This is a genomic window from Actinoplanes sp. NPDC048988, from assembly GCF_043197815.1.
Taxonomy (GTDB): Bacteria; Actinomycetota; Actinomycetes; order Mycobacteriales; family Micromonosporaceae; genus Actinoplanes.
Genome location: NZ_JBICTW010000029.1, coordinates 1 through 57671, shown reverse-complemented (window position 1 = coordinate 57671; position 57671 = coordinate 1). Strand labels below are relative to the sequence as shown.

At 70.2% G+C, this 57671-nt stretch carries 46 protein-coding genes and 1 pseudogene (1 of these 47 running past the window's edge); 28 read left to right on the top strand and 19 right to left on the bottom strand.

What is annotated here, in order from left to right; genetic code table 11:
- The 11 genes from ACGFJ7_RS45570 to ACGFJ7_RS45520 all read left to right on the top strand — a co-directional run.
- Positions 1–394: the final stretch of an ATP/GTP-binding protein gene (locus ACGFJ7_RS45570; RefSeq protein WP_360257081.1), read on the top strand. It extends 923 nt beyond the left edge of the window; only the last 394 of its 1317 coding nucleotides appear in the window; its start codon lies beyond the left edge, outside the window; its stop codon occupies positions 392–394.
- A 26-nt stretch (positions 395–420) separates the two neighbouring features.
- The gene (locus tag ACGFJ7_RS45565) at positions 421–2184 is read left to right on the top strand and encodes a TraM recognition domain-containing protein (protein WP_360257079.1); all 1764 of its coding nucleotides are present in this window, start codon (positions 421–423) and stop codon (positions 2182–2184) included.
- A 19-nt stretch (positions 2185–2203) separates the two neighbouring features.
- A complete protein-coding gene (locus ACGFJ7_RS45560) occupies positions 2204–2668 on the top strand; it encodes a DUF4913 domain-containing protein (RefSeq protein ID WP_360257077.1) in 465 nt (154 codons plus the stop codon).
- Positions 2669–2681: 13 nt separating this feature from the next.
- Positions 2682–3134 (top strand): hypothetical protein, encoded by a 453-nt coding sequence (locus ACGFJ7_RS45555; RefSeq protein ID WP_392648650.1) that lies wholly within the window; start codon positions 2682–2684, stop codon positions 3132–3134.
- Positions 3135–3163: 29 nt separating this feature from the next.
- Positions 3164–3946 carry a hypothetical protein gene (locus tag ACGFJ7_RS45550; protein WP_360257072.1) on the top strand — a complete coding sequence of 261 codons (783 nt, stop codon included), beginning with the start codon at positions 3164–3166 and terminating at the stop codon, positions 3944–3946.
- Positions 3947–4045: 99 nt separating this feature from the next.
- A complete protein-coding gene (locus ACGFJ7_RS45545) occupies positions 4046–4699 on the top strand; it encodes a sigma-70 family RNA polymerase sigma factor (RefSeq protein WP_392648646.1) in 654 nt (217 codons plus the stop codon).
- 18 nt (positions 4700–4717) lie between these two features.
- Complete coding sequence (locus ACGFJ7_RS45540; protein ID WP_392648643.1) at positions 4718–6127, top strand: S8 family serine peptidase; 1410 nt, start codon at positions 4718–4720, stop codon at positions 6125–6127.
- 4 nt (positions 6128–6131) lie between these two features.
- A complete protein-coding gene (locus tag ACGFJ7_RS45535; RefSeq protein WP_360257065.1) occupies positions 6132–6629 on the top strand; it encodes a DUF6668 family protein in 498 nt (165 codons plus the stop codon).
- Between the two features lie 29 nt (positions 6630–6658).
- Entirely contained in the window at positions 6659–7900 is a 1242-nt protein-coding gene (locus tag ACGFJ7_RS45530; protein WP_392648639.1) for a family 16 glycosylhydrolase, read from the top strand.
- A 306-nt stretch (positions 7901–8206) separates the two neighbouring features.
- The gene (locus ACGFJ7_RS45525) at positions 8207–9814 is read left to right on the top strand and encodes a ricin-type beta-trefoil lectin domain protein (RefSeq protein WP_392648636.1); all 1608 of its coding nucleotides are present in this window, start codon (positions 8207–8209) and stop codon (positions 9812–9814) included.
- A 439-nt stretch (positions 9815–10253) separates the two neighbouring features.
- Entirely contained in the window at positions 10254–11681 is a 1428-nt protein-coding gene (locus tag ACGFJ7_RS45520) for a hypothetical protein (protein ID WP_392648633.1), read from the top strand.
- A gap of 228 nt (positions 11682–11909) precedes the next feature.
- Here the strand turns inward: ACGFJ7_RS45520 and ACGFJ7_RS45515 are convergent, their stop codons facing one another.
- The 4 genes from ACGFJ7_RS45515 to ACGFJ7_RS45500 all read right to left on the bottom strand — a co-directional run bounded on the left by ACGFJ7_RS45515 (position 11910) and on the right by ACGFJ7_RS45500 (position 24799).
- Positions 11910–12512 (bottom strand): DUF305 domain-containing protein, encoded by a 603-nt coding sequence (locus ACGFJ7_RS45515; protein ID WP_392648630.1) that lies wholly within the window; start codon positions 12510–12512, stop codon positions 11910–11912.
- A complete protein-coding gene (locus tag ACGFJ7_RS45510; RefSeq protein WP_392648628.1) occupies positions 12497–13282 on the bottom strand; it encodes a lytic polysaccharide monooxygenase in 786 nt (261 codons plus the stop codon). Before ACGFJ7_RS45510 ends, ACGFJ7_RS45515 begins: the two co-directional genes overlap by 16 nt.
- Positions 13283–13886: 604 nt before the next feature.
- Positions 13887–15416, bottom strand: a complete 1530-nt coding sequence (locus ACGFJ7_RS45505; protein ID WP_392648625.1) for a substrate-binding domain-containing protein — start codon at positions 15414–15416, stop codon at positions 13887–13889.
- A 434-nt stretch (positions 15417–15850) separates the two neighbouring features.
- Positions 15851–24799, bottom strand: coding sequence for a hypothetical protein (locus ACGFJ7_RS45500; protein WP_392648623.1), 8949 nt, complete (start codon positions 24797–24799; stop codon positions 15851–15853).
- Positions 24800–25350: 551 nt separating this feature from the next.
- Between ACGFJ7_RS45500 and ACGFJ7_RS45495 the strand changes: the two genes are divergently transcribed.
- The 6 genes from ACGFJ7_RS45495 (at position 25351) to ACGFJ7_RS45470 (ending at position 29820) form a co-directional block, all read left to right on the top strand.
- The gene (locus ACGFJ7_RS45495) at positions 25351–26193 is read left to right on the top strand and encodes a hypothetical protein (RefSeq protein ID WP_360257045.1); all 843 of its coding nucleotides are present in this window, start codon (positions 25351–25353) and stop codon (positions 26191–26193) included.
- Positions 26194–26331: 138 nt separating this feature from the next.
- The gene (locus tag ACGFJ7_RS45490; protein WP_392648619.1) at positions 26332–27147 is read left to right on the top strand and encodes a hypothetical protein; all 816 of its coding nucleotides are present in this window, start codon (positions 26332–26334) and stop codon (positions 27145–27147) included.
- A 37-nt stretch (positions 27148–27184) separates the two neighbouring features.
- Positions 27185–27541, top strand: a complete 357-nt coding sequence (locus ACGFJ7_RS45485; RefSeq protein ID WP_360257041.1) for a PRC-barrel domain-containing protein — start codon at positions 27185–27187, stop codon at positions 27539–27541.
- 63 nt (positions 27542–27604) lie between these two features.
- Positions 27605–28423 (top strand): alpha/beta hydrolase, encoded by an 819-nt coding sequence (locus tag ACGFJ7_RS45480; protein ID WP_360257039.1) that lies wholly within the window; start codon positions 27605–27607, stop codon positions 28421–28423.
- Positions 28416–28979 carry a WHG domain-containing protein gene (locus tag ACGFJ7_RS45475; protein WP_360257037.1) on the top strand — a complete coding sequence of 188 codons (564 nt, stop codon included), beginning with the start codon at positions 28416–28418 and terminating at the stop codon, positions 28977–28979. The genes ACGFJ7_RS45480 and ACGFJ7_RS45475 overlap by 8 nt, the downstream gene beginning before the upstream one ends.
- A 121-nt stretch (positions 28980–29100) precedes the next feature.
- Positions 29101–29820: a hypothetical protein gene (locus ACGFJ7_RS45470; RefSeq protein WP_392648614.1), complete on the top strand. Its 720-nt coding sequence runs from the start codon at positions 29101–29103 to the stop codon at positions 29818–29820.
- Here the strand turns inward: ACGFJ7_RS45470 and ACGFJ7_RS45465 are convergent.
- Positions 29817–31139 (bottom strand): serine/threonine-protein kinase, encoded by a 1323-nt coding sequence (locus ACGFJ7_RS45465; protein WP_360257144.1) that lies wholly within the window; start codon positions 31137–31139, stop codon positions 29817–29819. The two genes, ACGFJ7_RS45470 and ACGFJ7_RS45465, sit on opposite strands and share 4 nt — an antisense overlap.
- Before the next feature lie 5 nt (positions 31140–31144).
- Positions 31145–32386 (bottom strand): glycoside hydrolase family 6 protein, encoded by a 1242-nt coding sequence (locus ACGFJ7_RS45460; protein WP_360257033.1) that lies wholly within the window; start codon positions 32384–32386, stop codon positions 31145–31147.
- Positions 32387–32542: 156 nt separating this feature from the next.
- Between ACGFJ7_RS45460 and ACGFJ7_RS45455 the strand changes: the two genes are divergently transcribed.
- Positions 32543–33454: an SPFH domain-containing protein gene (locus ACGFJ7_RS45455; protein ID WP_360257030.1), complete on the top strand. Its 912-nt coding sequence runs from the start codon at positions 32543–32545 to the stop codon at positions 33452–33454.
- Positions 33455–33458: 4 nt separating this feature from the next.
- Positions 33459–33674: a hypothetical protein gene (locus tag ACGFJ7_RS45450; protein ID WP_360257028.1), complete on the top strand. Its 216-nt coding sequence runs from the start codon at positions 33459–33461 to the stop codon at positions 33672–33674.
- Between the two features lie 3 nt (positions 33675–33677).
- On the opposite strand, the gene ACGFJ7_RS45445 is transcribed toward ACGFJ7_RS45450, so the two are convergent.
- Entirely contained in the window at positions 33678–34916 is a 1239-nt protein-coding gene (locus tag ACGFJ7_RS45445; RefSeq protein ID WP_392648610.1) for an SGNH/GDSL hydrolase family protein, read from the bottom strand.
- A 202-nt stretch (positions 34917–35118) separates the two neighbouring features.
- Positions 35119–36555, bottom strand: coding sequence for a GGDEF domain-containing protein (locus ACGFJ7_RS45440; RefSeq protein ID WP_360257022.1), 1437 nt, complete (start codon positions 36553–36555; stop codon positions 35119–35121).
- A gap of 233 nt (positions 36556–36788) precedes the next feature.
- On the opposite strand from ACGFJ7_RS45440, the gene ACGFJ7_RS45435 reads away from it, so the two are divergent.
- The 3 genes from ACGFJ7_RS45435 (at position 36789) to ACGFJ7_RS45425 (ending at position 38843) form a co-directional block, all read left to right on the top strand.
- The gene (locus ACGFJ7_RS45435) at positions 36789–37475 is read left to right on the top strand and encodes an RNA polymerase sigma factor (protein WP_392648607.1); all 687 of its coding nucleotides are present in this window, start codon (positions 36789–36791) and stop codon (positions 37473–37475) included.
- A 5-nt stretch (positions 37476–37480) separates the two neighbouring features.
- Positions 37481–38224, top strand: a complete 744-nt coding sequence (locus tag ACGFJ7_RS45430) for a hypothetical protein (RefSeq protein WP_392648605.1) — start codon at positions 37481–37483, stop codon at positions 38222–38224.
- Positions 38225–38348: 124 nt separating this feature from the next.
- Positions 38349–38843 (top strand): DUF1877 family protein, encoded by a 495-nt coding sequence (locus ACGFJ7_RS45425; RefSeq protein ID WP_392648603.1) that lies wholly within the window; start codon positions 38349–38351, stop codon positions 38841–38843.
- Positions 38844–38845: 2 nt separating this feature from the next.
- Here ACGFJ7_RS45425 and ACGFJ7_RS45420 read toward each other — a convergent pair whose 3' ends face one another.
- Positions 38846–40222 carry an FAD-dependent oxidoreductase gene (locus ACGFJ7_RS45420; RefSeq protein ID WP_392648600.1) on the bottom strand — a complete coding sequence of 459 codons (1377 nt, stop codon included), beginning with the start codon at positions 40220–40222 and terminating at the stop codon, positions 38846–38848.
- Positions 40223–40292: 70 nt separating this feature from the next.
- On the opposite strand from ACGFJ7_RS45420, the gene ACGFJ7_RS45415 reads away from it, so the two are divergent.
- Entirely contained in the window at positions 40293–41189 is an 897-nt protein-coding gene (locus tag ACGFJ7_RS45415) for an AraC family transcriptional regulator (protein WP_360257011.1), read from the top strand.
- 6 nt (positions 41190–41195) lie between these two features.
- On the opposite strand, the gene ACGFJ7_RS45410 is transcribed toward ACGFJ7_RS45415, so the two are convergent.
- The 5 genes from ACGFJ7_RS45410 to ACGFJ7_RS45390 all read right to left on the bottom strand — a co-directional run bounded on the left by ACGFJ7_RS45410 (position 41196) and on the right by ACGFJ7_RS45390 (position 48343).
- Positions 41196–43316 carry an ATP-binding protein gene (locus tag ACGFJ7_RS45410; RefSeq protein ID WP_360257009.1) on the bottom strand — a complete coding sequence of 707 codons (2121 nt, stop codon included), beginning with the start codon at positions 43314–43316 and terminating at the stop codon, positions 41196–41198.
- Between the two features lie 94 nt (positions 43317–43410).
- On the bottom strand, positions 43411–44547 hold the full coding sequence (locus ACGFJ7_RS45405) for a cellulose binding domain-containing protein (protein ID WP_392648595.1): 1137 nt from the start codon (positions 44545–44547) through the stop codon (positions 43411–43413).
- Between the two features lie 20 nt (positions 44548–44567).
- Positions 44568–45956, bottom strand: a complete 1389-nt coding sequence (locus tag ACGFJ7_RS45400; RefSeq protein WP_392648592.1) for a non-reducing end alpha-L-arabinofuranosidase family hydrolase — start codon at positions 45954–45956, stop codon at positions 44568–44570.
- Positions 45957–46241: 285 nt separating this feature from the next.
- Complete coding sequence (locus ACGFJ7_RS45395) at positions 46242–47708, bottom strand: cellulase family glycosylhydrolase (protein ID WP_392648589.1); 1467 nt, start codon at positions 47706–47708, stop codon at positions 46242–46244.
- A 137-nt stretch (positions 47709–47845) separates the two neighbouring features.
- Positions 47846–48343, bottom strand: coding sequence for a MarR family winged helix-turn-helix transcriptional regulator (locus ACGFJ7_RS45390; RefSeq protein WP_360256999.1), 498 nt, complete (start codon positions 48341–48343; stop codon positions 47846–47848).
- 226 nt (positions 48344–48569) lie between these two features.
- Between ACGFJ7_RS45390 and ACGFJ7_RS45385 the strand changes: the two genes are divergently transcribed.
- The 4 genes from ACGFJ7_RS45385 (at position 48570) to ACGFJ7_RS45370 (ending at position 50688) form a co-directional block, all read left to right on the top strand.
- Positions 48570–49133, top strand: coding sequence for an EamA family transporter (locus tag ACGFJ7_RS45385; RefSeq protein WP_392648687.1), 564 nt, complete (start codon positions 48570–48572; stop codon positions 49131–49133).
- A complete protein-coding gene (locus ACGFJ7_RS45380; RefSeq protein WP_392648585.1) occupies positions 49130–49630 on the top strand; it encodes a SigE family RNA polymerase sigma factor in 501 nt (166 codons plus the stop codon). The genes ACGFJ7_RS45385 and ACGFJ7_RS45380 overlap by 4 nt, the downstream gene beginning before the upstream one ends.
- Positions 49623–50372 (top strand): hypothetical protein, encoded by a 750-nt coding sequence (locus ACGFJ7_RS45375; RefSeq protein ID WP_392648582.1) that lies wholly within the window; start codon positions 49623–49625, stop codon positions 50370–50372. Before ACGFJ7_RS45380 ends, ACGFJ7_RS45375 begins: the two co-directional genes overlap by 8 nt.
- A gap of 64 nt (positions 50373–50436) precedes the next feature.
- Entirely contained in the window at positions 50437–50688 is a 252-nt protein-coding gene (locus ACGFJ7_RS45370) for a hypothetical protein (protein ID WP_392648580.1), read from the top strand.
- A gap of 166 nt (positions 50689–50854) precedes the next feature.
- Here ACGFJ7_RS45370 and ACGFJ7_RS45365 read toward each other — a convergent pair whose 3' ends face one another.
- The 4 genes from ACGFJ7_RS45365 to ACGFJ7_RS45350 are packed head-to-tail and all read right to left on the bottom strand — an operon-like array spanning position 50855 to position 56199.
- Complete coding sequence (locus ACGFJ7_RS45365; RefSeq protein WP_392648577.1) at positions 50855–52414, bottom strand: ATP-binding cassette domain-containing protein; 1560 nt, start codon at positions 52412–52414, stop codon at positions 50855–50857.
- Positions 52415–52421: 7 nt separating this feature from the next.
- Positions 52422–53417, bottom strand: coding sequence for an ABC transporter substrate-binding protein (locus tag ACGFJ7_RS45360; protein ID WP_392648575.1), 996 nt, complete (start codon positions 53415–53417; stop codon positions 52422–52424).
- Between the two features lie 11 nt (positions 53418–53428).
- Entirely contained in the window at positions 53429–55348 is a 1920-nt protein-coding gene (locus ACGFJ7_RS45355) for a LuxR C-terminal-related transcriptional regulator (protein ID WP_392648572.1), read from the bottom strand.
- On the bottom strand, positions 55282–56199 hold the full coding sequence (locus ACGFJ7_RS45350; RefSeq protein WP_392648569.1) for an AAA family ATPase: 918 nt from the start codon (positions 56197–56199) through the stop codon (positions 55282–55284). Before ACGFJ7_RS45350 ends, ACGFJ7_RS45355 begins: the two co-directional genes overlap by 67 nt.
- A 99-nt stretch (positions 56200–56298) precedes the next feature.
- Between ACGFJ7_RS45350 and ACGFJ7_RS45345 the strand changes: the two genes are divergently transcribed.
- The gene (locus ACGFJ7_RS45345) at positions 56299–57594 is read left to right on the top strand and encodes an FAD-dependent oxidoreductase (RefSeq protein ID WP_392648566.1); all 1296 of its coding nucleotides are present in this window, start codon (positions 56299–56301) and stop codon (positions 57592–57594) included.
- Here the strand turns inward: ACGFJ7_RS45345 and ACGFJ7_RS45340 are convergent.
- Positions 57546–57671: pseudogene (locus ACGFJ7_RS45340) on the bottom strand (IS5/IS1182 family transposase); the annotation flags it as partial. The gene ACGFJ7_RS45345 and the pseudogene ACGFJ7_RS45340 overlap by 49 nt on opposite strands.

Below are 57671 nucleotides of genomic sequence, written 5' to 3'. Positions count from 1 at the left end.
CCGATCGCTGGGCTTGGGCGACGCGAAGATCACGCACACCCTGAAGGACGCCGAGTCCGTCGGAACCGACGCCGACCGGGCCAAGGCCCGCGGTTTCGTCGAACGGGCCGGGATGGTGGTCTGCGCGGGCCTGCCCCGTACGGAGATGGAGGAGCTCGGCCGCATCGTGGGACTGTCACGTCGTGAGATCGACATGGTTTCGTCCTGGTCGTCTCCGCCGGGCTGGGCCAGTACCGGAGTGCACGACGAGCCCCCTGGCCGCGGCAATTTCCTGATCAAGGTCGGCGGGCGCCCAGGGATTCCGATCCGGATGGCCATCACCGACACCGAGCGGCACCTGCACGACACGAACACCCGGTGGACGCGGAGCGGACCAGCGCAGGTGCGGTCATGAGCGGCGGGTCCGGAAACGAGGCCGGCGTGACCGTTCTCGTGCTGGTCGCCGCTGGGGGCGCGGCCTGCGGCACCGTGTTTCTCGGCGGGACCGTCGGCGCCGCCGTGATCGGTGGCGGCTGGCGGCCGCCACCGATCACCATGAGTTCGGTGCAGCTGATGGTCGATGCCGGGCCCACCGCGCTGTGGCCTGGCATCAGTGCATGGGCTGTGTATGTGGGAATCGCGCTGGTAACCCTGTTCTTCGCGTTCCTGGCCGGCCTCGTCACTGCCGTGCTGCGCTCTCGGCACAAGCGCCCCAGCGGCCTGGCCACTCCGCGCGATCTCGCGGCATTCGGACGGGACGCGGTCGTCCAGCGTGCCCGTGGCCTGCGCCCGTCTCTGAAGGGCGTGCGGAAACCGACGGCCGATCAGACCGGCAATCTTCTCGGTGACCTGCACCCGTCCGGACCGGAATTGCGCTCCTCGTTCGAGGATGTCGAGCTCGATCTGATGGCGCCACGGGCCGGTAAGTCGACGGGAGTCGCTGTTCCGCGGGTGCTTCGCGCGCAAGGTTCGGTGCTGCTGACGTCGAACAAGTCGGACGTGTTCGCCGTCACCAAAGCGCAGCGGGAGAAGGTCGGCACGGTGTGGACCTTTGATCCTCAGGGCATCGCGCACACCGAACGCGCGATGTGGTGGGACATCCTGTCGTCCTGCGTGACCGTGGAAGGGGCGCGGCGGATGGCGGGTCACTTCGTCGCTTCGGTGAACGATGACAGTTCCAAGAAAGACTTCTGGATCTCGGCGGCGCAGAACACGCTGACCGCGCTGTTCCTCGCCGCCGCCCGTAACGGCGTACCGGTGACCGGGATGCTCGGGTGGCTGGCGGACCCCGGCGATCGTGCCCCCATCGACCTGCTTCGCGACGTCGGGCTGGACGCCATGGCCGAACAGCTCCAAGGCACGATTCGCGGCGCGGTGCAGACCCGGGACGGAATCTACGAGACCGCGCGCCAGTGTGTGTCCTGCCTGCTCGACCCCGACATCGCGGCGTGGGTCACGCCGGATCACCGGGTACCGGAGTTCATACCCGAGCGGCACGTCCTTACCCAGGACACCCTGTATCTGCTGTCCAAGGACGGCGGTGGCTCCGCAGCCGGCGTCATCGCCGGGCTGGCCGACACCACCATGCGGGCGGGGGTCATGGCGGCCGAGGGCATGGGCGGTCGCCTCGACCCGCCGATGACCGCGGTACTCGACGAGGCGGCGAACGTCTGCCGCATCTCCGATCTGCCGGACCTTTACAGCCACCTGGGATCTCGCGGTATCAATGTCGTCACCCTGTTGCAGAGCTACAAGCAGGGCGCACGGGTCTGGGGCGAGGCCGGCATGGACGCACTCTGGGGCGCGGCCACCATCAAGCTGCTGGGCGCGGGCCTCGACGACGCCGATTTCGTCGACAAGGTCGCCCGCCTGGTCGGCCAGCACGATGTGAAGACCGTCAGTGTTTCCCGCGGACGCGATGGCAAGTCGCATTCGACGTCCTTCCGGCAGGAACAGATTCTGCCGGCCGACAAGATCCGTGCCTTGCCGAAGGGCACCGCTCTACTTCTCGCGACCGGAGTTCGGCCGGCCCTCATCCGTCTGCGCCCCTGGTACAAGGAAGCCGACGCGGGTCCCATCTCGGCCGCCGCCAAGCTGGAAGAACGCGGTATCGCCGAGCGCGCGGCCGCCGCCAACGCCGCCAAGACCGCTACTGCTTCTGCCGCCGACCAATTCGACCTCGGTCGCGGACCCTTCCCTCTCTGAGCCCACGATGGGAATGACAGTGTCTGAACCGATCAAAGAGCCAGCAACGTCCACCGAAGAGGCGAAGACCTCAAGATCCTCGGGCGACGAGCCGGCAACTCCGCCGAAACCACCCTCGCCGTTCATCTTGTTCATGGCCGGCCCCGAATTCACCGAAGAGCTTCGACGCCTCGCCGTGTGGGTCGAAGGCCTGCTCCTGCCGGTATTCGGGCGTGAGGTCACGACCACGGCGCCCTGGTGCCCGCAGTGGTGGGCGCATGCGGAGGCGGTGGCGCGGCTCGACGCGTTGTGGCTGGCCTGGCAAGATGCGAGTTCGCCGGGCCAGGGCATGCAATCGATATCCTTGTGGATGCGTGACCATCTCGACGTTGCGATGAGCTCCTTGCGTGACCCGTCCGGCCCGTTCGCCGGCTGCAAGTCCGGTAGCCACCGCGACAAACAAATCCCGGTCGTTGCGCCTCTCCCGCCAGCCCCGTCAGCATAAGGAAGGAACCGGCATGCCCCAGTTCGAACTCACGGAGCGGGAGGCCCGGACGGTCATCAGCGTTTTCGCTGCTCACGCGCCGCGGATCTACGCAGATGTCATCGACGAGATGGCCCCGTCGATCGGCGCACGGATGAAGGAATTCGAGGAAGTGAAGAGGCTCGACAGCGAGATGAGCGGGTCCTCGTCGCCGTTGACCAGGGCTCTGGAAGAGATCGCGAACAAGGACCCGCGTGGTCTGATGGCGCACGCGCGCGAGATGCTGAAGGAAGCGGTGTCCACGCACCTCGACGCGCAACAGACACCAGAAGGCAGCGTGCGGCCGCTCGAGCCGGAGGTCTTCAACGCCTTGAGCCAGAGAGCTGCCGAGATGCCGGCGCCGTCGGCACAGACGGCGCCTGGTCCGGCCAAAGCGGCTCCGGTCCGACCGCGCCGCGACCTTGGCCAGGGACGAGCGAATCATTGAGCCCTGGAGACAAACACGTCGTCGAGTCGTTGGGCGCCTACTACCTGGACTCCCTCTCGGCGGAGGAGAACCTTGACGTTCAAACTCACCTGAACGGCTGCGACCTGTGCCGAGCGGCCACCAAAGAGATCATTGAAGTGGCCGCGGCGCTGGCTCTCCCCGACGAGGAGGACCGCCGGTCGCTTATCGATGACTTCGGTCCTCTTCACCGTACGGGACCACCCAGCGCCGCCTTCGAGAAATTCAGTCCCGAGCCGGCTTTCGGCGGCTGGGATGACGACCCTTCGCCCGACCGGCGGAGCGGCGAAGGATCAGCGAAACGCACGCTGGTGCTGTCTGGTAAGCGGCGCATCGACGACATCCCGGCCCTGTCCTGGCGGCCGGCTCGCGAGAACCGCATGCGCTCGGCCGCCCCCACCGCGCTTTTGCTCCTCGCGGCGGTCACTGTCATGACACTGTCAGCGGTGACGCTTGTTCGAGGAATCCTGGACGCGGCCTCACCCGCCACGACGGCCAGCGCCACCGGCGAGGCCCATGGCATCGAGATGTCCGTCGTGGCTGTCGAGGACTCCGAGGGCCTACTCATCCAGTCCGATGTCGACGGCACGCGACCAGGGGCAAGCTACATCCTCTTCGCTGTGACAACGGACGGGCGTAGTGTTCCGGTGACGCGTTGGACGGCGACGAGCGCGCAACGGCAATCTGCCGGCCGGATCGCTCAACGCCTGTCCGCTGTGGCATCGGTCCTGGTGGTGCAGCCCGCCACCCAGGCCGAGCTATCGGTGCCACTTCACCATCAGCGACCCTCTTGAAGCCGAGCACTCATACGCCGAAGCCAATAGAGGGAGTGGCGAAGCCCAAAGTGGACTTCCGCCGATGAACTCGTTACCGAGGGCTGCGTCTCATCCTGTGTGAGTGGTCCCGATCCTCTTGGTGATGGCATCAGCGCGGCGGCACAGCGCGTGACAAAAGAATCGAAAGCCGCCGATCAGATTCCGGCAGAAAACTCTCCTGATTCTGTCAAAGACCATGACGCTCCAGCCGAAGGCCCGGACGCGGCGATGCAGCATCTGCAACAGGTGCACCGGCCGGTGCTGCTTGCCTACGTCACGCGGCTGACCGGGGGAGACGTGCATTGGGCGGAAGATGTCGTCCAAGAGACGATGGTGCGCGCCTGGCGTAATCCTGATGCTCGCAAGGATGATGGACGCTGGAGCCGGGGATGGCTGTGCACCGTCGCCCGGCGCATTGTCATCGATCATGTCCGAGCCGTTCAGGCACGTCCCGCGGAAACGTCGAACGAGCACACCCCTGAGATCGCGACGGGACGCGACGACATCGAACGGATGATCGACGGGCGGGAGATCCGCGACGCGATCGCCGCGCTGCCGGAGCGGCTTCGTTCCGCCCTGGTGGAGGTCTACTACGAGGAACATTCCGTCGCCGAGGCGGCCCAGGTCCTGGATGTGCCCGAAGGCACCGTGAAGTCTCGAACCTTTCACGCGCTCCGCGCCCTGCGCGGGGCGTTGACCACGCGAGGATTCTTCGGGGAAACACGTGACTGAGACAGCGCGTTGCATCCGATGAGACGATCGCTGGTAAGAACACTGCTCCTCGCGTTAGCGGCAGTGCTGGTCACGGTCGGCGCCGCACCAGCGCCGGCAGCCGCCGACGAACCGAACTCCACCAAGTACTACATCGTGCGCACCTCCTACCAGGGCAAGCCCGAGACTCTCTATGAGATCGCGGCCCAGTTCCTCGGTGACGAACGCCGTTTCGTCGAGATCCTGCGGCTCAACGCCGGCCGTAAGCAGCCGGGCGGAGGAGTGCTGAGCGACGCGCTGGGTCTGCGCCAGGGATGGGTCCTCCTCCTGCCGTGGGACGCGGCCGGTGACGGTGTCGAGCACGGCGTTCCTCCACCCGTCTCTTCAACCGCACCACAGGTGGTCAAGCGGGACTGCACGGCACCGGCCGCACTGCCGAGACCGAACCCGACCGCGCCGACAGCCGGCGTCAGCGGCGGCCGCCCGCGTACCAACGGCGCCGGACAAGTCGTCGCCGTGATCGACAACGCTTGCCTCGGCACCGATACCGGCATGGCGAAAGTGATCGCCGGCCGCAAGACGAGCAACGTCAAGACCGGTGGGATCGCTCCGGACGCCACCATTCGCCTCATCCGGATGACCTCCACCGGATCCACGACGACGGCCGCGAGCCAGGTGACCGCGCTCAAGGAGGCGACAGCCGCGGGCGCGACTGTCGTAGCGCTCGGCCCGACCGTGAACCCCGCGCAGCCCGGATTCAAAGAGGCTGTGGCCGAGGCCGTCAGAAAAGGCGCTGTCGTTGTCGTCGGCGCTGGAGCGACCCGGCAGCTCGGGCTCCTCCGAGTGGCCCGGGCAGGCCTCGGCGCGAAGACCGACGCCGGCCGCGCGAAGGAGGAGTCCGACGTCATCGCCCCTGACGCCGGGGGTGCCGGTCACGTCGCGGTCGCCTATGCGGCAGGTGTAGCGGCCTTGGTGCGCGCCGCCTACCCGAATCTGACGGCTGAACAGATCTGCGATCGGATCATGGCTACCGCGGATCTCGTCGGCGACGGCTCGCCACCCGGACGCGGCCACGTCTGGGGAATGATCAACCTCAGTGCGGCTGTGGCACAAGATCCTCCAGCCGATCAGAGACCGAGACTGCCGAGTACGAGCCGGCATGACGAGCCCGCACTTGTCAACGCGGGCGCGTTGCTGCTCTTCGGCGTCTTCGTACTCACCCTGGGCGCCGCGATTCTGCTCGTTCGGCGTCTGCGCCGCGTATGGCGGTCCGCGCATGATCCGTTCGACGGCCCGGAGACTACGGCTCTCCCGCCCATCGCGGTGGCCGTCGGTGGCGGCGGCGGCAACTCCCACTGGACCGACAGCGGGTCCGACTCATTGCCGGCTGGACCGCCACCGCAGTACGCGGACCGTCCCCGGTCGTGGATCGACTCAGCAGGGAGGTAGCACCATGAGAGAAACGCCGACCACGGCCGGCACTGTGACCGCGCGCGTCCCGGCGTTGTCGCGTACCGGCCTGAGCTGGGTCGCCGCCCATGGGGGAGCCGGAGCCAGCACCCTTGCCGCCGCCCTTGGCGGTGACGACCTCGGATGCCGGTGGCCTGATGAAAAGCGCGCGGAACCCGCCCGGATCCTGCTCGTTGCTCGTACCCACCACGGCGGACTCCAATCGGCTGCGCGAGCGCTGGGCGCTCTGCGAGAGGGTCGGCACCCGCCGGGTATGGAACTGTTTGGGCTGGTCCTGGTGGCGGACGCCCCGGGTTCGTTGCCGCGAGCGTTGACTCGCCGAATCCGGGTTCTGCGATCGGTCGCCCCGGTCTGGAGCGTGCCCTGGATCGAGTCATGGCGCATCGGCGATGAAACGCGCCAGGTGCCGAAAGCGGTGCTGCGCCTGGCCGCATTCGTCCAATCCACCATCGCTCTCTCCACGAAGGGAAGTCCCCGTTGAAGCTTCACCTGGGCAGGCAACGAGCCGCAGTGGCCATCGCGCTACTCGGTTTGAGTCTGGTCACCGGCTTCGCTGTCCTCGGGCCCTCACCGTCCACCGCCAGAGCCGAACAACAGCCGCTCTCCCTCGCGTGGGGTGACGAGTTCGACGAGCCCGCCGGCACCCTTCCGGACCGGAGCAAATGGCGGTACGACATCGGCGGTGGCGGATGGGGCAACAACGAGTTGCAGTACTACACCGACAGTGGCCGCAACGCTGCGATGGACGGCGAGGGCAATCTCGTGATCACCGCCCGACAGGAGAATCCCGTCGATCTGCAATGTCATTACGGGCGTTGTCAGTACACCTCCGCGCGACTTCTCACCGCAGGCCTGCACGAGCAGAAGTACGGCCGGTTCGAAGCACGTATGAAGTTGCCGAGCGGACAGGGTCTGTGGCCGGCGTTCTGGATGCTCGGCGGCACGACGTGGCCGGACCGAGGCGAGATCGACATCATGGAGAACATCGGCCGCGAACCACGCGATGTCCACGGCACGCTGCACGGCCCCGGTTATTCCGGCGGTAACGCCGTCAGTTCCCGCTACGTGCTCCAGAGCGGCGCCTTCACAGACGACTTCCATACCTTCGGGGTGGATTGGGCGCCGGAGGCGATCAGCTGGTACGTCGACGGAGTTAAATATGCGCAAAAGACCCTCGCCGACATCCGGGGAGGCAAATGGGTGTTCGACCATCCATTTTTCATGATCCTTAATTTGGCAGTGGGTGGCAGCTGGCCCGGCAGCCCGACCAGTAGCACGCTGTTTCCCCAGCGGCTGCTGGTCGACTACGTCCGAGTCTGGACCGCTCCGGGCAACGACGCCGCCACTGCCGCTGCTGTCGCCGGCGGCGACCCCATCGCTGGGTACGGCGACCGCTGCATCGACGGTCAGAGGGCCGTCGGCGCGGACGAGGCGCAACTGACGATGCAGCGGTGCGACGGTACCGCCGCGCAAGCATGGAGCCTTCCCGGCGACGGCACGGTTCGCGTACTCGGCCAGTGTCTGGACGTCCCCGGCGCATCCACGGTAGACGGCACTGTCGTGCGGCTCGCGACATGCAGCGGCGGCGAGGCACAGCAATTTGTCCTCAACGACAACCGCGATCTGGTCCATGCGCAGTCCGGTAAGTGCGTCGACGTCCGTGACTGGATCAAAGCCGACGGTGCGCCCCTGCAGATCTGGCAGTGCACCGGTGGGGCCAATCAGAAATGGCGACACGGCCGAAGCAACTGATCGTGCTGGGCCTTTGGGTGGGTGGCGGCCTGAACGGGGGACGGCCACCACCCACCTGATACGACGGTGCGCGTGCGGCCGCGTTCAGACGTACGCGCGTTCCTCGCATGACGCACATCATCCCGGCCCTTTCTGAACAAATGGCCGGTCTCGTCGTCAGTGGCAGTGTCCGCACCGGACGGTGCGATCCGTCAGTTCAGGAGGCGTCCTCGCATGTTCGGTGGCAGGTTCGGGCCCCGTGCTGTAATCGCGGCAGTCGCCGTGGGTGTTGTGGCCTTGGCCGCTACATTCGTAATCTCCTTACGGATGACGAGCCATGACGGCCCACGCGAGGACGGGCAAGGGGTGCCGGTTCCGGGCAGGTTGATGCAGACCATCCCGGCGGCTGCGCAGTCCTGCCCCACACTGACCCCAGCCAGACTGGCCGCGCAGGTGATGGAGGCGTCCAGGTTCGAACTGGACGGGGAGAACGAGGGCTCACTGCGCGATATAGCCGGGCTGTCGGATGAAGTGTGGCAGGCATGGCGTCCATCGGAATCGTCGGAGCGTACCGATCCCGGCGTTGCAGTCGTCGCGTTGGCTCGTCACATGTGCGACCTGTCCGGTCAGGTTCGAGCTGCCGGTCTCGACGGTGACGAATGGCAGCTGGCCCTGGCCGCCCACGAGACCGGGCTGGACAGCGTCCGCGCCGCTGGCGGTGTCCCGGAAGAGGCACGTTCGTACGTCATGCGCGTCTCGGCCTATGCCGAATGGTATGCACGGCAACCGGGACTGGCTCCCGCGCCTGACGAGTCCTCCGAATTGGGCGACGCCGGGGCGAAAGCCAAGAAGGTGCCTCCGGAGTATGTCGCCGCAGTCTCGGCGGCGGGTCGACGGTGTGGGGCGGTGACTCCCGCTCGGGTGGCCGGTCAGTTGATGGCGGCGTCGGGATTCGACCCCCGTCTCACCGGTCCGGACGGCGGCCAGGGCATCGCCCAGTTCCTGCCGTCCATCTGGAAGCAGTACGCCCCAGCCGCGCCGGGCGCCTCCCCGCAGGAACCGCAGGCGGCGATCGCTGCTCTCGGCGCTGTGATGTGCACCCTGGTCGACGAATTCAAGGATCTCGGTTCGGACCCGTACGACCTCGCGCTCGCGGCATTTCGCCGTGGCCCGGATGCCGTCAAACGAGAAGGGAAGATGCCGGACTCCGCCGACCTTCGTCAGCTCGTCGCCCAGGTCGACACCTATGCCGCGGTCTATCAGGGCGACAACCGGCTGAGCGCGAGCCCGTCAACCTCGTCCGATCCCGTCACGCGTTCGAACGGGCCTTCAGCTCGTCCGGCGCCGTCGGGCGCTTCTCCGCGAGACTCGTCGTTGCTGGCGGCCGGCCCCGCACAGCCGGTGAAGGGTCCCCAGGCTTCTCCCGCGGCCGGCGGCACCACCTCCAACGGCAAGCCGCCGGCATCCAAGCCAGGGACGAGTGACAGCACTCCCACCAAGCCCGCGGCGATCAAGCCGCCGCCGGCCCAGACCGCCACTGTGAGAGCTGTCAGCGGGGCAGGCAGCATCGTCGAGCACGCCACCGGCCGCTGCCTCGATGTCACCGACGGGGCCTATGGCAGCAATCCGCAGCTTCAGATCTGGGACTGCAACGGTGGCCCCAACCAAGCCTGGACCCTCTACTCGGACGGCACCATTCGTGCCTTCAACCGGTGCATGACCGCGCAAGGCGCAAACACCCAGAACGGAACCAAAATCATCCTCAGCACCTGCACCGGCGGCGCGGCCCAGCGTTTCACCCTCAACAGCTCCCATGACCTCGTGAACGTCTCCGCGGACAGATGCGTCGATGTGATCGACAAGAACGCTTTCAACGGTGCCAAACTTCAACTCTGGGACTGCGCCGGCACCGACAACCAGAAGTGGAGCCGATGACTCGTGCGGCGGGCGGGTATGACGCGGCTGAATGCGGTCGAAGAACGGTATTGATGCTTGATCAAGGACTTTGGATCGGTCAAGGCGACGAGCGCCGGGCACGCCGGTAGGCCAGCCGCGATCGCGTCCGTGTTCGACGTCCTCGGACATCACAACTGGGACTCCGCCTGTCTGGCCTGCCCAGGAACTCTTTTCGCGCTGCGTCGTCGTGACGTGCATCGTCCCGATGAAAAGGCTCAGTGAACCAGCGGCGTTCCCGCCACGTTCCTTTAGCGTAACAGCAGGGAAGAGGGAGGGCGGAACGTTGTTGTTGACATCCGAAGTCGGGTACTACGCGAGACTTGCACAAGCTATCAGATCGAGGCAGTCGGCGTTCGACAATGTTGTCGCTGGAGCGAGGGCTTCGAATACTCCGGTCGGGAGAGAATTGCAGCGAAGTTTGAGCGAGCTCTCGGAGCTCAAGGAAGTATACCGAGACGGCAACTATCAGAGCATCGAAGAGCCGGAGCCGCACGCTCACCGGTTCAGCGAATTGCTGGAACGTGAACCTTTCAACCGCGAGATCGTCGCCCACGGCATTTGGGGGTCCAATCTCCTGGAATCGGTAAGGTTGTTGACTGCGCAGGAGGATGAAATGGCGAAGATGCTGGAAAGAGAGGGTCGCCAGATCATCCTTGAAACACGGCAGAAGATTCATTACTCGAGCAATACCTTGAGAGGCGTTCGGCAGAGCGGTGGCAGTAGCATCCGCGATTTAAAAAACGTGGGTGCTGATGCGGCCTATAATTCATACGATGACTGGATTGAGGAAAGGAATAATGGCGGTGGGCATCAGCTCGGCGGTGCTGAAGCGGACTTTGAACGCTTGGTTGAGGCGGGGCTAAAGGCTAGCCTGGCCCAGCGGTATGGAGTCGGAAATTGCGACGAGCACGCAGATTCCGTGTTGACAAGTGCGGTGCATGCGCTCGGCAAATCCGGTATCGCTGTCAACCGCATCGACCACCATGCGGCTGATCATGCCGTCGTCGTCCTCGGTACGATGAACACGAGATATGCGCGTGTAGTCGACTCGTGGACCGACGGCGAGGCCAAGGCCCTTCCCTTGTCCGCATACGGCTTGATCAGTCTCTACCGCCAGGGGTGCCGAACGTTTTTAGCGGACGGCAAGGACTATCAAGGATTCGCTCGCAATCGATTTATCGCGCCTAATTTGCGTGATCTGCCGCCGATCCCTCCTGCGCTGGCGGCATTTACTGTTCCAGCTCAGGTTTACCAAGCCGTCGCCCAGCAGGAGGATCCAAACAACCGACACATCCACCACATTGTAAGTGCCGAAAAGGATCTAGCGGACCGCCGCTCGATCGACCACAGCGCACCAGAATGGGACGGAAGGCAATGGCCGGCTGGCCGAGCGTTGTCGACGCCCGTGATGAGAACGCCGGCCACCGCCGATCCTCTACCGTCCCCCGTTGTTCAATCGGCAGGGTTGTCCGGCGATGGGCGAAACTCGGCCTGGTCGATGGCCTCTTCTCAGCCTCAGATGGATCCCACGTACCAGCGAGGATTCGAGCAGGGGGTGTACTTCCATTACTCACAGAGCCCTCAGTATCCCAGTACTTCGTACACTGGCTTTGATTCCCGTATGAACGGCGGGTCAGTCGCGACTCCCCATCAGGGCAGTGGTGCCGGATATATCGGATGGCCACCGAGCGTTCACGTGGCTGCGGGCGTATCCAGTGCAATCGGCCGCCCCTACCCAGTTCAGCCCTCTGGTCCAGTTCAGCGGCCTGACGGCTCGCCGCGGGCACCGATGCCACCGGCTGCCACCGGCTATCGACACGGCCAGGGAGCAGGCCCCGGACGGTAGCTTCGACAGCCAGTCCCGCGGGTCAGGCCGTCCAGGTCACAGGGCAATGCCAGGCTGATGGGCCTCATCGCCGCGGCGATGATGGTCGTAACCCAGGCAAGACCGTCGGCGCGGGGAACCGATGAGCGCGAGCCGGGCCGGCTCCGGCGTACGGAAATACCGACCCGGCTTCAAATCGGCTCGACGTGCTGATCCGGCATCCCGACCGTGAAAAGCCTTCAGAGTGTGCTACTGATGGTCGCCGGTCGTCAACCGCAGCATCTGCCGGATTTCTCCATGTCTTGTCTGCCGAACTCGCTCGGCGAACTCCTTCGCCCGTGGGTTGGCGCCGGACTCGATTTCCATCTGCGCCAGTTCGATGGCGTTGTGCTGGTGAGCCAGAAACATGTTGAGAAAAGTGGCGTCGAACTGCGCCGCGTCCACTGTCTGCAATCTGGTGATGTCGGCCGGGTTGGTGCCGTGCAAGCCGCCGTGGCCGGTGTGCGCGCTCGGCGCTGCGTCCACGTCCGTGGGCTCACCCCAATCACCGAGCCATGACTGCATGATCGTGAGCTCGTTCTGCTCGGTAGCCCGTACGGCCTTGATCAGATTTTTGAGCTCTGGTCCGGTTGCTCTCTCGGCTGCGGTACCGGCCATGTCCAAGCCCTGGCGTTGATGGAAAATCAGCATCTGCAGGAACATCACATCGGTGTCGTTGTGCTCGCCGCCTGCCTTGATCTCGGCGACAGTCGTGGTGCCTGCCGGCGGCCCCTGTGCGGCACCGCATCCGGCAATCAGCAGAGGGAAGATCAGAATGGCAGCGATGCGCCGACCCCTCACAGCGGCAGCCACAGGGCGAGGGTCCAGATCGAGGGTTCCCAGCTGTTGATGGAGACGTGAGACTGGCGGCACTGGTATCTCGCGCCGTCGTAGGTGACGACGTCGCCGGTCTGGTATGAGACATCCGCTGCCCACAAGTCCTCCGGCGCGGCAGCGGTCGGCGGTTCGGCCGCGAGCACCTGCGCGTCGGGAGATTGCGCACCAGGTGTTTGAGTGGCCGCGTTCGAGGACGGGGACGGCTGCTCAGGGTCGGCGGGCGCTGGTCCGTCAGCGCCGCTGACATCGAGATCAATGCAGTTGTAGAAGGCGTTGGCAGTGTCGCCGATGTTCCAGACGGCAAGCACCGTTTGCCGACCCGGGAACCGGCTCAAGTCCACGGTGTGTGACACGGGGCCCGGCTCCTCGTTGTGCTCGTCATACGAGGCCACCCGGGTCCCGTTGACGAAGTACTCGAAATCCGCCGTCCGGTGCTGGACGGTCAGCACCCATGTGAACGTCACGGACGTACCCACGGACTGGACGGGCCAGTTACGCGAATCGTCGGACAGCACGGACCACTGCGCCACCCCGCCGTCACACCGGTTCGACCCCTTGGGGGCCTCGACACTCTGCGGCTCATACTCGATCGGACCGCAGTCCTTCATCTCACCCGACGCGCAGAGGGCCTGCCGGCTCGGCGGGGACGCCACATAACCGTGCGCCGAGGCCGGCGCCGCGATGGCAATGGTGGATCCGGCGGTAACTCCGAGGGCCATCAGGAGGTACGCGATTTCCCGGCGCATGTCCGCTCCATGTCTTTCGATGTAACACGATCGGGCGTCGTGGTAACGCCTGATACGTGATCAAACGGACGCGTGGATGGCTGGTTCAGCAACGGAACGAATCATCGGGCCTGACAAGAAGACGGCTCTGGCGCACAACGGTGGTAGCGCTGGTGTAGTGGCGGAGCCCGGCCAGGTCACCTGCCGCAACCGGATGTCGCTCAGCTGCGGGAACCACCGCTTGACCAGCAGCGCCCAGTCCGCCCGGCTCATCGCCGGAGTTCCACCGGCTACGACGGCCGCCGCGATCGCCGGCGCGCCGCAACGCCGCATCGTTCGGCGATCAGGCCCTCCGGGCTGGCTGCGAGCATCGTTCAGCACCTACTCGGCAGGCGTCCGAGTGGAGGGCCGGAAGAGAACGTAAAGGGTGGTGGCAACGGTCCGCGAGCGAGCCGGTTTCGTCGTGACGTTCCAGGGCTCCAGCAGAAGGCCTGTTCTGAGCTGCGGTGATGGTGTGTTCTGTCCAGGAATAGCGGCGGTCAGGGCTGAGTTTTGGCGGTTCCGGTGACCTGAAGAAGGGCGGACACGGCACGAACGTGCCGGTCGGTGAGCGTCCCGGCGAGTTTCACTTGGCGGCGCCGCGGCGGGCCGCGATGAACAGCTTCGCCACCGCGGCGGCTAGATCATCCGGCTTGTCGGCGACGACGGACGTTCCCCCGGTCAGCGTCGCGACGCTGCGGAGAATGGAGGTGTCCGCCCCAGCGCCGTAGCAGACGCTGAACACCGGCACCGGGCGCTGGTCGTCGTGCAGGCTGATCAGCCGGCTGAGAAAGACGTCCTTGGCCATGGAATAACGCGAAGTATCGTCACGTCCGTCGGTCAACACCACGACCAAAGTGACGACGCCCTCTCCTCCGCGCGGTTTCATCGTGCTGACACCGTCGAGAATGGTCCGGTAGAGCGGAGTGTCCGCGCCGGACGCGGGCTGGTACGTCCGGACCCGGCCGACGAGGGCTTTCCGGCGCTGTTCGCCACCGACCTCCCCGGTGATCGGGCCGACCGGCACGGCCTCGGTGTGTGCCGAACGTGAAACCGCGTCACTGCCGAAGAACCAGAGCCCGACATCCGTCTTGTTCCCGAAGAGCCGGGTGATGTCCAGAGCAGACCGGCGCAGCATCTCGGCGCGGGTGGTCCGCCGCCCTTGTCCGTCGACGACAGGCTGGTTCATCGACCCGGAGGCATCGACGGCGATCAGAACACGCGAGGTTATCTCCTTGTACGACGACCAGCGGGCGGCAACGGCGCGAAGCCCCGCCACGTCGGCCGGCACTGGGGCCGCAGCCGGGATCTTCTCGGGAAGCCCGTCCGGCACGCCGCCCTGAGGGGTGCGCAGGCCGCTCGCGGTGAGAAGCTCCCGGGTCGTGGTGCTGTGCAGCTGCGCGATCAGCTTCTCGGTCAGCAGGCCGCGCGGATCCTCGTCCAGCAGGTCGGATCGGACGGCGACGGGGAAGTCCGCCGCCGTCGGCCCGTCGGCGGGATACGCGCCGCGAAGTGCGATCCGGTGCCCGCTCTTGCGGGATAGCCACAACTGCTGTTCGGTGGCGGGAAAGACGCCGATCGCAGTGGCATCGGCCGCCTTGCGCGCCGCGGCCAGCGTGGCGGTGGAGTCGGCATTCGCGTCGGCGAGCTTCGTGCGCAGCGTGAGCAGGCGCAGCTCGGCCTGACCGGCGTCGGCAGCGGATTTGGCCATCGCCGTCTGCGCGCCGAGTATCGAGAGGAGCCCGACACTGTCCCGGGTAGGGTCGGGCATGCTCAGGGCGGGGGGACGGTCGCCGGCTACGGCCCCGGCCAGAGCCGCCCAGCTCGCCGGGCGCCCGGCCCACAGCTTCGGCGCTTCGGCGTCGGGACACACGATGACGATCGGTGAGGTGGCGAGGGTCTCCTCGCTGCGGTACGAGCTCTGGCCGCCCTGATCGCCGGCCATCGCTAGCCAAGCCGAGGACGAGGGGATCCAGACGTCCGGCTTCCTCGCCGCCCGCAGGGTCTGGGCCGGATCCTCAGTCGTGACGGTGATCGAATCGCAGCCTGCGCGACCGTGCGGCACAGCCGCTGCGGCCCGCGTGACGACAGCGGCGATCTCCGGGGCCGCGGTCACCGCCAATGCTTCACTCGAGCAGGAGGGAGCGGTCCGCCGTTGCGCCCAGTCGATGATGCCTTCCCTGCCCTGATACGTTCCGTAACCACCGGCCCCTACGCCGGCGAGCATGAGCAGGGCTAGAAACAGGCGAAGCTTGAGGGGTTTCCGCCGGGCATGACGGCCGGGCCGCAAAGAATGCGCTTCTGGGGATCTGGGCACAATTCCTCCGCCGTAAAGGCAGCGTTCACCGTGATTGGCGGGGCTGCGGACAACTCATAGAAACGATCCGCTTTGGACGGCCCGCGCGCAATATTCAGACGCGGTGCACAATGACACAAGAGCCAAATGAACTCGCGGCATCGATTCCCGTTGCATGCAGTAACAGGAAAAGTTTGGTCATAGAAAATATGGCCATTGTTGAATTTGCGGGTGGTCAGTTCCGGTCACCGGCATCAGCGCAGAACCACGCTGCAGCGGTTGAAGCCCATGGCGGCTCGCGGCGGCGGGTCGGTGCGGCCGGCGAGGCCGAAGGGTTCGGCGGTCGCCACTGCGGGCATCAGCTCGACGCGCCACACGCGGCCTTCGGCCCGGCGGAGGACGTAGGGGGTGACGTCATCGACCACAACAATGCCGTCGGCACCCGTGAGTTCGAGCCGCGCCGCCACCTCGCCCCATTCCGCGGGTCGGAAGATGACCGGCGATCCGCTGTCGACGGCCTCGCGGTACCAGCTGCGGACCTCGTCCGCGACGTCGTGCTCGTCCACGGGGTCGAGCCGGACGCCGGTGGGAAAGGCGCGGCCCAGGAAGCTGCCGACTCGATCGTCGGGTTCGACTTCGCCGGCCAAGCGGACCAGCGCCTCGATCTCCGGAGGCAGTGAGACAGGGGCGGTGAACACCCGCCACCGAGGGGCCACCGCGATCGCGCCGAGGGGGTCGACCGTCTCATCGAGCAGGCTGCTGGTGTGTACGGCCACGTCGCGGCCGGTCGCCGCGGCCAGCTGAGCCGGATACTGCCGGCGGAGACCGCCCGGGCGGTCGGGCAGCAGGACGATCGGGCCGTCGGCGCCGGCGCGCGCCACCCCGAGGACAGCGGCGAGCAGATCCGCGGGGAGCTCCTCGCGTCGCCGGTCGCCCGCGGCGCCGGTCACCAGCGCGTACGCCGTCCCTTCGGCGGCGTGCAGATGGACACGGGAACCCAGCGGCGTGTCCGGCGGCGTCACCGCGGTGTCGCCTTCCCGCAGCATCACATCGCCGGCCCGGTCCGGCACGTCAGCGATCCTGATTCGCGCGCCGGACGGCATCCGGAGGCCCGGCTCGTCCATCAGGTCGGGGTAGGTCTCGCGCATGCGCTGGGCCACATCGGCGGGCAGGAATGCGATCAGCCCGCCGGGGCTGTCCACATGCAGCGACCGGCCGTCCGCTCCGGTCCGCACATACCTGACGTCGAAGCGGTGGACTTCGAACTTCCCGCTCAGCATCCGGTTGTGCTCGACGTAGGCGCCGGTCGAGTGGGCGGCGCGGCGGCCGCAGCCCGTAGCCCGATCGTGCGCCAGCGTTGCCAGACCGCGATAGCGAGCGTCCGGGTTGCCCATCGCGAGATGAAAGCCGCCGTCGGTGGTGGTGCCGGACTCCGATTCGTGCTCGCCCTCGGTGTTCACCTCGGGGAAAGCCAGCGCGTCGAGGCTGACAGCGGTCAGCCACGTGCTGCGGCCGAGGACGACCTGGCCGGTGAACCTGCCTCCGGGCTCGTCGACCCGGTACGTTCCGCGCAGCAGGGAGCCGATGTTGGCTTTGATGTTGGCCCGGTTCCACAGCGTCTGCCGCGCCTGAAAGGCCGGATCTGCGAGAGCCCACCGGCCCGGCGCCGGTTCGGTCAGGTCCGCGTGTCCGGATACGTCGAGAACCTGCAACACGTCGGCGACCTCCCGGCTGAACGCCTCCTGGGCGGCGCCGACGGTGGCCGGCCGGGGCGTCATCGGCCGTTCCCGGACCGGCAGGTCGGTGCGCCGCAACGCGGCGGGCACCGTCATCTCCACCGGGGTGAGCAGCCGGGCACTGCCCGTGCTGGGCAGGACGACCGGACGCGCCGGGCCCGCCTCGGTGAACAGGTCGGTCAACCACTGCGGAAGCCGGCCGGCGGTGAGACCGATGTGCCGCGCGCCTACGGCAGCCAGATCTCTCAGGTCCCGGAGCGTCTCCACCACCTGCGAGGGCACGTCCCGCTGCTCGATGTGCACCTGGAACGTGAGTTCCACGGAGAACTCCGCTGCCCCGTTCGTCCGCGTCGCGGCTCGACGGATGTCGCGGCTCATGGTGTTCTCGACCGCCTTGGCCGAGCTCTCCCACTCGCGGCCGCCGGCAGCGCCGCCGCCCAACCGGATCGCGTGCGGGATCTGGCCGCGGCCGCTGACGTTCACCGTCAGGTGGTGCGCCGTCTTCTCGTGCGTTCCTTCGGCGGTTTTCTGGAAGGCTTGGCCGCCCGAGGTCACTTTCACCTCCGGCCGGCGCCGGACGAAGGTCATGGCGCCTTCCGAGGCGGTGACACGCACACCGGTCAGCCGCATCGCCCCGAGAGGGCGTGCCTCGGCGAGCAGCACGTACAGGCCGTCGCGGCGGAGCTGAGGATATCCGGTACGCAGTGCCTGGTTGCCCAGCGCCGATTCCAGGACGGCCGCGGTCCGCAGGTCGTTCACGGCGACACCCTCCCGTCTGAGAGCTTGCCGGATGTCGGGGAGCACCCGCCAGGAGGCCATCCGCTCGACGGTCGCGAACCCGGCCACCAGGTCGGGCAGGATCGGGACCGGCTGGTCGACGATCGCCGGCGGAGCGGGATCGGCCGCGGCCGGTACTGGCAGGCCGAGGTCGCGAGCGACGCTTTCCGGCGCCGACAGCTCCAGCCCGCGGCGGATGCCTATGCTCAGGGAACGGGGCTCGTGGTCGCCCTGGCGGAGGTGCTCCACCTTGTAGATAACGTCGGCCGAGTAGTCGTAGCTGGTGTCGGAGACGGTCGCGATCGATATGTCGAACCCGCCCGCCTGGTACGACTCCTCCCGCCCCCAGCTCCTGCCGGGCGCGTACGCGGCGTTGAGCGCGATGTGGTTGGCGGCGTACTGGTCGGCCGCCGACCCGCTGTGGTGGCTGTCCGGTTCCGGGTGCGTACCCGACCCGGGGCTGAACAGGCCGCCGAGACCGAGATGAGCGCCGCCGTGCCAGGTCGACGCCTGCTTGTGAACCACCCGATGGTCGGCCTCCAGATACTCCTCGTGCCGGACGCCGGTGCTGGTTCCTTCCCGCGTGGGGTTGAGAACCTTCATCCGGAGCCGCAGGGACTCCACGGCCGTGCCGTTCCCCGCGAGCAGCGGGAGAAGGTAGCCGTCGTGGGTGAGCATCTCCGCGGCGTGCCCCTCCAGGAAGGTGGGGCTGAGCAGGGTGTGCAGGTCCACTCGGACGCGACCACGATCGCCACCCATCAGCTCCTCGACGACCGGAGCCAGGTGACGGACGTGGTTGAGCATGACGTGGTAGTTGGTGGGGCCTTCGGCGAACCCCTCGACCACCCGGTCCGGCGTGCCGTCGCGGTTGAGCGGGCCGGAGCGGACGACGACCGGGTCCGGCGCCGCCGGTTGGGGCGGCAACGCCGGATCCGGCAGGTACGCCTCGGGAATCAGCACGTCCATGGCGAAGCCGGGACCCTCGAGCCGGTGATCCAGACGCGCCACCTGACGGCGACCGTCCAGCACTTGCACGATCACTCTCCACGAGGTGCTGTATCGCAGTGGGATCACCCCCTCGGGGGCGACGCGGCGCCGATAGGTCTTGCTGTCGCGCTGGATGGCGTGCGCCGAGGACCTCGTCCGGCTGCCGTCCGTCTCCAGCACCCGGCCCCGAATCGTCAGACGGGGGTGCACGCGTCCTCGCGCGCCGACCTCCAGCCCGCCGCCGAGCGAGGTCTCCTGGCCGCTGTCCCACTGGTAGGCGGACGCGGCCCGGTTCTGCACGTCGACGCCGGTCCGTTCCCGTTCGTCTATGCGCACCAGCTCACCCAGAGAGGCGGAGGTCTCTATCCGGTAGGTCCGCCGGCCTTCGGTGAACTCCCAGGCCACTACCCCGTCGAGAAGGGTACGGACGTGACCTCGCAGACCGGGCACGCCGAACCGGACCGTGAGACCCTGCTGGACATCGAACAGGCGCTCCGGGTCGAGAAGATCCTGCTGGCCGCGCAGCGCGGTGACGACCATCGAGTTGACCAGGCCGAGCACCTGGTGAGCGCCTGGCATCTCCTTGACCACGCCCGGACCCAGACCGGCCCGGGCCGCCAGCGTCGCCGGCTCGCGGACATCCGGCACGCGCTGCGGAACGGATGCGGGCGCGGCCGGCTTCGGTGCCAGGGCCACCGGCGCCGGCTTCACCGGCGCCTCGGCGGTCCGGCGCGCCGCCGGGTTCTCGATGACACCGACGACAGATCTGGTCCGCTCGTCGATCACCTGCGCCTGGACGATCTGCAGGGTGTCGTCCATGAGGTAGCGCAGCGGCGGAACCGGTTCCGCGTTCTGGAGGTTCGGGGGTTCGAGGGAGGGCGGCGTCTGCCTGACCACGCTGACGCCCTGCATCTGGTCCAGTGCCCTCCAGCGGAAGCCGAGATCCCCGGCGGGGACCACGACCTGCACCGCGGTACCCCGGCTGCTCGCCAACCGCCCGGTCTCCCGCAGGTCGGAGGCGGTCCGGATCCCGGACGGGGGGAAAGGCCGGAGAAAGGCGTCGCGCCTGATCATCGTCGACACCCATCCGGCCACCTCACGGCCGGTCTCGTCGAACACCCGCGCCGCGCGTTCCCACAGAGCCGGCCGGCCGGGCAGATGCTCCGCACGGGTAGCGAGGGTCCGGTGGACCGCCCTTTCGAGCTCCTTCTCGAACCGTCCCGCGCGCTGCTCCGGCACGCCCAGTTCCGCGGGGATTTGTGTCAGGCGCTCGATTCGCCCGACGTTGCTGGTGAGTTCGAGGTGCACGCCCAGGTGGGCGGCGTACCGGCGTTGCCGATCGCGATGCATGAGCGCGGTCTTGGACTGTGCCATACCGCTGTTGCCGACAGTGGTGACTCGCTTGCGGGACATCGTGATCAGGTCGGCCCGTGGGCTGATGATGATCTGCCCACCCCTCAGGTAGGCCGGCGACTCAGCGCCCAAGCTCGCCCCGGCCCGGCTGTGCCGGCTGCTCGCGTGCCGTCGCGTCGACGTTCCGGCGATGTCGTTACGAATCAGCAGAGAGTCGCTGACGCCGACTTCGCGCAGGTCGTTCAGCACGCCGACGGTTCGGATCCAGCCCTGGAAGCGCCGGTCTCGGCGGAGGCCGTGGGCGGGCAGCTCGACGTCCAGATAGGGCGACACCCAAGCGCCATTGGTGAACCACTGACCTCGGTCCCGCGCGGTCTTCTCGTTGTAGACCTCGCGCCGTACGGCCTGGATGATGCGGGCGACGTCACCTGCGGTGAGCCCGGGCCGGGCGCGCAGCGCGTGGGCCAGGTCGGCCAGGACCGGCTCGAAGCCGACCGCGTTGATGGTGAAGTCCTCCTCCAACAGCGCCTCGGGACGGTTGACCGGCACGCTGTCCCCGGACGGCTGTTCGAGGCGGGGCGAACCGAAGGCCCGCGGCAGCCCGACGACCACCTGGGAGGGCAACGGCCAGGTCCCGATCTCGGTACCGTCGATCTCGATCCGGAGGCCGGCGGCCAGCCGGAAGTCGTCCATGTCGTTGACCAGCGGACGATTGCCGGACTGGATCTCCGCCGTGTGACGGTCGCTGAGCGTGTGGTCGGTGGCGGCCTCGAACTTCGTCAGGGGGAAGGCGATGTGGTGGAAAACCTGGGAAGAGAGGTTCTGCAGCAGCACTAGCGGCAGCGATGTGGTTCGTGGGGCCCGGCGGTCCTGTTCGCTGGTGTGCAGGGTGTCGCCGTACTTGCTCTTGTAGCGGGTCTCGCCGGCAACCGGCCGGTTGACCGCCGGTTGTGGCTGGAACCTCGGATTCACCAGCGAGATCCGGACGAACCGGCCGTCGAGGTCCCCGGCCCGGCCGATCAGCAGATTCTCGTCCCATTCCCGCGGGTCCTCATTTCCGAGCACGCCGGCGAGCCAATTGCGCAGCCCGGGAACCTGGCCCGGGCCGCGATCCACATCGTCGAGCAGTGTCGCCAACACGTCCGCGTCGATCGGCTCGACCCGGACCACGTACCCGTCGCCGAGCAGTCCCGCCTGCCGGCTGAACCACGGGGCCGGGGCGGGATATCCGAGCGCCGTGTCCATCACCACCTGAGCGACGTGAGCCCGCCCGGCCGTTGCGACCAGCGCCTCCCAGTCCGCCGGCGGCCCGGGCGGCCCGGTCGGCGTTGGACCCGCCGAGGCGATCGCGCGGGCCAGTTGCTCACTGCGCCGGGCCGCGTCCCGTGCGGCGGGCAGGCGCCGCAGCAATTCCTGCCACCCGGCCAACCGGGCCGGCCCGCCCTGTCCACCCTCGGAGGCAGCTGCCAAGTGGTCGTGCAGCGTGCGCAGGTAGGCCACCCGGCCCTGCCGGTCCACCGCGTCCACACGGCCGCCGAACGGGCCGGCCGGTCCGCGAAGGTCGTCGGTGAACTGCCGGAAGGCGCGGCCGGCCTCGGTGGCGTCCGAATCGATGTCCGGCAGCCGGCCGGCGGTCTCGGCCGGCTCGGGCAGCGCCGCCGGGACCGGCCCGGCATCGGCCGGGGACATCGGCGCCGGCGCCTCGAGAAGCAGGTGTCCACCCGGCTGCGGACGGTCGGTCGCGGGGCTCAGACCGAGGCGGACCGGGTCGAGCGGGACAGCCGCCGGATCGGGGTCCAGGAAAGCGTCCAGCAGCCGGCCGGCGGTGATGATCTCAGCTCCGGTGCGGTGGTCGTAGAGGGGGAGCGCCCAGAGATCGACCTCGGAGCCCGGGGGAAGGTCCCGCTCCGCCGCCAGGTCCGCGTCGAACGTGGGCTGGTCCGCGCGGAAGCGGGTCTCGATCAAGCCTCGGAGCACTGTCGCGTGCTGGGCGAGGAAGTCCTGGACCGCGGAACCGGCCGTGGCCCAGCGGGTGGCCGCCGCGTCCCGCGCCCGGACCGGCGTCCCCGTTGGCCCGCCCGGCATCGCCTGAGCGGTGAGCACCGTCGCGAGGTCGGCGTAGGCGAGCGTGACCAGCTCGGCCACGGTCGCCGTGTCCGGCGACCGACGGCCCAGCTCAGCCGCATCGGTCGTATCGAGTCCGGCGATCCCGGTCGCGTCGATGTGGTGCTGTGCCGCCGCGGCGCCGACGTCGAGGGCCGCGGCGAGCACGCCACCCGGCTCCGCCTGGCCGACGGCGTGCAGTGTGCCCAGCACATCACCGCCCAGCCGCACGGCGAACGACGGGGGCGGCGGGGCTGCCACCGGCTCGATCATGGTCGGCTGCCGGGGAGCGGCCTCAGCGTCGAAGATCAACGCCGATGCCGTACGGGATCCGCGGATCGCGTCGGGCACGTCGTCCACCGTGACCGTGGTGCCGCTGCGGGGATTGACCCACCAGATACCGGACGCGTCCGCGTACAACAGCGTCCAGTCGCCGCGATCGACCCGGATGACCGCCAGGCCGCCGTCGCGGTGCAGTTCCCGGGCCAATGCGGTGAGCGACCGTACGGCGGTCCAGTCGCCCATCTCGTCCAGCGACACCGGCGGCACGCCGCCGGCCGCGGCCGGAAGAAGCGCGGGAAGGGCGGCACGCAGCAGGCTGGTGACTGTCTCGGTGTCGGCCGGGGCCGGCGACCCGGCGGCGTTGGTGACAGCACCGAGAGCCAGCAGACCGGCATACTCCTGAGCCGCGGTCCACCCGGAGCGGCGCAGCACGTCGGCCAGCAGCCGCCGGTCCGCCTCGCCGAGCGCATGATGCACGGCCGATTCCCGGGGCCGGCCCCGGCCGGACAGCTCACTCCGGACGGCGGCGCGGAACATCGCCAGCGCCTGCCGTTCCAGAGCGCCCTGGTCGGTGGCCGGTGTGCCTTCGCGCGGGGCGGACCGGCCAAAGCCGTGCGTCTCCGGGGCCGCGACGACACGAGCGCGTGCGGGACCGGCGACGTGCGGGTCGTCGGTGCTCGGGGCGGCGATGACCTGGCGTGCGTCGTCCAGGGTTCCCCCGGCCGGCCGGATGTGCTCGGCGAGCGACTCCAGGAGGGTTTCGTTCGCCCGGTAGGTCGTGTCGCCCGCCATGGTGACGCGCGGAGCCGGCCGTGCCGCCGCGCGCGCGTCGATCCAGGCCTCGGCCAGCCAGCTGGTCGAGCCGGCCAGCTGTGGCGTGGTCCTGAGGTTGTCGCCGGTCACGGCGAAGGGCCGGCTCGTCTCCGGGGGAGCCTCGGCGGCGGCGCCGGAGAGCAACGGCAGGCCGTCCCCGAAGACGACCGGGCGCACCGCGCGGTCGCCGTCGGCGACATAGTGGTCGGTCACGGTGAACATGCGCCGGACCTCGGCCGGGATCGGCACCTCGGTCCAGCCCGACGGGCCGTGGCGCAGGTCCGCGATCTGTTCGACCTGGTTCAGTACGGACCGGGCCCGCAGGACAGCGACGACCACCCGCACCACGACCTCGGGATGCCGGTGGCGACGGGCCACGCCGTTCAGCGCCACGAAATCGAGGCGTACGGGCTGCGACTCGAGCCCACCGGCGGTCGCGGCGTACGCCTCGCCGACCAGAGCGAGCGTGGCGGTCCGATCATCCAGGGGGATCGGACCGCCCACCGGAGCGGTCGGGGCGTATCGCCAGCCTTGCTGATATGCCTCGGCCAGCTCCCGGACCACGATGTCCATCTGATGCCGGGTACGGCCCGGCGACGTCCGCCAGAAGGCGCCCGGGCCGAGCGCGAACCCGCCTGCCGGATAGGACGGGTCACTACCCGGCGTCACCAGCCGGCTGGGACCGCTGGACTGATGGACGGTGAGCGGTATGCCGTGCCCGGCCAGCGCCTCGTGCAGGTCCGGGCCGACCGGCCCGCCGATCACCACGGCCGAGGCAATCGGCAGGAAGCGGTCGGTGAGCTGGGCGCGGAACGTGTCGTCGAGGGCGAGCCGGCCGGCGAGGTCGGACGCCGCCATCCCGGTGGCCGGCACAAGCACCAGGAAGGACCGCGAATCGGCCACCCAGGGCACGGTGACGAGCCGGACGGCGTCACCGGCGGCGCTCCGGAGCTGCGCGTACGACCGGTCACAGGCGGCGAGCCACTCCACCGCCGCGGCCGCCGTGGCCGGATCGCTGCCGTCGAAGTCAAGTCCGCTCGGCCGGTCCCACTGGTTGGTCAGTGTCTCCGGGCCGGAGGGGACGCCGCTCGTCTCCGGGGCCGCGGGCGCTCGACTGCCGAAGTCCGCCGACGGAAGGATGCGTTCGGGCACGGGGCGCCGCCTCTCGGTGGGCTGTTCCTGCCCGCCGGACAGGCTCTGCACGCCGGAGTCTGGCAGCTGAGCCGCTGTACCACAGTCCCCTATAGAGGGTCCCCTTTCAGCGATCATGGTGTCGTTACACGTGGTTCCCCTTCGCGTTGGGTGATGTTCGCCTGCTTGACGTCTGCGGCGCCGGGAGGCAACGAGGGTTCGCCCCCGGGACGGGGGCCGCTTGAGTTCCGGCACCCTCGCTCGGCGAACGCCGCCTTCATGGACGCCTGGATGTCAGCCTCGGCTACAACGGCATCCTTCTCGGCAACGGCGCCGCCTGTCAGCTCGGCTTCCGCGCACGCAGCGGCGCCCCGGTCACTGTCCGGGCGAACGTGCGCCTCAACGAGGCGCCCGGTTCAGGGGCGCGGCGCCGAGCAGTTTCTTGGCGATACCCGTCTCGCGGCGACGATCCTGATAATGCCGACAGGGTAACGCCGGCGAATGGGGGCCTGAGGCGAAGAAAGACCAAAGCTCCGCCGGCCCCGCCGACCATCTGTGAAGAGCCCGGGGATATGAGTGGGCCTGAGGTCCATTCCGGCGGGGTAAGGCCACTTGACGGCACCGAGCAATCGGGTGCGAAAGCGAATTATCCGGCGGTAAATGCCAATGACTTCTTTAACTACGTTATCGAGCCTCTGAAGAGGAATGTCCCCAACTGGAGCGACTATCACACAGAGGTGGCGGCTTCGGCTGCCACGCTCGGCGGCACCCTCAAGTTGATGCCGGAAGCCCCGTCGCAGATCGTCGATATCGGGTCGAGTCTCAAGATTGCGGCAGCCTGCCTGGAGGGCTTCGCGAACGGCGTCGAGTTGGTCAATCAGTTTCGGCCCGGGAACGATAATATTAGTCCTTGGGCGACTTTGAGTGGCGCCTTAGGCCTGGTGGGCATGCCGTTGGCAGGAGTCGGCGAGGAGGGCCCGAGTACCCTGGACCCCAAGATCAATTGGGGACTCCACATCAGCGGCACCATCTGCGTCACGTTATCGCGGATCAGTAAGATCGCCGCACTGGTTCAGGCTGCTAAAAGCAGTGAACTGGCTCGGCCCGCTGAAACCGGTGAAACGCTGAATGAGAACAGGATGAGAGCGGTCGGCGACCTCGCCGCCTTGGCGGGGCGCGAAGAGCTATCCAGCGCGTCAGCGGTCAGTCGCAACCTTCGCTCGTATCGAATCGCCTCACGCCAAGCTGGTGACGGCAACGACCGTGTCGCGTGGACACAGGGCGGCTTCGCCCTCAACCAATCTTCACCGGAGCGGTTCGACTGGCCAGGTGAGGTGACTTCTCAGTGCGGGTTCGAGATGGGATCAGGTGAAGGTGCGGCTCGTTTGGCCTCCGGGAGGGGTGTCCGGGGGTGATTCGGCGGTCCATACCGGCGATCGCGGCACCGCTCGTCCTGCCCGGGTGTGCCCGTGTCGATCAGACAGGGCCGCGCTTCCTCGCTGAGACCTCGATGACGGGCAAAGGCGTCATCGCCGGGATGGCATGATCGGGCGATGACGTCGCCGCGCGAGTTCTGGTCGCTGTTCGAGCCCCTGCACGCCGTCACCTACTTCACGCCGCAGGCGGGGGCGGCGTTCGAGGCGGCCGGGCTGACCGGGTTCTGGCGGCGGTACTTCGCAGGGCGGGCGGCGGCGCTCGGCCCGGTCGGGGCGGGCCCGGTGACGGCGGCCTTCTTCGGGTTCGCGCCGCGGATGGTGGCGCGGGCGCTGCCGGACGTGTGGACGCGGATCACGCCGGCGGCCGCGGTGGCCGCGCGGACCGCGGGGGCGGCCGCGGCGCTGACCGCGCTGTTCGAGGGGCTGCCGGAGTCCACGGTCGTGGACGCGGCCGACATGCTCGAGGAGGCGGCCCGGGCGGTCGCCCTGCCGGGCCGGGTGCTGGCGGCGGCGCACGCCGATCTGCCGTGGCCGGCCGAGCCGGTGGCCCGGCTGTGGCACGCGGCGACGATCCTGCGCGAGCATCGCGGGGACGGGCATGTGGCGGCGCTGCTCACGGCCGGGGTGGACGGCTGCGAGTCGCTGGTCTGGCGGGTGGGCCTCGACGGCGGCCGGCTGCGGGCGGTCACCCAGCCGGCGCGGGGGTGGACCGACGAGGAGTGGCGGGCCGCGGCGGAGCGGCTGGCCGCGCGCGGGTGGCTCACCGCGGAGGGCGTGGCGACGGCCGCCGGGCGCGACGCGTACGCCGAAATCGAGGTTGTGACCGATCGCCTGGCCGCCGAGGCCGTGGGCGACGTGGGTCAGCTGGCGCCGCTGACCGAGCGGGCGTGGAGCGTGCTGCCGGCGGACAACCCCATTCCGCTGCGCCGCTGAGGGGTTTCGGGCTGGTGGGTCAGGGCAAACCACACACGTGTTCCCTGCTGAGAATTTGCGCGACTGGCGCGGCGAGAGCGTCATCGACCCCGACGGCGCCAAGATCGGCGAGCTCGAGGCGGTCTACGTCGACACCCTGAACGACGAGCCCGCGTACGCGACCGTGCGTGTCGGTTTCATCGGCCGGCACCGTCTGGTCTTCGTGCCCCTGGCCGGTGCGACCGTGACTCCCAAGGCGGTCCGGGTCCGTTACGGCAAGAAGCAAGTGACCGACGCGCCGAGCATCGAGCTGGACGGCGAGCTGGCCGCCACCGAGGAGCCGACCGTCTTCGCCCACTACAACGTGCCGTACGAGCCCGGGGTCTCCGGCGCCCGGAGGCTGGCCCGCCGCTGACCCCTTGCACTTCCTGGCTAATCGAGTTAGCTTTTAGCTAACACCACTAGCCAGGAGTGAGTCATGACCGAATACCTGACAGTCGACGGCGGCACCATCGCGTACGACGTGACCGGAGACGGGCCGCTCGTCGTCCTGGTGCCCGGCATCGGCACCAGCCGCGACGCCTACCGGTTCGTCGCGCCGCGCCTGGTCGCCGCCGGCTACCGGGTCGCCACGGCCGACCTGCGGGGCGCCGGCGAGTCGAGCGCGGTCTGGCCCTCGTACAGCCGCACCCACATCGCCGGTGACCTGCTCGCGGTGATCAGGCACCTCGGTGGACCGGCCGTGCTCGTCGGCCACTCGATCGCCGGCGGCGCCGCCACCATCGCGGCCGCCCAGACGCCCGACCTGATCAGCGCGGTCATCGAGCTGGCTCCCTTCACCCGGGCCCAGTCGTTCAAGCTGGGCGACCTGCGCCGCAAGGCCACGCTCAAGCTGGCCGGCACCATGCTGGGCAGCCTGTCGTCCTGGAAGGGCTACCTCGACCTGGCCTACCCGGGGCGGAAGCCGGCCGACTGGACCACCCAGCTGGCGGGGATCGAGGCCATGCTGCGCGAGCCGGGCCGGATGAAGGCCCTGCAGAAGATGACCCAGACCTCGCCCGCCGACGCGGGGGAGCACCTGGGCGGCGTTCGCGTCCCCGCCCTGATCGTCGAGGGCACCCTCGACCCCGACTGGGCCGACCCGCGGGCCGAGGGCGAGGCCATCGTGGCCGCGATGCCGGCCGGCCGGGCCCGGCTTGAGATGATCGAGGGCGCGGGTCACTACCCGCACGTCCAGTACCCCGACGAGACGGTGGCCGTCATGCTCACGTTCCTGAAGGCCCACGCCCGTGCCTAGGGCCGGCCTGGCCCCGGCCGCGGTCATCGAGGCCGGCGCCGCCCTCGCCGACGAGGTGGGCCTGGACAACCTGACCATGGGCCTGCTGGCCGAGCGGGTCGGCGTCCGCACGCCGTCGCTCTACAAACACGTCGAGTCGCTGGGCGCCCTGCGCCGCGGCATCGGCATGCGGGCCAAGACCGAGTTCGCCGTCGCCCTGGCCCGGGCGGCGGTCGGCCAGTCCGGCCCGGCCGCGGTCCACGCGTTCGCCGACGCGTACCGGGCGTGGGCCCTGGAACATCCGGGCCGCTACGCCGCCACCCTCCGGGCCCCCGAGGCCGGCGACGAGGAGGACCGGAAGGTGTCCGACGAGTCCATCCGGATCCTGTTCGACGTCCTCGCCGGATTCGGCCTGCCCGAGGATCGCGCCGTCGACGCCGCCCGCGCCCTGCGCTCCAGCCTGCACGGCTTCGCCAGCCTCGAGGCGGCCGGCGCCTTCGGGCTGGACCGCGACGTGTCCGAGAGCTACCGCTTCCTGGTCGCCACCCTCATCGCGGGCTTCGAGGTACGAACCTAAACGCGAAGCGGCTGTGGGATCGGCGACAGAATTGATCGCGTCCGACGGCGAATGGCGGGAACGGAAACGGCATCGAACTCCAGGACAGCGTTGCTCCACTGTGCCGGAAGGAACTCCTGCCATGCGTGTACTGCCCCTCACCGTCGCCGCGCTTCAGATCGCCGCCCTGACCGGTTGTGACGCCGGGCCGGAGAACGTCTCGGGAGACGCGGGTCCCGCCGGCGCCCCGGCCCCCGTCTCCGCTGTTTCGGTGAGCGTCGCGCCCACCTCGGGTCCGGCCACCTCCACTCCGACTGTCCGAGCCAGTTCCACCCGGTCCTCGACCGCGCCGAAGACCGCGCCGGAGACCGCGCCGGAGACCGCGCCTGCGACGACGACGAAGACCGCGCCGAGCACCGGTATCAGGGCCACCGACTGGAACAACGTGACCCTCAAAGGGTTCCCCACCCTCGGAGACCTGACCTTCAAGAACGGCAAGGCCTCCTCGGGTGCCAACAACTGCACCATGCTGCCCGGGGGCGCGCGCCCGTTCTACGCGGAATATCTCGCCGAGGAGCCGGCGAGCGCCCCGGTCACCGAGGACGCGCTCATCCTCGTCGACTGCGGCAGCGACATGCGGCAGCAGAGCCTGGTCCCGGTCAAGCTCGGCTACGACCAGAAAACGCGGGAGACCGTGGGTGCCATCAAGGCCGACGCCCCGACCGACTGGGACGAAGCGATGACCTTCACGTCCTACCGGGTGGAGAACGGCACCATCGTGACCACGGTCCGCAAGACCGACGGCACGCCGGAGACGCGCCGCTACCGCTTCAACGGAGGCACCAACTGGGAACGGTTCTAGCCGAGCCGTACGCCACGCAGGATCTCCTCGCTGTGGTCTATGTCGTCGGTCTGGCGGATCTGCACGTAGAGGCCGACGTCGCCGGTAGCGGGGGTGATGAGCGCTTCGGTGAACGAGATGGCGCCGCTGCCGCAGCCGGTCCAGCGCCGCACGACAGCGGATCCGGTGACCAGGCGTGGATGGGCGTCGGGCTGCGGGACGCAGGTCGAGTGGTCGGGCAGCGCCGGACGGCCGCCGCGCAGGGCCGGGCTGATACCGGCGAACACGCCGGGCGCCGGGTTGTCCGGGTTCGACCAGCCGGTCAGGTCGGGTCCGACGGTCAGGCCCGGGTCACGGCCCGCGCGCAGACGGATCGTCCCCGGGTCCCAGCCGGTGTCCCGGACCTGCTTGGCCCAGGCGCCCGGCACCCACACCGACAGGGCGCCGGACGCGTCGGCCACCCGGGTCCACTCCGGCTTGTCGTTCCGGGCGGCGTCCCAGGCCGTGCCGGCGAGCACCGTCACCGCCGACAGGGCGGCGGTGACGGCCAGCCGGCCCGCGATCGAGCGGCGGGCGGGCTTGTCCGTACGGGCGGCCTCCACCGCCTCGGCGAACGCCGCGGCCGACGGCCAGCGCCGTCCCGGAGCGGGGGAAAGGGCACGCAGCACCACCGCGTCGACGGCGGCCGGTATGCCCGGGCGGAGCTTGGACGGGCGTACGGCGGGCTGCGAAGCCGGTGGTTCCCCGGTCAGCATGTGATAGGCCAGCGCGCCCAGGGAGTAGACGTCGGCCCGCTCGTCCAGGCCGCCGCCGATCCGGGCCTGTTCCGGCGCCATGTAGCCGGGCGATCCGGCGACGATGGTGAAGCCGGAGCCCTGCGCCAGAGCTTTGGCCAGGCCGAGGTCGGCGACGAGGACGCGGTCGCCGTCGAAGAGCACGTTGGACGGCTTGAGGTCCCGGTGCAGGACGCCGAGCTCGTGCAGGACGGTCACGCCCCGGGCGAGCTCGGCCGACACGCGGACGGCCTCGGCGACCGGCAGTGGGCCGGACTCCAGCCGTTCCGCGAGGGTGCCGTCCGGTGCGTACGTCATGACCAGATAGGGACGGCCGTCGGGCAGTTCGCCGACGTCGAGCACGCGAACCACCCGCTCGGACTCGGCGCGGCGCATGATGCGCGCCTCCTCGGTGAAGCGGGCCCGGACGTCGAGCTGGTGTGTCCAGTTCTCGGCCAGCACCTTCACCGCCACCGAGCTGTGCAGCTCCTCGTCGTAGGCGAGCCAGACGGTGGCGAACGTGACGTGGCCCCACCCGCCGAAGCGGGTGAGGCCACTAGTGGAGATGTCGGTCAGCGCAGCGGAGGGTTCGCCAGCTGGACCAGCTCGATCGCCTGTTGGGGGAACCAGGCGCCGGCGGCCGGGTCGGCGGTGTTGCCGCGGGCCGGGTCGAGGCCGGTGCCGGTGCCGCGGTCGCACTGGCCGTCGGACTGGCCGGGGGTCTTGACCCACAGGAAGGCGTCGGCCAGCGGGTCGCCGGTCCTCGTGGTCGGGCGCAGCCCCAGGCCGCGGTCCGGCGGGTTGCACCAGACCTGCGGGTCGGGCCAGGTGACGCCGGCCGGCGCCGTCCACGGCCCCTGGCCGTTGCGGCTGGTGTCGACGACGAAGTGGGCCAGCTTGCGCGGGGAGACGGCGCCGACGTTCGCGTCGTACCAGGCGTCGCTCAGCGGCCAGGTGCTGAAGTCGCCGGGGCTGGCCGGGTAGTACTGGCTGGCGCACTGCTCGAAGTGGCCGCGCGCCTCGACCGGGCCCTTCGTGCCGTAGTAGACGCACTTCGAGATCCAGTTGCCGTACTTCAGCTGGCGCTCGGTCGTCTCGTAGTTCGACACGTTGAGGAAGAAGCCGTCGGCCTTGGCGACACCGGCCTTGACCAGCCGGTCGGCGATGTCGCCGACGCCGAGCCAGGCGCTGTGCGTGCCGTCGAGATAGACGCTGGTGTGCGGCAGGGCGCCGAGGCGGCGGACCGCGTAGTTGAGCATCGCGAACCGGTCGGCGGCGGCCGTGGCCGGATCCGCCTCGGCCGGCTTGCACCACTCCTGCTCGCCGTTGATGGTGGTGTACCAGGGAATGATGCCCAGGCCGTCCGGCTCGAGCATGATGGCGGCCCGGTGACCGCCGATCCCGGCGGCGAAGGCGTCGATCCACGCCCGGTACTCGGCCACCGAGGTGGCCCCGCCCGCGGAGTACTGCGAGCAGTCCCGGAAGGGGATGTTGTAGGCGACGAAGACCGGCGTCGTCTTCTTCGCCGCGGCGCGCCGGGCCTCCGCCCGGACCGACGCGGTCAGCGAGCGGCCGGAGCCGCCGGTGACCCAGACGGCCTGCGGAGTCTCGACCATGGTGCGGATCTGGTGGGCCAGGCCGCGCTGACCGGCCGCGGTGAGCTGGGCGATCTGCTGGACGGCGCCCGGGTCGGGGCGCGGGGTGTAGAACCGGGTGCCGTCCGCGATGGGCGCGGCGCTCGCGGGAACCGGGTTCAGGGACAGGGTCACCGCGCACGCGGTGGCCGCGGCGACGATATACGACCGTAAGGACACGTCGGACTCCTGTTCGTACGGACAGGTGGGAGCGTTCCCAATTCCCCGAGCCTCGATCTTCCAGTGGCGCAAGTCAATGGGTCGTACGGACCGGCGATTGAAAATGTGATATCATATTGATAACCTCGTGACATCGAACGCGAGAGGGAGGCCCCCATGACGGAACACCTCGATCTGCCCACCCCGCAGGTGCGCGAGCGCATCGCCCGAGGCGCCTCGGGCTGGCCGGTTCTCGGCCTGTCGGTCGCGGTGCTCATCCTCAGCGCGGCCGCCTTCATCATCGGTTTGCAGCAGAAGAGTGACGCGCTGATCGGCGTTCTCGTCGGCGCTTCCGTCCTGTTCGGACTGGCTGCGGTGGTGGCCCTGGCCGGGCTGACCCCGGTCGCGCCCGGCGAGGCGCGCGTCCTGCAACTCCTGGGCCGCTACACCGGCACCGTACGCACCGACGGGCTGCGCTGGGTCAACCCGCTCACCGTGCGGCGCCGGGTCTCCACCCGCATCCGAAACCACGAGACCGACGTACTCAAGGTCAACGACGCCGACGGCAACCCCATCGAGATCGCCGCCGTCGTGGTCTGGCAGGTCGAGGACACGGCCCGCGCCGTCTTCGAGGTCGACGACTTCATCGAGTTCGTCGCCATCCAGACCGAGACGGCCGTTCGGCACATCGCCAACGGTTACTCGTACGACTCGCACGACACCACCCGGATGTCCCTGCGCGACAACGCCGACGAGATCACCGCCAAGCTGTCGGAGGAGATCGGCGCGCGCGTGGCCGCGGCCGGCGTGCAGATCATCGAGTCCCGGCTGACCCGTCTCGCGTACTCACCGGAGATCGCCCACGCCATGCTGCGCCGGCAGCAGGCGAACGCCATCGTCGCGGCCCGCGCCCGCATCGTCGAGGGCGCGGTCGGGATGGTCGAGTCGGCGCTGCTGCGCCTGGCCGAGAATCACGTCGTCGACCTCGACGAGGAGCGCAAGGCGGCGATGGTCAGCAACCTGCTGGTGGTCCTGTGCGGCGACCGGGACGCTCAGCCCGTGGTCAACGCGGGAACGCTCTACTCGTAGGCCCATGGCTACCGAACGCAAGAAACTGCTCCTGCGCCTCGATCCCGCCGTGCACGACGCGCTGGCGCGCTGGGCCGGTGACGAGCTTCGCAGCACCAACGCGCAGATCGAGTTCCTGCTGCGCCAGGCCCTGGCCGACGCCGGCCGCCTGCCGGGGAAGGTCGGCCGGATGCGCGGCCCCGGCCGACCGGCCGGGACGCCGGAGCCGGACGAGGAGTGACGCCTAGCCGTCGGCCCGGGCGAAGAGGCCGAGGTCGACGGCGCCGGCGAGCGCCTCCATGCCGGCGTTGTTGGGGTGCATGTGGTCGCCCTGGTCGTAGCGGGCGTTCCAGCGGTCCGGGTCGGCCTGATCGCGGACCGCCGCGTCGAAGTCCACGACCCCGTCGCAGCCGTTTCCCCGCGTACGGACGAAGGTGTTGAAGGTCTTGCGGCCGGCCTCACCGGCCCGGCTCCAGCCCTCCGCGCCCGCGTACGGCGGCAGGGTTCCGCACAGGACCTTGACCTTCGCGCCGTGGCTGCGCTGGATCAGCTGCCGCAGGCCGGCCACCAGCCGGCCGCCGGTCGACTCGTCGGCGCCGCCGAGGTCGTTGACCCCCAGGTCGGCGAGGATCACCCAGGTGACGCCGGGCTGGGCGAGCACGTCCCGCTGGAGCCGGTTCAGGGCGCTCCGGCCCACCCCGTCCTGCAGAAGTGAGTTGCCGCTGATGCCGGCGTTGAGCACCCCGACCGTACGGCCGGCGCCGTTCAGCCGCCGGGCGAGCAGGTCGTGCCAGCTGCGGTTCCCGTTCCACGTCGAGTCGTAGCCGTCGGTGATCGAGGCCCCGAGCGCGACGACCGCGCCCTCGGCTCCGCCGTTCTGGACGTCGACGCCGGCCAGGAAGGAGTAGTTGTAGAACGAGCGCACGCCGGGCAGCGAGGCCTTCGTGCTCTGGTTGCCCGAGGCCATGTAGTTGTCGCGGTTCGCGGATCCGTGCTGGGTCGCCGAGGCGACGGGCTGCGGCAGGTACGCGCTGACGGCGAGCTCGCCGCCGGCCGGCAGCCGGTACGCCACCGGGTCGCTCACGGCGGTGCCGCCGGCCTTGACGGTCACCGAGTCGGCGCCGCCGAAGGTCACATGCGCGTTCGTCGCGGGGTCGACCGTGCCGGTGCCGAGATGCTTGGCCAGGTAGACGGCGCCGACCGTGAGCGGGGCCCGGCCGAACTCGTTGGAGAGCCGGACCCGGACGGTGTCCCCGCCAATGCTCGTGTGGACCACCTGCCGGAGCGTCTCGCGCTGGAAGCCGGCTCCCTTGCCGTCCTGCATGGCGGTCGCCCAGGTGGCCGTCCACGGGGTGTTCGGGTCGGCGGAGGCGGTCTCGTGCTCGGCGGCCGGCGAGTCTCGCCGCACCCACACGACCGCCGCCACGGCGAGGAGCGCGACAACGGTCGCTACCAGGAGTTTTGAGCTGCCAGTCCACTTCACCGCGCCACCCTACGGCCTTGATCAACGGCTGCGGGTATGAACAAAGTCTCCCCCAACCATCGCAAAACGGTCAGGTGAGCCTTCGGGGTCGAGAAGCCGCTGCCGGAGCCGGCCCGCGATGCCGTGTCCCTGCTGACCAGCGACCCCGCCGGCCGCGCCCGGCGCCGCCCGGCCCGGCGCCACGGCCGCCTGTGACACGCGCTCATCGCTGAGCGCCGGCCAGGACGCGGTCGCGGCCCCGGTGCTTCGCCTCGTACAGGGCCTCGTCGGCGCGGGCGACGAGCTGTTCCGGAATCTCCCGGCCGTCCCAGAGCGCGACACCGGCCGAGAAGCTCTGCCCCTGCGGGGTGACCTGGCGCATCCGGTCGAGGACGGCGACCGCCGTCTCCAGTGACTGCCCGACCAGCAGTACGCCGAACTCCTCACCGCCGTAGCGGGCCAGCAGGTCGCCCGCGCGCAGCTGATCGCGCCAGGCCGCCGCCGCCTCCTTGAGCAGGCGATCCCCGGCCGGATGGCCGTGGCTGTCGTTGAACCGTTTGAAGTGGTCGATGTCCATGAGGGCCACGGCCACCGGCTCGCCGGAACGGACCGCCTTGGCCATCTCCCGGCTGAGCTCCAGGTCCCAGGCGCGCCGGTTCGGCACCCCGGTGAGCGCGTCGTTGTGGGCCAGCGCCCGCAGCTGGGCCGCCTGATCCTGCACGCGGGAGATCAGGCCGGCCATCCGGGCCAGCACGAGCAGGAACAGGATGACCGAGCTGAGCGCGATCGCCGGCCAGTCGATCGCCGACGGGTCGGTGAACCCCTGCACGATCAGGACCGCGGGCGCCAGCAGGGAGGCCACCGCGAGCAGCGTGAGCCGGCCGGCGGTGATCCGTTCCGCGCGATCGGGCGCCACCTCGGACAGGGAGCGCATCGACGGGTGCAGTGCCGCGGCGCCGAACAGCAGGTACATGGCGATCCAGCCGACGTCCAGCAGACCGTCGCTGTAGGCCGTGAACAGGCTGACGACGGCGTAACCGACGTCGCTCACCAACTCGGCGACGATCCCGGCGATCACCAGGCGGTAGCTGACGGTTCGCGCGCCCGGCGTGGTCAACAGCCGTACGACCATGATCAGCAGCAGGAGGTCGCCGGCCGGATAGGCGAGGGAGGCCAGCCGCTGCAGCAGGCCGAGGGACTCGTCGTTCGCGACCGGCCGCATGAGGAACGACCAGGACAGCAGCGACAGGCTGGTGGAGACGATGGCCGCGTCGAGCAGGCCGGCGCGGTCGCGACCGGAGATGCGGCCCTTGATGAGCTGGAACGCTCCGGCGGCGAACATCGGATAAGCCAGCAGGTACGGCACGTCGGCCGGCCCTGGAAAAGTCTCCCAGCCCCACGAGAAGTACTGCAGTTCGTAGACGACATCGCCCACCGCCCACAGGGCCAGCGCACCGGCGAACCAGTACCAGGGCCCGGGCCGGCGGGGCCTGTTACGGCGTACCCCGGCCAGGACGGCCGCCGCCGAGGCGAAGCCGAACGCGTTGTAGAGCCCCCACGCCCACGGATCGTCCGAGGGCATCATCAGATAGACCGCGCCGGCCACGGCACCGCACATCAGCCACCACTGCCACAACGGCCGCCTTCGCAAAGCATCCACGCCCGGTGCCATCGGCCGGGGAGCCTTCGGTCTGACAAATATGATGTCACGGCGAGTGAATTGGTCGTCACATTGGGTTGAGAGCCTAAATCCGGCATGACGAGGTCGACTGCCAGCTTCTCGTCTTGACGGGTAAGGGAAACGGATGGAAGGCCGAATCCGTCCGGGGACAGACTCGGCCGGCCTGTGGTCCTGGCGGTAGCCTGCTCCCCTGTTCTGCGAGGGGATCGACGGTGCCGACGGACGAGGAGTTGGCCGGCGCGCTGATCGCGGCGCGGGCCGGTGACGAGCGGGGCTTCGCCGTGCTGTGGCGTGCGCTGAACCCCGCCGTCCTGCGCTACCTGCGGGTGGTGGCCGGCGACGCGGCCGAGGACGCGGCTTCGGAGACCTGGCTGCAGGCGGCCCGTGACCTCGACCGGTTCTCCGGCGGGCCGGACGCGTTCCGGGCCTGGCTGTTCCGCATCGCCCGGCACCGCGGCATCGACGAGCGGCGCCGGGCCGGCCGCCGCCGCGAGGAACCGGCCGCGGCGGTCGACGACGGGTCGCAGTCGCGGGACGCCGCCACCGAGATGATCGAGGGCGTGGAGATCGACTGGGCCCTCGAGCGGATCGCGGCGCTCCCGGGCGATCAGGCCGAGGCCGTGATGCTGCGCGTGGTGGCCGGTCTCGACGTCGCCGGTACCGCCCGGGTGCTGGGCAAACGCCGCGGCGCGGTGCGGATCGCGACCATGCGCGGGCTACGCCGGCTGGCCGACGACCCCCAGGTCCGCGACCGTGCGGCCGGAACCGAGCGGCCCGGCGCCGCCGACTCGTCAGTCCGCGACCGTGCGGCCGGAACCGAGCGGCCCGGCGCCGCCGACTCGTCAGTCCGCGACCGTGCGGACGGGACCCTGCGGCCCAGCGCCGCCGAGGAGGTGTGACGCCGATGCGCGGATCCGACGAGGCGGACCGGGTGGCCGCGGGCGGCCGGTCGGGCGATCCGGGGCTGGATCATCTGCTCGACGCCGTCCGGGCCCCGGCCACCACGGCCGAGACGCGCGGTGAGCGGGAGGTGGCGGCCGCCCTGGCCGTCGAACGCCGCCGGGCCATGGCCGGCCGCAGGCGCGCGGCCCGGCCGCGAGCCGTCATCGTCGGCGTCGCGGCGGCGGTGCTGGTGCTCGGCGCCGGGGGCACGGCGGTGGCGGCGCGCACCGGCAACCTGCCGGGTGGCGTGCAGCGGCAGGCGCATCGACTGTTCTCGGGGTGGGGCGTGCCTCCCGTCGAGGCCCCCACCCCGGTTCCCGTGGCTCCCGGCCCCCGGCCGACGGCGTCTGTTTCCCCTTCTCCGGCGGCCTCCGAGTCCCCTTCGCCGGCCGCGTCTGTTTCCCCGTCGCCCCCGGCCTCCGTTTCCTCTTCGCCCGCGGCTTCCCCTTCCCCTTCCCCTTCCCCTTCGCCTTCGGTCGCCGCTTCCCCTTCGCCTTCGGTTGCGGCGGCGGACCGGGTTGCCTGGTGTACGGCCTGGAAGGTCGACGCCGCGGGCGGGCACCCGATGAACGGGCGGGACCGGCGGGACCTGATCGCCGCGGCCGGCGGTAAGGAGAACGTGACGGACTACTGCGCCGGCGTGCCCGAGCCGTCACCGAGCGCAACAGTGAAGACGAAACCGTCTCACCCGGGGAAGGACAAGTAAAAGCGCTCCGGCCGCCGTTTCCGTTACTCGAAAATCTCCTCCGGGCGATTGATATTGCTCACCGTTGATTACCGCGGTGCGTGCCCCTAGCGTTGCGGCGGCGTTCACTTCGGGAGGAGACCACGTGGCCATTGCTGTGCTGATGAGGCGGGTGTCGCCCGAGGACGTCGCCCGTGGGCTCGAGCACCTGGAGTCCGGGTTCGGCGCGACGATGGACGACGACGTGTTCGCGGCCGAGGCCGCCGCCGGTCTGCTGTGCAGCCTCGGCCGGGACTGGGCCTTCGTCGACCTCGCCCTCACCGGCGACCGGCACACCTCCGGCACCCTGGCCGACCTGGTGGTGCTGGGCGGCGACCCGCTGGGGCAGGCCGGGCCGGCCGACCGTGACATGATCATCCTGCTCGATGTGGAGAAGACCGCCGTCGCCGCCGCGTACCTGGGCGACATCGACCCGGACGCGCTGCTCGAACAGCGGCGCCCGCAACTGTCCGAGCGCGCCGGCGGTGTCCTGTCCGACGAGTTCCTGGCCGGCGTCCGGCAGCACCTGGAGAATCTGCGCGCCTTCTACACCGCCGCGGCCAAGGCCGGCCAGGCGGTCGCCAAGCGCACCTACCTCTGAGGTCAGCGCACGATCGTCGCCAGCACCTCGTTGAAGGCCTCGGTGGAGCTGGGGTGGGTCCAGATCGCGTCGCGCAGCTCGGTCGCGGTGACGCCGGCGCGGATGGCCAGGGCCACGGTGTTGATCAGCTCCTGGGCGTCGACGCTGAGCAGGGCGGCGCCCAGGACGGCGTCGGTCTCGGCGTCGATGACGAATTTCATCAGCCCGCGGGTGTCGCCGACGATCCGGGCCCGGGGCATGGCCGCGATGGCCGCGATCGGCTTGGCGGCCACCCGCACCGGCCGGCCCGCCGCCCGGGCCTCGTCCTCGGTCAGGCCGACACGGGCCAGCGGCGGGGTCATGAAGAGGACGTACGGGACGGCGGCGCGGTCGGCCGTCGAGCGCTTCCCGGCGCCGGTGAGCTGGTCGGCGACGATCCGGTAGTCGTCCAGCGAGATGTAGGTGAACTGCGGGCCGCCGTTGACGTCCCCGATCGCGAAGATGTGCGGTCGGCTGGTGCGCAGGTGCTCGTCGACCTCGATGGCGCCGGTCGCGGTGGTGCGCACGCCGGCCGCGGCGAGGTTCAATTCGCCGGTACGGGGCCGGCGGCCGGCCGCCGCGAGAACCGCGTCGGCCTCGGCCGTGGCGGTCACACCGTCCACCTCGTACCGCACGAAAGCCTTGTCCTCGTCGTCGGTGACCTCGATGACCCGGGCGCCCGTCACGAAGCGCACGCCCTCGGCGCGCAGGATCTCCTCGGCGGCCGCGGCGACGTCCGCGTCCTCGCGGGGCAGGATCCGCTCGCCCTTCTCCAGGACGGTGACCTCGGCGCCGTAACGGGCGAGCATCGCGGCGAACTCGATGCCCTGGTAGCCGCCGCCGATGACGGCCGTCCGGCGGGGCAGATCGGGGCCGGCGATGAGCTCGGTGCCGGTGACCAGGTGCTTGCTGTCGCGCAGGCCGGGCACGTCGGGGACGACCGGTTCCGCGCCCGTGTTGACGACGATCGTGTCGGCGGTGATCTCCAGCCGGTCGGCGCCGGCGGTGACCGCGACCCGCTTCTCGTCGAGGAACGCCGCGGTGCCGGTGATCACGGTGACCGAGTCGAGCGAGTCGAGCATGGCGAAGTTCTTGCCGCGCAGCAGCGTGGTCAGCGAGGCCGTCCACGCCACCGACTCCTCGTACCAGGCGCGCGGATCCGCGTCCCGCGGCCGGGCCGACGCGCGGTGGATGAGCGCCTTGGTCGGCACGCACCCGATGTTGATGCAGGTGCCTCCGTACATCTGGTCGGACTGTTCGACCATGACGACCCGGCGGCCCTGCCGGCCCATCGCCGCCGCGAGCGTCTTGCCGCCCTTGCCGAAGCCGATCACCAGGAGGTCCGCGTGCACAGTTTCCATGTGACCAGCTTCGGTCGGCGCCCCTGATCCGGCAAGACGTGATCGGCTCAAGTATTATCGCAATCGGCTCATGGATGCGATCAGCAAACTCCTCCGCATGGCACGCCTCGAGTGCGCCGTCGATGTGCGCTGCCAGCTCGCGGGCGCGCACGTGCTCGACAACCCGGCCGGCGACGTGCCCTTCCACCTGCTGCTGGCGGGTCGCTGCACGGTGGAGATCGAGGGCCGCACGGTCGACCTGCGCGCCGGCGACGTGCTCGTCCTGCCGCGAGGCTCCCGCCACCGGGTGCGGGCCGTGGCCGCCGAGCCGCCCGTGCCGGCCGAGCTGCACCGCGACGGGCCGGTCGACACGCTGCGCGGCCCGGGCCCGCCCGACATCGACCTGTTCTGTGGCCACTTCAGGTACGAGCCGGGGCCAGGCCAGCTGCTGTTCGCCGGCCTGCCCGACGTGGTGCACGCTTCCCTGGGACTGGGCTCCGGCTCGCCGCTGGAGCCGCTGGGCCGGCTGATCCGCGACGAGGCGGACGGCGACGGCCCGGGCGCCGGTGCGATGATCGCGTCCCTCTGCGAGGCGCTGCTCGCCCTGGTGCTGCGCCGCGCCGGCGGCGACCTTCCGCCGTGGACCGCCGTCACCGACCCGGGCCTGCGCCGGGTGGTCGACGCGGTGGTGAGCGACCCGCGGCGCCCGTGGACGATCGACGGGCTGGCCAGGGTGGCCGGCGTGTCGCGGGCCACCCTGGTGCGGCACTTCTCGGCGGCGACCGGCCTGGGTGTCGCCGACTTCGTGACCCGGACCCGCATGACGATCGCCGCCGACCTGCTGACCGGCACCGACCGCACCCTCGACGACATCGCCGCCGCCGTCGGCTACCGGTCGGCCTCCGCGTTCGGCAAGGCCTTCCGCACCACCACCGGCTCGACCCCGTCCGCCCTGCGCCGGGCCCACGAGAAGCCGATCCGGCGCTGACGGCGCCTACCGGCCTGATGGTGGGTGGCGCATGACGGCCTGGACACGATCGAGGAGTTCGTGCCCGGTGAACGGTTTCTCGATGATGAGAACGCCGTCGGGCAGGGTCCCGTTCTCGGCGAGCATCGGCTGGGCGTATCCCGACATGAACAGCACGGGCATGCCGGGGCGGATGTTCCCGACGCGCTCGGCCACCTCGTTGCCGAGCATCTTCGGCATGATGACGTCGGACAGCAGCAGATCGATCGTTGCGGGGTGCGTCTGGGCGATGTGGATGGCCTGTTCGCCGCCGGCCGCCGGCAGGACGGTGTAGCCGGCCCGGGTCAGGATGCGGTGTGCCACCTGCCGGAGGGCATCCTCGTCCTCGACGAGCAGGATCGTCCCGCCCCGGCTTGGGCCGGCGGGGGCCGGGGCGGCGGGGACCGCGGCCGTGCCGTCGGCGGTGCTCTCGGCGGTGGGCAGCAGGATGGTGACTGTCGTGCCGATGCCGGCTTCGGAGTAGAGGCTGACGTCGCCGCCGGTCGAGGTGACGATGCCGTAGATCGTGGCCAGCCCCAGCCCCGTACCGGAACCCCGGGGTTTGGTCGTGTAGAACGGCTCGAAGGCGTGCTCCATGACCTCGGCCGTCATGCCGGTGCCGGTGTCGGAGACCCGCAGGCGGACGTAGCTGCCCTCGGCGAGCCGGGTGGTGACCGCGTCGTCGCCGTCGAGCTCGGCGTTGCTGGTGTCGATGGTCAGCGTGCCGCCCCCGGGCATCGCGTCGCGGGCGTTGACGGCGAGGTTGACCAGTACCTGTTCGAGCTGACTGGCGTCGGCGAAGACCGGCCGCAGCGAGGGTTGGAGCTGGGTGCTCAGCTGGATGTGCTCGCCGAGGCTGCGGCGCAGCATCTGCTCGACCTCACCGATGATGTGGTTGAGGTCGAGCACCTCGGCCTGGGTGATGTCCCGCCGGCCGAAGGCCAGAAGTTGCTTGGTGAGGCGTGCGGCGCGTTCCGCGGCCCGGCTGATCTGGCCGAGGTCGTCGCGGGCGGCCGTGATGTCGGCCCGCGTCACTTCGTCGGCGGCGAGGCTGTCCTGAATCAGCTCGGAGTAGTTGCTGATGACGGCGAGGATGTTGTTGAAGTCGTGGGCCACCCCTCCGGCCAGCTCGCCGAGGCTTTCCAGCCGGCGGGCGTGCTGGGCCCGGCGTTCGGCGGCGTCGCGCTCGGCCTGGGCGATGAGGCGTTCCCGTTCGCCCTGTGCGATGAGCCGGTCGGTGACATCCCGGATGGCCGCGGAGACGATCACACCCTGATCCGTCTCCAGGGCGGAGAGGCTGATCTCGGCGGGGAATTCGGTGCCGTCCTTGCGCCGTGCGGTCAGGGCGAGCCCGGCGCCCATCGGGCGGCGTTTCGGGTGGGCGAAGTAGCGTTCGCGGTGGGCCGGGTGCGGGTCGCGGAACCGCTCCGGGACGAGAAGTTCGATCGGCTGACCGAGCAGTTCCTCGCGCCGGTAGCCGAAAAGATGTTCGGCGTGTGCGTTGATCAAGGTGATCGTTCCGTCGGCGGTGACGCCGACGAACGCGTCCGGCGCGGCGTCGATCAGGCTCATGAACATCGAATCGGCCCGCTCGGTGCGGCTCGGGCTGCGGACGGCCGGCGCCTCCGCCACCGTCGCGGCGGGACCGGACAGCAGATCGCCGAAGAGTTGGGTGGCCGCGTCCAGGCTGCGCAGATGCCGGGTGGCCCAATTCCGGGGTTGACGGGCGGCGACGGCCAGGACCGCGATCACTTTCCCGTCCGGGTCCCGTACGGGAAAACCGCAGTAGGCGTTGACGCCGTAGTCGAGAAGGGGAGCCTTCGCGGCGTGGCGGGGATCGGTGCGGACGTCCTCGACGATCAGCGGCACACCTGTCGCGACGACATCGGCGGCCAGTGAGCCCTCCAGCGGCGTCTCGTCGCCGGGCGTGAGCGCGTCGGTGCCGACCCGGCTGAGAACGACGTGTGTGGTGCCGGTGACCAGATAGGCGATCACGATCGGAATCTGGGTGGCCTGGGCGACCACCTCGACCAGCCGGTCGACCGCGGTCCCGCCGAAAGCGGCGTTCCGTGCCCGAACGCGCCTTTGTGTCCGGCTTTCGCCGCCCATCTGAACCCCCGCTGGAACGCCGCCCTCAGGAGCAGGCTGGCACCTCGGCCCGGCTCCTGAGGGTGATCGGCGAAATTCGTGGAGTCGCCGAGCGTCAGCCGGCGGCGCAGGTGGCTGTGGCGCCGCCGCCGTTGCCGGTGCCCTGCAGGCCGAAGCTCGTGCTCTGGCCGGCGGCCAGCCGGCCGTTGTAACTCTGGTTGGCCACGGTGACGGTGCCGGTGGCGCCGGTGGCGACGCCGTTCCACAGGGAGCTGATCGAGGCTCCGCTCGGCAGGCCCAGCGCGACGCGCCAGCCGTTCATCTCGGAGGCGCCGGCGGTGACGGTGACCGTGGCGACGAAGCCGCCGCTCCACTGGTCCTGCACCGCGTAGACCGCGGAGCAGGTGGAGTCGGGTGGTGGCGGCGGCGTGTCGCCGTCGAGCGTCAGGTTCTTCTGCTGGACCTGCCACTGGCCGCCGCACAGGCCGCAGCCGGCGCCCACGAAGGCCCGGCCGGCGGTGGTGTCACCCTTGAGCCGCCACTTGAGGTACAGCACCGCCACCCGGCCGAACTCGCCGCCGTTGGCCTGGTCGTAGGTGCCGCCGTGGCCGACGTTCAGGTTGCCCATGAAGGCGGGCAGCCCGGCCGGGAGCTTGCCCCAGTCGTCCATGGCGTTCGGGTAGGCGATGTCGCTGGGCCCGCCCACGAAGTACGCGATCGGCTTGGTCAGCCGGCGCAACTGGTAGTCGTCGGCGTCGTTGAGCAGCCCGCTGCTGAAGATGGTGGTCGTGGTGACCCGCGGGTCGTTGGAGACCGCGTACGCCTCCAGGCCTCCGCAGGAGAATCCGCCGACCGCGATCTTGGTGGTGTCGATCCTGCCGTAGTACTTGCTGCCGGCCCGGGAGTTCTCGGCCAGCGCCCAGTCGATGGATTGGGTGAGCATCGAGGAGTTGGTCGAGCCGGAGGCGTTCGGGCCGCCGTTGGCGATGGCGAGGAAGCCGTGCGAGGCGATCTCGCGGAGGAAGTTGTTCTGCGACAGGCCGTTGGCCGAGCATCCGCCGTTGCCCCAGACGAACAGCGGAAGACGCTCGGCCGGCATGGTCTGCGGCCGGTAGATGGTGTGGTTGGGCAGGCCGGCCGAGGTCTCGTAGTCGGCGAGGTAGGGACCGGAGCCGCCGACGGCGGCCTGGGCCGGCGTCGCGCCCAGCACGACGGCGGCGACGGTGACCCATCCGAGAAGAGTTCGTCTCATCATCGTCATCTCCGGGGTCGTCAGCGCTGACGGGTGAGCAGTCCGGGCCGCCACGGCAGGTTGTTGTAGTCGCCGCCGGCGTTGGGGTTCTTGCCCTGGTAGAGCAGCTGGAGGTTGCACGGGTCGACGGTCTTGGTCTGGTCCGGGTTGGTGCGGACCAGGTCGCCGTGGCTGATGTCGTTGGTCCAGGTGGCGCCGCTGTTGGCCTTGCCCGCGAACGGGTTGCTCTCACTGGCGGCCTGCGGGGTCCACGTACCGCTGAGGCTCGTGGCGGTGAACGACCGGAAGTAGCGTCCCTGGCTGCCGATCGCCTCGACGAGCATCAGGTACTGGTTCTGGCCGGCGACCTTGTAGACCTCGACGCCCTCGAACAGGTTGTTGGTGGAATCGCTCATGATCGTGGTGTAGGACGCGCCGAAGCTGCCCGGGAAGTTCCCGATCGGCATGCTGGCCCGGTAGATCCGGCCGTTGTCGCCGGCGAAGAACAGGTACATGTTCTGGCCGTCGCCGATGAGCGTCTGGTCGATGACGCCGTACGGTGCGTCGGCGATCGTTCCGGTGAACAGCGTCTGCGCGCTCGACCAGCCGTTGGCGTTGGTCGGGTCGGTCGACGTCTTGTAGCTGAACGACGTCGGTCCCCACTGGTAGGCCAGCACCCAGATGTTCTTCGGGGCGAAGTAGAGCAGGGTCGGCGCCACGGTGCCCTGATTCATCTTGTTCTGGCTGGCCGAGGCCATGTCCGACCAGTTGGTGAAAAGGCCGAAGTTCATCGAGCCGTACGAGCCGTTGGCCACGTTCGACGCGTACACCAGGTGTTTGCCGTTGTAGACGACGTTGGTGAAATCCTTGAGCGACGTCCAGCCGTTCTTCGGCTCGGCCAGCGGGCCGGTCGAGGTCCAGCGGTAGCTCGACGGCAGGGTGCAGGTTTCCCCCGGGTCGGGCGGCGGTGTGGTCGTCGGGGGAGTGGTCGGCGGCGGGGATGTCGGCACGGTGCCGCCGGTGCAAGTCACGCCGTTGAGGGCGAAGGCGGCCGGTACGGGGTTGCCGCTCGTCCAGGATCCGTTGAAGCCGAACGACACCGTGCCGTTCGTCGCGATCGACCCGTTGTAACTGGCGTTCGCCGCGGTCACCGCCGGCCCGCTCTGGGTCACTGTCGCGTTCCACGCCTGCGTCACGGTTTGCCCGGCGCTGTACGACCAGGTCAGCGTCCAGCTCGACACCGCGTCACCGAGGTTGGTGATGGACACGCTGGCGCCGAACCCGCCCTGCCACTGCGACGACACGGCGTAGTTCACCGAGCAGCCGGCCGCGGCGGCGCCGGCGGGGTTGGCCACGGCGACGGCGGTCGCGGCCAGCAGAGTCGCGGCGGCCGGCGCCGCGGCGAGCTTGCTCGCTCTTGAGAAATTCATGGGGATCTCCTGACCGGGGGGACGGCCTTGTTAGCGTTAACGCTATTTCGCGGATATTACGGGAGCGCTCCCAAGGCCTCAAGAGTCGATTTATTTGCATCAATATTTGGAAAAGGTGTTATGCCGTTACCGGCGAGATGGTCACGCGGCGGAAATACGACATGTCAAACTCCGCTGCCTCGTGATCGTGGTGAATTTGCGATGACGAGGTGATGCTCGTCGCGGCCGGGCCGAGGTCGAGGTCTCGGACGACGACGGCCGCACCTGGCACGCGGATGGCTCTGTCTAGGAGGCGGCCAGCGTCACGTCGTCGAACCAGACAGTGCCCTTGTTGTCGCCGGACTTGAGGTGCACTTGCAGGCCGGCGGCTCCGGCCGGAGCCGCCGAGCTGACGGTCAGCTTGGTCCAGCCGGTGGTGCCCGCCGGCAGGGTGGCCGAGGAGGCGCCGCCGAGCCAGCGGCCGTTGACGTCGAACCAGCTCAGCGCGACCTGGGTGGCGCCGGTGGCGGCGGTGCCGCGGGCGTAGGCCTCGGCCCGCCAGGTCGCGCCCGGCACCACGGGGGCGACGGGGGCGACGCGGTAGGACGGTGAGCCGGACGCGTTCTTGCCGGTGTTGGAGAGCTGGACCGACCACTTGCCGGTGCGGGCCGTGCCCTGCACCTTGGTCGCCGCGCCGAGCTCGGGCAGGTAGGTGCTCCACGGGGTCTGACCGGCCGCGTTCTCGAAGCTCGGATCGAGCACGTTCGACGGGTACGCGGTGCCGGTCCAGGCCGCCTTGACCACCGCGGCGGCCGGCTTCGCGCTGCCGTCGGTCCGGTGCAACCCGAAGGCGTACTGGGAAGCGATCTTCGCGACGGCCGAGGTGGGGATCGCGCCGGCGCGGAAGTCGTGGAGGGTCCACGGCGCCACCGAGCGCACCCCAGCCACGGCCGCCGCCTGGAAGACACGGGCGAGGTAGGCCGCCTGCTCGCCCTCGCTGGTCGACTGGGTGCTGACGCCGGTCTCGCCCAGCACCAGGGGAGCCGGCGCGACGGCGGCCTGGGCCTGCCGGATCAGGGCCAGGGCGTTCTCCGAGTTGCCGTAGAAGTGGTAGTCGTAGTAGTCCAGCGGCGTGGCGGCGAGCGCGGACTTGATCTTCGCCATGCCGGCCGAGCCCGCGGCCCCGCTCATGGCGATCGTCACCGGCAGGGCCGGCGCGGCCGAGCGCAGCACCGGGACGAGCTTCTTGGCCCAGGCCACGGCCGCCGGATCGGCCGGGTCGAGTTCGTTCTGCAGGCCGATCGAGATGACCCGCTTGTCGTCGCGGTAGGGCGAGACGATCGCCCTGGCCCAGGCGCTGCTGCCGGCGACGTCGGTGTATCCGTTCCACCAGTCGAACAGGGTCAGTTTGACGGTCAGGCCGTTGTTCCCGGCCATGGTGACGAACTGGGCGAGCTTGCTCGTGTACTCAGGCTTGGGCGTAGGGTAGCCGAACGCCGAGGGGAAGACGATGGCGCGGACGCTGTCGGCGCCCAGAGCCCGGGCCTTGGCCAGGTCGGCGTTTATCGTGACCGGGTCGAACGACGTCCACATCCGCGTCCAGCCGTTCGCCGACGGGTAGTAGTTGATCTGCTTGGCGGTCTGCACCGACGCGAGCCGGCCGGCCAGGGTCGGCGCGGCGGTGGTGGCGGCCGAGGCCCGGTCGTCCACCAGCGGCGACGCCGTCAGCAGAGCGGTGGTGAGTCCCAGAGCGAGCACAGCGGCCTTGCGCATCAACAGATCAGTCCTTCACGGTTCGGCGGATTGACCCCTCCTGTCGGTCGCGCCACCGCACCGGGCAAGAACCTCCGGTTGCGGGTGACGGTGCAAACGCGGAGCGCGCACGTTGACGGCCGTCCCTGACCTGGCCGTCAATTCCCCGGTCGGGGCAGCGATCCACGGTCGAGGATGGTGGCGTAGACCGCTTCCAGGGTCTCGCTCAACGACCGCACGATCTCGGGCGACAGCCCGTCGAAGAAGAGCCGCCGCACCAGCTCCACATGCCCCGGGGCCGCGGTCTCGATGGCCCGCCGCCCCTCGGCGGTCAGCGACACCTCGGTCACCCGGCGGTCGGCGGCCGCGAGACCGCTGCTGACCAGCCCGCGGCCGGCCATCCGCTTGGTGTGGTGCGACAGGCGGCTGCGCTCCCAGCCGAGCACCGCGGCCAGCGCGGTGATGGCCATGCCGCCGCCCGGCGAGTTCGACAGCGCGTTCAGCACGTCGTAGTCCGCCAGCGACAGGCCGCTGTCGGCCTGCAACTGCCGATTCATCTCGAAGTTCAGGCGGAGCTGGACGCGCATGAAGGCCAGCCAGGCGCGCTGCTGGTCGGGCTCGAGCCAGCCGCCCGGGGGAGCGGGTTCGGGGGACATGCCGACCAGTATCGGCCAGAGGCGATCAGAGCTTGCGGATCTCCACGTCCCGGGAAGGCCACCCGGCCCTACTCGCTCGTCCGACCAGATTTTTCGCCGGCCGGGCAACCCCTGCGGCCACCGACTCCGTTTGTCAGCGGATCCGTAACCGAGGCAGGGAAGCCCACCACTCTCGTGACAACATCACCATCGCTCGGCGCCGGCCTGGTCCGGTGCGCCGTTCGCGCTGTACACCGCCGCGAAACAGGTCGGTGTCACGGGCGTTTCGCTGTACGCCGGCACGGGGGCCAGCATGCTGATCGGCGGCCTCGTGCTGACGCCCGCGATGGTCACCGGCGTACCCAAGCTGGCCGACGTACGGGTGGTCGCGGTCGTCGCCTGGCTCGGAGTGGTCACCACCGCGGCGGCGTACGTGCTGTACGGCAAGGGATTGCGCTCGGTCAGCATCAATGTGGCCGGCACTCTCAGCCTCGGCGAGCCGGTGGCCGCCGCGTTGCTGAGCATCGCCGTGCTCGGCGAGCGCCTCACCGTCACCGAAGGGGTGGCCTGTGCGACGATCCTGGCCGGCCTCGTGCTCGCCGGCCGGTCCCCGGCGCCGGAGTCGGCGCCCCTGGTGGTCGCGATCGGCATGGTTCCCATGCCGGTCCGGGTGCGGCTGCGGCCGGACCTGGTGGGCGTGCCGCACCCGCGGGCGCGAGGGGTGGCCCGCGCCGGGACGAGTTCGCCCGCGCGGGCAACCCGGTCGCACCCCCGCTCCGTTTGGTGGGGACAAGGCGAGGAGTTGGGGTGAGCGAGGACTACCGGGACTACGTCGCGGCGCGGATGACCAGTCTGCGCCGTACGGCCTATCTTCTCTGCGGTGATTGGCATCTGGCCGACGATCTGGTCTCGACGGCGCTGCTGAAGCTGTTGCGACACTGGCGGCGAGTGTCGGCCATGGAGGATCCGGACAGCTACATGCGGCGGGTGTTGCTGCGCTGCCTGCTCGACGAGCGGCGCCGGCCGTGGCGGCGTGAGGTCTCCTGGGACCGGCTGCCGGAACCACCCCGTACCGAAACCGGGGTTCCCGCGGTCGAGCACGCGGAGATCGTCGCTGCCCTGGCCAAGCTCCCGCCGCGCCGCCGGGCGGTGCTGGTGCTCCGCTATTTCTGTGACCTGTCGGTCGAGCAGACCGCCATCGAACTCGACTGCACGCCCGGCACGGTGAAGAGCCAGACCGCACGAGCGTTGCAGACTCTCCGCGACATTCTGGGCGCCTCCAGCGAAGGGATGACCAGCCATGGATGACCTGTCGGCCATGCTGCGCGGCGCGACGGACAACCCGCCCCCGACGGGCATCGACCTCGACCGGTTGATCCAGGGTGAGCGCCGCCGCCAGACCCGGCGAGCCGCCGCTGCCGGAGCCCTGCTGACCGTTGTCACCGTGGTGGCCGGCGTCGCGTGGGTGGCGCGGCCACCGGACCGGCCCGCACCCACCCCGGTGACGCCGGTCGCCTCGACGCCGGCACCCTGCCCGCATCCCACGAACGGAATGGGCGGAGCCGCCCGGACTCCCCGGCCCTTGCGCCCCCTGCCGGAGGGCCACGACACCGCGGCCCGGCGCCTGACCGCCGCGCTGACGCCGCTGCTGCCGGACGGCGCGCACCCGAAGGCCGGATCGGGCTGTGACCGCGTGGAGTTCTGGTGGAACCGGCAGGCCGCGACCTATCAGACAACGGCCTGGCTGGGCGCGGGGAAAACCGAGGTCTCCCTGGTCATCCTGGTCAAAGCCGCCGAGTCGTCCGACGCGACACCGCACTGCCTGGCCTCCGACGGCCCGTCCTGCACGCGTACGGACCTGGGCGGTGACCGGATCGCCATGTCCGACCTCAACCCCCACACCGGCGGCACCTACCAGCGCAGCGTGACCGTCTACCGCCCCGACGACACCCTCGTCAGCGCGGTCGTGATCGGCCGCCCGGCCGCCCTGCCGACCGTGGCCCGGCTGACCGCGATCGCCGGCTCCGCCGACCTCACCCTCTACCCCTGACACCCCCATCGAGGGCCACGGCGGCTAGTCTCGCTCGTCAAGCCGAACACGGACGAGATCACCGATGTCGAGAACTGTTACCGGTCCGGCGGCCGAGGTCACCGGTGAGCTGGAGCGTCTCCTGCTGGCCGAGGGCCTGGTGTCCTCGCCCGAGGAGATCAAGGTGTGGGCGGACGCCATCGCCGGCCCCAGGCTGTTCCGGGGCTGGTGCTGGAGCGCCGCAAACTGGCCGGCGAACGCTGGCTTGAAGTGCGGGTGGGGGCCACACCGGGCCGGCGACCGGTGGGCGTTGTCCATCGGCGTGCCCGCCGCTTGAGGTCGGCCTGCAGTTCGAAGGTCTCGATCTGGTACGCCCGTCCGTCCGGCTGGGCGGTGTCGAGGGGCGGTTCCGGAGCGGCGAGGGAGATCGGTCAGCTCCGGCCGCCCGTAGACGGCCGGGGCGTAGTCGAGCCGCCTCTCGGAACACAGTGAAGGGCTGGTGGTCAGCCGGTGGTGGTGAGGTCGGCGTGGAGGCGGTCGTACAGGGCTCGGTAGTCCGCTCGCGCCATCAGGGTTCGCTGGTCTCGGGGTCGGCCGTACGGCACTCGCACGTCGGTGCGGATGGCGCCGTCGGCGAGGGTGACGACGCGGTCGGCCAGCAGCAGGGCCTCGGTGAGGTCGTGGGTCACGAACAGGACGGTTTTGCGGTGGGCCCCGTCGTCCCAGATGTCGAGCAGCATGTCCCGCAGGGATGAGCGGGTCAGGGCGTCCAGCGCGGCGAACGGCTCGTCCATCAGCAGCAGGTCGGGGTCGCCGGCGAGGGTCCGGGCCAGCGCCACCCGCTGGCGCATGCCCTGCGACAGCTGGGACGGGTACTTCTCGGCGGCGGCGGACAGGCGTACGAGATCAAGCAGTTGAAGGGCCTGCTCCTGTCTGGTCAGCGCCGGGTCGCCCCGCAGTTCCGGGCCCAGCTCGACGTTGCGGCGTGCGGTGCGCCAGGGCAGGAGCGCGTCGCGCGCGAACATGTAGCCGACGTCCGGACGTCCGGCTCGTGGCGGGCGGCCGAAGACCGTGGCGCTTCCCGACGACACCGGGGCGAGTCCCGCGACGACGCTGAGCAGCGTCGACTTACCGACGCCGCTGGCGCCGACGATGGCGATGAATTGGCCGTCGGGAACGTCAAGGGACAGATTGTCGAGTACGGGGTGTGGCGCCGGCCCGTCGTCCGGGAACCGCACTGTGACCGAGCGCAGGCGTACCGGAGGCCGGTCCGTACGCGGTCTCTTCTCCGTAGGAATGCCTTGTCCGGTACGGACGACCGGCCGGCCCGGCCGCCGCCCGAGCAGGGTGGCTTCGAGGGTGCCGGCGAGCAGGGTGAGCAGGGACGTGAAGGCCGCCAGGACGATCAGAAGCGCGTAGACCTCGGCCATCGACAGCGTCGCCGAGTACGTCGTGATCAGCTGGCCCACGCCGGCCCGGGACGCGATGATCTCGGAGCCGACCACGCCGAGCAGCGCGAAGACGATGCCCAGCCGCAGGGCGGTGAAGATGGCCGGGAGGGCGACCGGCACATAGAGCTTGCGGAACAGCTGCCATCGGGAGGCGCCCAGGACGGCGTACACCCTGAGATGGTCCTCGTCGGCGCTGACCACGCCGATGCGCGCGTTCATCAGGAACACGAAGACGGCGATGCTGAAGCCGAGCGCGACCTTGGAGCCCTGCCCGATGCCCAGCGCGACGAAGAACACCGGGGCCAGGGCGATCCGGGGCATGCTGTTCACCGCGTTGAGGTACGGCGCCAGCACGGACCACGTGCGCGGCAGCATCCCGAGCAGGATTCCCGCCGGGACGCCGGCGAGGGCCGACAGCGCGAGCGCGGCGAGGGCCGCGCTCATGGTCGACCACAGGTTCGGCCACAGGGCGGCGGAGTGGTGCAACCGCAGCCCGGCGTCCCAGACGGCGTGCGGGCTGGGCAGCAGGGCGCGGCTCGTGACGTCGAGCTGGTACACGAGCTGCCACAGCGCCACCGTGATGAGCGGCACCGCGGCGCGCCACAGCCACACCCTCAGGTCACGCCGTCGCGCACCCGTCGACCACATGTTCCGTGAAGTCGGGCGCCCGGCCGCCGGCAGTGAATTTCGCCTGATGATTCCAGTTCCCCTCGTCGAGCGGCGGGATGTCCACGACCGGTGACTTGTACCTGTCCCACAGGGTTTTCGCCCGGCCGGGGTCCGAGCCGAGGCCGAGCCAGGTGAAGGCCCGCGGCCCCGCCTCCGGCTCCCGCGCGAGCGCCTCGAGTCCCTGGTTGAGCGCGTGGCAGAACTTCATCACCGTGTCCGGATGACGGTCGGCCCAGTCGCAGTTCGCGACGGCGACCGTCTGCCAGAACGCCCCCAGCGGGCCGGCCGGGCCGGCCAGATCCACCAGCTTGTCGAAGGCGGTGCCACCGGTCGTGAGGTTCGTCTCGAGCAGCGAATAGGACATCGCCGCGTCCACCTTCCCGGACGCGAAGAGGGACGCGGCGGCCGCGCCCCCGCCGATCGCCACCCACGTGACGTCGGTGTCCGGGTTCAGGCCGGCCTCGGCCAGCAGCGACCGGAGCACGAGTTCCTGGGCGGCGCCGCGCGCGGGCACCCCGACCGTCCGGCCGCGCAGCTGGGTGAGGATGCCGGGGTAGGGCCGGGTGGTGTCGAGGTGCAGGCCCGGCTGCGCGATCACCCCGTAGCCCGCGCCCTGGGTCGGCCGGAGCACCCGGGCGCAGGCCCCGTTCCCGATGGCGTCGTAGAGCTGCGCCGGGCCGAGGTTGGCCACGTCGAAGTCCCCACTGACCAGTCCCTGCAGGAGCACCGTCCCGGACGTCGCCCAGGTCGGCGAGAAGGTCAGCCCCTGCCGGGCGTAGAAGCCCTCGAGCTCGGCCACGGCGTACCCGCTGGAGCCCTGGTCCCGGACGCCTCCGTAGGAGACGGCCGTGCTGTCCCGGGATCCGCCACAGCCGGCGGTCCCCGGCAGGGTGGCCAGGAGCACGAGAAGCACGACGACCCGGCGTACGGACGACGCGGTTGCCATCACGCGATTGCTCATATCGGCGGGGTCCGGCTCGGCAACGCCTCTTCGAGCTCGCGCCGTGAGGTGATCCCCAGCTTGACGAACACCTTGCGCAGATGCCACTCCACCGTGCGCGCGCTGATGTACAGCTCGCCCGCGATGTCGGGGTTGGTGCGGCCGTCGCGGGCGAGATGCGCGATGTGCAGCTCCTGGGGTGTCAGCTCGGCGCGGTTGCCGGCCGGGGTGCGGCGTACGTACTCCCCGGTCGCGAGAAGCCCGCGGCGCGCCCGCTCGGCGAAGCCGTCGGCCGACATCGCCACGAACATGTCGTGAGCTGTCCGCAGGTGTTCGCGGGCCTCGTCGCGCCGGTTCTCACCGGCGAGCCATTCGCCGTACACGAGCCGCGCCCGGGCCTGCTCGGCGCGGACCCCGGCTCGGCCCAGTTCGTCGATCGCCTCCCGGAAGAGACCGTCCGCCACGTCCCCGTCGCTGACCAGGGCCCGCGAGCGCGCCGCGAGGCCCCGGCCCCAGCCGTGCTCACCGGGGTGGGCGGTCGACTCGAACTCGGCCACGGCCGCGAGGGCCACAGCCCGTTCCCCGCACCGGACCGCCGCCTCGACGCGCTCGGGCAGCATCCAGGTGGCCATGAGCAGTCCGGGCGCGCTCGGATCGGCGGGCCGGGCGGCGGCCATCGCCTCCCGGTACCGTCCCAGGCCGTTGTTCAAGATCGCGGTGCACCATCGTGCGTGGTCCACGCCCAGCCCCTCGCCGCGGCTGATCGCGTCCTCGGTGCTCGCCGCGATCAGCGCCGACGCGTCCTTCGGCTGTCCCCGGTAGCCGGCGAGCAGCATGGCCCCGTACGGCGCGATCCTGATCCCCGTCGCCTCCTTGACCGCGTCGTGCTCGGCGGCCAGCCGGGCCGCCGCCTCGAAGTCGCCCCGCCACGTGGCGATCATGGCCATTCCGTTCAGCGGGCTCGGCAGGACGGCCAGCGCGCCCAGCTCGCGGGCCAGCGCGACGTGCCGGCTGTGCACCGCGCTACAACTGTCCAGATCCCAGATGGCCGTCGCCGCCGTCGCGGCCATGCCCGCGTGGTGCAGCCAGTTGTCGTCGGGAACGTCGCCGGCGAGCAGGGCGTCAAGCGCCTCGCGGAACATCGGCTCCGCGGCCCGCCGGCCGTCGGTGACCAGCACGAGCAGCCCTTCCAGCATGCGGCCGAACGGGCGCAGCGGAACGTCCGGCTGGGGACCCGACCGGGCCGCCTTGGACACCTCGAGCAGGTCGCCGCCGGCCCGGGCGAGATGACCCGCGAACAGCGCGGCCTCCCAGGCGTCGGAGTAGGTCCGGCGGGAGAGCGGGGTGTCCAGCCGTTCCAGCCGCCGGGCCGCCTCGAGAAGTTGCAGCGGGGCGTCGCCGCCGGCGTCGGACGCCGACGCCACCTGCCCGCGCAGCAGCGCGACGCGAGCCCCGCCCAGATCGTCGGGCACCTCCGACTCGGCCGCCGCCAGCAGGGCCCGCGCGGTGTCGAACGTGCCGGCGCGCAGGTGCGACCGCACGGCCGCCAGCCGGCGTTCGAACCGGACGGTGGCCTCGGGGGTCAGATCGGCCGAGCGGTCCAGCAACGCGGCGGCCGCCGCGAACCCGCCTCGCGCCTGGGCCCGGGTGGCGCTGCGCTCGAGCTCGGCCGCGACCTCCTCGTCGGGGCCCGCGCTGGCCTGGGCGTGGTGCCAGGCCCGGCGGTCCGGGTGGACAGCGGCGTCGGTGGCCTCGGCCAGCGCCCGGTGTGCGGCCCGGCGCTGTTCCACGGACGCCGACCGGTACACGGCCGACCGGACCAAGGGATGACGGAACCGGACCTCGGCGCCGATCTCGAACAGCCCGTCGGTCACCTCGGGCCAGGCGGCCTCGAACCCGATGCCGAGGACGGCCGCGGCCCGCCAGACGGTCGGCACGTCCCGGCGCCGTCGGCGGCGGCCAGCAGCATGAGCCGGCGCGTCGGCTCGGGCAGCCGGCTCAGCCGTACGGCGTAATGGCTCTCCACATCGGCCACGGCCCCGCCGGCGGTCGGCCCGAACCCGGCGGCGAGCTCGGCCGGGCTCATGCCGCGGGGCAGCTCCAGCAGCGCGAGGGGGTTGCCGCCCGTCTCGGCCACGACGCGATCGCAGACGCCCGGGTCGAGCCTTCCCGGCACCACGGTGGCCAGCAGGGCCCGCGCGTCCTCACCGGACACGCCGCTCAGGGTCATCACCGGCAGGCCGGTGAGCCGGCCCAGATTCGCCCCGGCCGCACCGTCACGCGCGGCGAACACCATGGCCACCGACTCCGCGGCCAGCCGGCGGGCGACGAAGCCGAGGATGTCGCTCGACGCCGCGTCCAGCCATTGCACGTCGTCGATCAGGCACATCAGGGGCCGGGCGGCGGCCACCTCGGCGAGCAGGCTCAGGGTGGCCAGGCCGACCAGGAAACGATCCGGCGCGGCCCCGCCGGTGAGCCCGAACGCGACGCTCAGCGCCGACTGCTGAGGTTCGGCCAGCGCGTCGAGGTGTCCGAGCATGGGCGCGCAGAACTGGTGCAGGCCCGCGTACGGCAGTTCGGCCTCGGACTCCACCCCGGCGATCCGGGCGACGCGGAAATCCGGAAGCGCACGCTGGGCCGCGTACCGCAGAAGCGCGGTCTTGCCCATGCCGGCCTCGCCGCGGATGACCAAGGCGGCACTCTGACCGCCACGCACGCTCTCGCGGAGTCGGTCCAACTCGCGAAGCTCGTCGTCCCGGCCGTGCAGCTGTACGGTGTCGCCGAACACCTGGCCAGCATAAAGCTCTCTTGCTAGTGGTCTGCCCACGCGACTGTGACGTGCGCCGGGGACGTCGGGAAGTCGCGACCTTGGGCCTAGGCTGCGCGCATGACGCAGAATCCGCGCCTCACCGCTTCGCTCGTCTCCCGGTGGGGCGACGACCCCTGGGCTCTCGGATCGTGGAGTCTCATCGGGCGCGGCGGGTCGCCGGCGGACCGCGTCGCCCTCGGTGTGCCGGTCGGTGATCGGCTGCGGATCGCCGGGGAGGCGACCCACCCGAGCCGGGCCGGGATGACGCACGGCGCGTACGAGCAAGGCGTCGGCGCCGCCACCTGGGCCGCCGAAGCCGGCCACCGCCGGGTCGCCGTCGTCGGGGCCGGGATGGCCGGACTCGGCGCGGCCCGGACACTCACCGGGTACGGGGTGCGGACCGAGGTCTGGGAGGCCCGGGGCCGGATCGGCGGGCGGGCGTACGGGGTCGACCTTGACGGATTCACGTTCGACCTGGGGGCCAATTGGCTGCAGCAGTACGACGGCAACGCGCTGGCCCGGATCGCGGAAGAGCTCAGCCTGCCGGTCATCGCCACCGACTTCGGCGATCCGCTCGTGCTGGGGTCGCCCTCGGCCGGCGCTCCGGGCGGGCTGGAGCGTGAATTGCGGGCCCGGCTGGAGCGGGCGTCACCACAGGACGCCATCGCCGACGTTGTGGAGCAATGGCTTCGGGATCCGGCGCCGTTCACGGCGGACGAGATCCTGCGGCTGGTGGACGCCGAGATCGTGGTGGACTCGGGCGCTCCACTGTCCTGGCTGAGCGCGAGACACGGATTCGAGCCGGGGGTGGGTGAGGGCGACCGCTGGATCGTCGGCAGTTACCGGCTGCTGGCCGACCACCTCGCCGAGCGCCTGGACGTGCGGCTGGAGCGGCCGGTGCGCTCGGTACGGATCGGCGAGCACGAGGTCACCCTCGTCGCCGACGGCTTCGAGGAGGCGTTCGACGCGGTGATCGTCACGGTGCCGCTGCCGGTCCTCAAACAGGGACGGATCGAATTCGAGCCGCCGCTTCCGCCGCCACATCGGACGGCGCTGGAACGGCTCGGCGCCGGACGGGTGGAGAAGGTGGTGCTGCGCTTCGACCACCGGTTCTGGCCGGTGCACCCGGCGGGCTACTACCGGGTCCACGGCCCGGAGGCGACGTGCGTGAGCGAGTGGCTGGACGCCACCGAGGCCGACGGCGTGCCGACGATCGTGGGCCTGTTCGCCGGCCCGTGGCTCGACCGGATCTGGTCCGGATCCGACGACGACGTGGCCGCCCGGGCCGCGGAGATCTTCCAGCGGGCTAGGGCGTGTCCTGCCGATCAGCGAAGCCAGATCAGAGCGGCGATGAGTAGCACCGATGACCGGTAGAGGGCGGCGCGTTTGGCGTAGCGGGTGGCGAGTGCCCGCCACTGCTTCAACCGGTTGAAGCAGCGTTCCACGACGTT

Coding starts and splice junctions, on each gene's coding strand:
- ACGFJ7_RS45470 (WP_392648614.1), top strand. CDS start 29,101: ATGCGTGTACTGCCCCTCACCGTCGCCGCGCTTCAGATCGCCGCCCTG.
- ACGFJ7_RS45525 (WP_392648636.1), top strand. CDS start 8,207: ATGACGAGCCATGACGGCCCACGCGAGGACGGGCAAGGGGTGCCGGTT.
- ACGFJ7_RS45510 (WP_392648628.1), bottom strand. CDS start 13,282: ATGCGCCGGGAAATCGCGTACCTCCTGATGGCCCTCGGAGTTACCGCC.
- ACGFJ7_RS45360 (WP_392648575.1), bottom strand. CDS start 53,417: ATGGCAACCGCGTCGTCCGTACGCCGGGTCGTCGTGCTTCTCGTGCTC.
- ACGFJ7_RS45480 (WP_360257039.1), top strand. CDS start 27,605: ATGACCGAATACCTGACAGTCGACGGCGGCACCATCGCGTACGACGTG.
- ACGFJ7_RS45415 (WP_360257011.1), top strand. CDS start 40,293: ATGGATGCGATCAGCAAACTCCTCCGCATGGCACGCCTCGAGTGCGCC.
- ACGFJ7_RS45495 (WP_360257045.1), top strand. CDS start 25,351: ATGAGTGGGCCTGAGGTCCATTCCGGCGGGGTAAGGCCACTTGACGGC.
- ACGFJ7_RS45450 (WP_360257028.1), top strand. CDS start 33,459: ATGGCTACCGAACGCAAGAAACTGCTCCTGCGCCTCGATCCCGCCGTG.
- ACGFJ7_RS45370 (WP_392648580.1), top strand. CDS start 50,437: ATGTCGAGAACTGTTACCGGTCCGGCGGCCGAGGTCACCGGTGAGCTG.
- ACGFJ7_RS45430 (WP_392648605.1), top strand. CDS start 37,481: ATGCGCGGATCCGACGAGGCGGACCGGGTGGCCGCGGGCGGCCGGTCG.
- ACGFJ7_RS45490 (WP_392648619.1), top strand. CDS start 26,332: ATGACGTCGCCGCGCGAGTTCTGGTCGCTGTTCGAGCCCCTGCACGCC.
- ACGFJ7_RS45410 (WP_360257009.1), bottom strand. CDS start 43,316: ATGGGCGGCGAAAGCCGGACACAAAGGCGCGTTCGGGCACGGAACGCC.
- ACGFJ7_RS45345 (WP_392648566.1), top strand. CDS start 56,299: ATGACGCAGAATCCGCGCCTCACCGCTTCGCTCGTCTCCCGGTGGGGC.
- ACGFJ7_RS45405 (WP_392648595.1), bottom strand. CDS start 44,547: ATGAGACGAACTCTTCTCGGATGGGTCACCGTCGCCGCCGTCGTGCTG.
- ACGFJ7_RS45555 (WP_392648650.1), top strand. CDS start 2,682: ATGCCCCAGTTCGAACTCACGGAGCGGGAGGCCCGGACGGTCATCAGC.
- ACGFJ7_RS45390 (WP_360256999.1), bottom strand. CDS start 48,343: ATGTCCCCCGAACCCGCTCCCCCGGGCGGCTGGCTCGAGCCCGACCAG.
- ACGFJ7_RS45400 (WP_392648592.1), bottom strand. CDS start 45,956: ATGAATTTCTCAAGAGCGAGCAAGCTCGCCGCGGCGCCGGCCGCCGCG.
- ACGFJ7_RS45455 (WP_360257030.1), top strand. CDS start 32,543: ATGACGGAACACCTCGATCTGCCCACCCCGCAGGTGCGCGAGCGCATC.
- ACGFJ7_RS45395 (WP_392648589.1), bottom strand. CDS start 47,708: ATGCGCAAGGCCGCTGTGCTCGCTCTGGGACTCACCACCGCTCTGCTG.
- ACGFJ7_RS45375 (WP_392648582.1), top strand. CDS start 49,623: ATGGATGACCTGTCGGCCATGCTGCGCGGCGCGACGGACAACCCGCCC.
- ACGFJ7_RS45420 (WP_392648600.1), bottom strand. CDS start 40,222: ATGGAAACTGTGCACGCGGACCTCCTGGTGATCGGCTTCGGCAAGGGC.
- ACGFJ7_RS45540 (WP_392648643.1), top strand. CDS start 4,718: ATGAGACGATCGCTGGTAAGAACACTGCTCCTCGCGTTAGCGGCAGTG.
- ACGFJ7_RS45535 (WP_360257065.1), top strand. CDS start 6,132: ATGAGAGAAACGCCGACCACGGCCGGCACTGTGACCGCGCGCGTCCCG.